Source organism: Mesorhizobium sp. Root102, from assembly GCF_001425625.1.
GTDB lineage: Bacteria > Pseudomonadota > Alphaproteobacteria > Rhizobiales > Rhizobiaceae > Mesorhizobium.
Genome location: NZ_LMCP01000023.1, coordinates 224,971 through 272,486, shown reverse-complemented (window position 1 = coordinate 272,486; position 47,516 = coordinate 224,971). Strand labels below are relative to the sequence as shown.

At 61.6% G+C, this 47,516-nt stretch carries 45 protein-coding genes, 1 tRNA gene and 5 pseudogenes (1 of these 51 running past the window's edge); 33 read left to right on the top strand and 18 right to left on the bottom strand.

What is annotated here, in order from left to right; all coding sequences use genetic code 11:
• Positions 1-2: 2 nt before the first annotated feature.
• Both ASD12_RS19920 and ASD12_RS19915 read left to right on the top strand, forming a co-directional pair.
• Positions 3-764: pseudogene (locus tag ASD12_RS19920) on the top strand (tyrosine-type recombinase/integrase); the annotation flags it as partial.
• Between the two features lie 57 nt (positions 765-821).
• A pseudogene (locus ASD12_RS19915) lies at positions 822-1,527 on the top strand (IS6 family transposase).
• Positions 1,528-1,559: 32 nt separating this feature from the next.
• Here ASD12_RS19915 and ASD12_RS19910 read toward each other — a convergent pair.
• Positions 1,560-2,051, bottom strand: coding sequence for a hypothetical protein (locus ASD12_RS19910; RefSeq protein ID WP_056589790.1), 492 nt, complete (start codon positions 2,049-2,051; stop codon positions 1,560-1,562).
• 958 nt (positions 2,052-3,009) lie between these two features.
• On the opposite strand from ASD12_RS19910, the gene ASD12_RS19905 reads away from it, so the two are divergent.
• The 5 genes from ASD12_RS19905 to mscL all read left to right on the top strand — a co-directional run bounded on the left by ASD12_RS19905 (position 3,010) and on the right by mscL (position 7,749).
• Positions 3,010-3,345: a hypothetical protein gene (locus ASD12_RS19905; RefSeq protein ID WP_056589787.1), complete on the top strand. Its 336-nt coding sequence runs from the start codon at positions 3,010-3,012 to the stop codon at positions 3,343-3,345.
• A 569-nt stretch (positions 3,346-3,914) separates the two neighbouring features.
• Positions 3,915-5,720, top strand: a complete 1,806-nt coding sequence (locus ASD12_RS19900) for a hybrid sensor histidine kinase/response regulator (RefSeq protein ID WP_082525541.1) — start codon at positions 3,915-3,917, stop codon at positions 5,718-5,720.
• Between the two features lie 63 nt (positions 5,721-5,783).
• Positions 5,784-6,431, top strand: a complete 648-nt coding sequence (locus ASD12_RS19895; protein WP_056589781.1) for a response regulator transcription factor — start codon at positions 5,784-5,786, stop codon at positions 6,429-6,431.
• 482 nt (positions 6,432-6,913) lie between these two features.
• Positions 6,914-7,297: a DUF2853 family protein gene (locus ASD12_RS19890; RefSeq protein ID WP_210173862.1), complete on the top strand. Its 384-nt coding sequence runs from the start codon at positions 6,914-6,916 to the stop codon at positions 7,295-7,297.
• Between the two features lie 32 nt (positions 7,298-7,329).
• Positions 7,330-7,749, top strand: coding sequence for a large conductance mechanosensitive channel protein MscL (mscL, locus tag ASD12_RS19885; RefSeq protein WP_056590153.1), 420 nt, complete (start codon positions 7,330-7,332; stop codon positions 7,747-7,749).
• Positions 7,750-8,160: 411 nt separating this feature from the next.
• Here mscL and ASD12_RS19880 read toward each other — a convergent pair whose 3' ends face one another.
• The 7 genes from ASD12_RS19880 to ASD12_RS19850 form a co-directional block, all read right to left on the bottom strand.
• Positions 8,161-8,547: a hypothetical protein gene (locus ASD12_RS19880; protein WP_056589778.1), complete on the bottom strand. Its 387-nt coding sequence runs from the start codon at positions 8,545-8,547 to the stop codon at positions 8,161-8,163.
• 171 nt (positions 8,548-8,718) lie between these two features.
• Positions 8,719-10,611, bottom strand: a complete 1,893-nt coding sequence (locus ASD12_RS19875; protein ID WP_056589775.1) for a heavy metal translocating P-type ATPase — start codon at positions 10,609-10,611, stop codon at positions 8,719-8,721.
• A gap of 50 nt (positions 10,612-10,661) precedes the next feature.
• Entirely contained in the window at positions 10,662-11,609 is a 948-nt protein-coding gene (locus ASD12_RS19870) for an FAD:protein FMN transferase (protein WP_056589771.1), read from the bottom strand.
• Positions 11,590-13,800: a PepSY domain-containing protein gene (locus tag ASD12_RS19865; protein WP_056589768.1), complete on the bottom strand. Its 2,211-nt coding sequence runs from the start codon at positions 13,798-13,800 to the stop codon at positions 11,590-11,592. The genes ASD12_RS19870 and ASD12_RS19865 overlap by 20 nt, the downstream gene beginning before the upstream one ends.
• 21 nt (positions 13,801-13,821) lie before the next feature.
• Positions 13,822-14,292 carry a DUF2271 domain-containing protein gene (locus tag ASD12_RS19860; RefSeq protein ID WP_056589765.1) on the bottom strand — a complete coding sequence of 157 codons (471 nt, stop codon included), beginning with the start codon at positions 14,290-14,292 and terminating at the stop codon, positions 13,822-13,824.
• Between the two features lie 190 nt (positions 14,293-14,482).
• Positions 14,483-14,818, bottom strand: coding sequence for a hypothetical protein (locus tag ASD12_RS19855; RefSeq protein ID WP_056589762.1), 336 nt, complete (start codon positions 14,816-14,818; stop codon positions 14,483-14,485).
• Between the two features lie 122 nt (positions 14,819-14,940).
• Entirely contained in the window at positions 14,941-15,309 is a 369-nt protein-coding gene (locus ASD12_RS19850; RefSeq protein WP_056589759.1) for a PepSY domain-containing protein, read from the bottom strand.
• Between the two features lie 145 nt (positions 15,310-15,454).
• On the opposite strand from ASD12_RS19850, the gene ASD12_RS19845 reads away from it, so the two are divergent.
• The 13 genes from ASD12_RS19845 (at position 15,455) to ccoS (ending at position 26,664) form a co-directional block, all read left to right on the top strand.
• A complete protein-coding gene (locus ASD12_RS19845) occupies positions 15,455-16,114 on the top strand; it encodes a response regulator transcription factor (RefSeq protein WP_056590150.1) in 660 nt (219 codons plus the stop codon).
• On the top strand, positions 16,111-17,442 hold the full coding sequence (locus ASD12_RS19840; protein WP_056589756.1) for an ATP-binding protein: 1,332 nt from the start codon (positions 16,111-16,113) through the stop codon (positions 17,440-17,442). The genes ASD12_RS19845 and ASD12_RS19840 overlap by 4 nt, the downstream gene beginning before the upstream one ends.
• 21 nt (positions 17,443-17,463) lie before the next feature.
• Positions 17,464-18,063 (top strand): M20/M25/M40 family metallo-hydrolase, encoded by a 600-nt coding sequence (locus tag ASD12_RS19835; RefSeq protein ID WP_348271728.1) that lies wholly within the window; start codon positions 17,464-17,466, stop codon positions 18,061-18,063.
• Positions 18,064-18,490: 427 nt separating this feature from the next.
• Positions 18,491-18,637: a hypothetical protein gene (locus tag ASD12_RS19830; RefSeq protein WP_156398622.1), complete on the top strand. Its 147-nt coding sequence runs from the start codon at positions 18,491-18,493 to the stop codon at positions 18,635-18,637.
• Positions 18,638-19,239: 602 nt separating this feature from the next.
• Complete coding sequence (locus ASD12_RS19820; protein ID WP_056589746.1) at positions 19,240-19,707, top strand: Rrf2 family transcriptional regulator; 468 nt, start codon at positions 19,240-19,242, stop codon at positions 19,705-19,707.
• 23 nt (positions 19,708-19,730) lie between these two features.
• Entirely contained in the window at positions 19,731-21,374 is a 1,644-nt protein-coding gene (ccoN, locus tag ASD12_RS19815) for a cytochrome-c oxidase, cbb3-type subunit I (protein ID WP_056589743.1), read from the top strand.
• A gap of 4 nt (positions 21,375-21,378) precedes the next feature.
• The gene (gene ccoO / locus ASD12_RS19810) at positions 21,379-22,134 is read left to right on the top strand and encodes a cytochrome-c oxidase, cbb3-type subunit II (protein ID WP_056589740.1); all 756 of its coding nucleotides are present in this window, start codon (positions 21,379-21,381) and stop codon (positions 22,132-22,134) included.
• Between the two features lie 10 nt (positions 22,135-22,144).
• A complete protein-coding gene (locus ASD12_RS19805; protein ID WP_056589737.1) occupies positions 22,145-22,315 on the top strand; it encodes a CcoQ/FixQ family Cbb3-type cytochrome c oxidase assembly chaperone in 171 nt (56 codons plus the stop codon).
• Positions 22,306-23,187: a cytochrome-c oxidase, cbb3-type subunit III gene (gene ccoP / locus ASD12_RS19800; protein WP_056589734.1), complete on the top strand. Its 882-nt coding sequence runs from the start codon at positions 22,306-22,308 to the stop codon at positions 23,185-23,187. Before ASD12_RS19805 ends, ccoP begins: the two co-directional genes overlap by 10 nt.
• A gap of 13 nt (positions 23,188-23,200) precedes the next feature.
• A complete protein-coding gene (locus ASD12_RS19795) occupies positions 23,201-23,398 on the top strand; it encodes a hypothetical protein (RefSeq protein ID WP_056589732.1) in 198 nt (65 codons plus the stop codon).
• Between the two features lie 17 nt (positions 23,399-23,415).
• Positions 23,416-24,222 carry a DUF2189 domain-containing protein gene (locus tag ASD12_RS19790; protein ID WP_056589729.1) on the top strand — a complete coding sequence of 269 codons (807 nt, stop codon included), beginning with the start codon at positions 23,416-23,418 and terminating at the stop codon, positions 24,220-24,222.
• A gap of 13 nt (positions 24,223-24,235) precedes the next feature.
• Positions 24,236-26,518 carry a heavy metal translocating P-type ATPase gene (locus tag ASD12_RS19785; RefSeq protein WP_056589726.1) on the top strand — a complete coding sequence of 761 codons (2,283 nt, stop codon included), beginning with the start codon at positions 24,236-24,238 and terminating at the stop codon, positions 26,516-26,518.
• Positions 26,515-26,664, top strand: coding sequence for a cbb3-type cytochrome oxidase assembly protein CcoS (gene ccoS / locus ASD12_RS19780; RefSeq protein ID WP_056589723.1), 150 nt, complete (start codon positions 26,515-26,517; stop codon positions 26,662-26,664). Before ASD12_RS19785 ends, ccoS begins: the two co-directional genes overlap by 4 nt.
• A gap of 13 nt (positions 26,665-26,677) precedes the next feature.
• Here the strand turns inward: ccoS and ASD12_RS34215 are convergent.
• Together ASD12_RS34215 and ASD12_RS34210 are read right to left on the bottom strand one after the other, a co-directional pair.
• Positions 26,678-26,821: pseudogene (locus tag ASD12_RS34215) on the bottom strand (IS5/IS1182 family transposase); the annotation flags it as partial.
• A gap of 114 nt (positions 26,822-26,935) precedes the next feature.
• Positions 26,936-27,652, bottom strand: a complete 717-nt coding sequence (locus tag ASD12_RS34210) for a Crp/Fnr family transcriptional regulator (protein ID WP_056589721.1) — start codon at positions 27,650-27,652, stop codon at positions 26,936-26,938.
• A 123-nt stretch (positions 27,653-27,775) separates the two neighbouring features.
• Here ASD12_RS34210 and ASD12_RS19770 point away from each other — a divergent pair, with 123 nt between their 5' ends.
• The 5 genes from ASD12_RS19770 (at position 27,776) to ASD12_RS19750 (ending at position 32,332) form a co-directional block, all read left to right on the top strand.
• A complete protein-coding gene (locus ASD12_RS19770; protein ID WP_244482904.1) occupies positions 27,776-28,381 on the top strand; it encodes a DUF6448 family protein in 606 nt (201 codons plus the stop codon).
• 63 nt (positions 28,382-28,444) lie between these two features.
• On the top strand, positions 28,445-28,894 hold the full coding sequence (locus ASD12_RS19765; RefSeq protein ID WP_056589719.1) for a hemerythrin domain-containing protein: 450 nt from the start codon (positions 28,445-28,447) through the stop codon (positions 28,892-28,894).
• Between the two features lie 405 nt (positions 28,895-29,299).
• Positions 29,300-30,496, top strand: coding sequence for an efflux RND transporter periplasmic adaptor subunit (locus ASD12_RS19760; protein WP_056589717.1), 1,197 nt, complete (start codon positions 29,300-29,302; stop codon positions 30,494-30,496).
• Positions 30,493-31,626, top strand: coding sequence for an ABC transporter permease (locus ASD12_RS19755; RefSeq protein ID WP_056589715.1), 1,134 nt, complete (start codon positions 30,493-30,495; stop codon positions 31,624-31,626). Before ASD12_RS19760 ends, ASD12_RS19755 begins: the two co-directional genes overlap by 4 nt.
• Position 31,627: 1 nt before the next feature.
• Positions 31,628-32,332 (top strand): ABC transporter ATP-binding protein, encoded by a 705-nt coding sequence (locus ASD12_RS19750; RefSeq protein ID WP_056589712.1) that lies wholly within the window; start codon positions 31,628-31,630, stop codon positions 32,330-32,332.
• A 64-nt stretch (positions 32,333-32,396) separates the two neighbouring features.
• Here ASD12_RS19750 and ASD12_RS19745 read toward each other — a convergent pair whose 3' ends face one another.
• Together ASD12_RS19745 and ASD12_RS19740 are read right to left on the bottom strand one after the other, a co-directional pair.
• The gene (locus ASD12_RS19745; RefSeq protein WP_056589709.1) at positions 32,397-32,753 is read right to left on the bottom strand and encodes a response regulator; all 357 of its coding nucleotides are present in this window, start codon (positions 32,751-32,753) and stop codon (positions 32,397-32,399) included.
• A complete protein-coding gene (locus ASD12_RS19740) occupies positions 32,750-34,585 on the bottom strand; it encodes a PAS domain S-box protein (protein ID WP_244482916.1) in 1,836 nt (611 codons plus the stop codon). Before ASD12_RS19740 ends, ASD12_RS19745 begins: the two co-directional genes overlap by 4 nt.
• 310 nt (positions 34,586-34,895) lie before the next feature.
• Here ASD12_RS19740 and ASD12_RS19735 point away from each other — a divergent pair.
• A pseudogene (locus tag ASD12_RS19735) lies at positions 34,896-35,217 on the top strand (transposase); the annotation flags it as partial.
• 173 nt (positions 35,218-35,390) lie between these two features.
• On the opposite strand, the pseudogene ASD12_RS19730 reads toward ASD12_RS19735, so the two are convergent.
• Positions 35,391-35,852: pseudogene (locus ASD12_RS19730) on the bottom strand (transposase); the annotation flags it as partial.
• 65 nt (positions 35,853-35,917) lie between these two features.
• Here ASD12_RS19730 and ASD12_RS19725 point away from each other — a divergent pair.
• Entirely contained in the window at positions 35,918-36,394 is a 477-nt protein-coding gene (locus tag ASD12_RS19725; RefSeq protein ID WP_056589700.1) for a hypothetical protein, read from the top strand.
• Between the two features lie 356 nt (positions 36,395-36,750).
• Here ASD12_RS19725 and ASD12_RS19720 read toward each other — a convergent pair.
• Both ASD12_RS19720 and ASD12_RS19715 read right to left on the bottom strand, forming a co-directional pair.
• Positions 36,751-36,826 (bottom strand) — tRNA-Ala (locus ASD12_RS19720).
• Between the two features lie 172 nt (positions 36,827-36,998).
• Entirely contained in the window at positions 36,999-37,388 is a 390-nt protein-coding gene (locus ASD12_RS19715) for a TIGR02300 family protein (RefSeq protein WP_056590146.1), read from the bottom strand.
• Between the two features lie 206 nt (positions 37,389-37,594).
• Between ASD12_RS19715 and aroA the strand changes: the two genes are divergently transcribed.
• The 3 genes from aroA (at position 37,595) to rpsA (ending at position 41,606) form a co-directional block, all read left to right on the top strand.
• On the top strand, positions 37,595-38,956 hold the full coding sequence (gene aroA / locus ASD12_RS19710) for a 3-phosphoshikimate 1-carboxyvinyltransferase (protein ID WP_056589697.1): 1,362 nt from the start codon (positions 37,595-37,597) through the stop codon (positions 38,954-38,956).
• 94 nt (positions 38,957-39,050) lie between these two features.
• Complete coding sequence (gene cmk, locus ASD12_RS19705; RefSeq protein ID WP_056589694.1) at positions 39,051-39,701, top strand: (d)CMP kinase; 651 nt, start codon at positions 39,051-39,053, stop codon at positions 39,699-39,701.
• Between the two features lie 207 nt (positions 39,702-39,908).
• Positions 39,909-41,606 carry a 30S ribosomal protein S1 gene (gene rpsA / locus ASD12_RS19700; RefSeq protein ID WP_056589690.1) on the top strand — a complete coding sequence of 566 codons (1,698 nt, stop codon included), beginning with the start codon at positions 39,909-39,911 and terminating at the stop codon, positions 41,604-41,606.
• 117 nt (positions 41,607-41,723) lie between these two features.
• Here the strand turns inward: rpsA and ASD12_RS19695 are convergent, their stop codons facing one another.
• From ASD12_RS19695 to ASD12_RS19685, 3 genes are all read right to left on the bottom strand, one after another.
• A complete protein-coding gene (locus ASD12_RS19695) occupies positions 41,724-42,431 on the bottom strand; it encodes an SDR family NAD(P)-dependent oxidoreductase (protein WP_056589688.1) in 708 nt (235 codons plus the stop codon).
• A gap of 189 nt (positions 42,432-42,620) precedes the next feature.
• On the bottom strand, positions 42,621-44,222 hold the full coding sequence (locus ASD12_RS19690; protein ID WP_056589684.1) for a 5-guanidino-2-oxopentanoate decarboxylase: 1,602 nt from the start codon (positions 44,220-44,222) through the stop codon (positions 42,621-42,623).
• Positions 44,219-45,067, bottom strand: a complete 849-nt coding sequence (locus tag ASD12_RS19685) for an arginine deiminase family protein (RefSeq protein WP_056589681.1) — start codon at positions 45,065-45,067, stop codon at positions 44,219-44,221. The genes ASD12_RS19690 and ASD12_RS19685 overlap by 4 nt, the downstream gene beginning before the upstream one ends.
• Before the next feature lie 220 nt (positions 45,068-45,287).
• On the opposite strand from ASD12_RS19685, the gene ASD12_RS19680 reads away from it, so the two are divergent.
• The 3 genes from ASD12_RS19680 to ASD12_RS19670 form a co-directional block, all read left to right on the top strand.
• Positions 45,288-46,100, top strand: a complete 813-nt coding sequence (locus ASD12_RS19680) for an ABC transporter ATP-binding protein (RefSeq protein ID WP_056590143.1) — start codon at positions 45,288-45,290, stop codon at positions 46,098-46,100.
• Positions 46,101-46,154: 54 nt separating this feature from the next.
• The gene (locus ASD12_RS19675) at positions 46,155-46,955 is read left to right on the top strand and encodes a transporter substrate-binding domain-containing protein (protein WP_056589677.1); all 801 of its coding nucleotides are present in this window, start codon (positions 46,155-46,157) and stop codon (positions 46,953-46,955) included.
• 206 nt (positions 46,956-47,161) lie between these two features.
• On the top strand, positions 47,162-47,516 hold the 5' portion of the coding sequence (locus ASD12_RS19670; RefSeq protein WP_056590140.1) for an ABC transporter permease. It continues 311 nt past the right edge of the window; 355 of the gene's 666 nt are visible here — the first part of the coding sequence; it begins with the start codon at positions 47,162-47,164; its stop codon lies beyond the right edge, outside the window.

The window sequence follows — 47,516 nt, the reverse complement described above, 5'->3', positions numbered from 1 at the left end:
GGCTGATCGACGACATGAACATGCGGCGTTTCTCACGGGAGACACAGCGCAACTATCTCCGCGATATCGAACGCCTGGCGACATTCCTCGGGCGTTCACCAGACACCGCTACCGCCGACGACCTGCGCCGGTTCCAGATCGAGCAGCAGGAGGACGGCGTTCCCGTGCCAACGATGAACAGCATCGTGTCGGCGCTGCGCTTCTTCTTCACCCAAACGCTCGACCGCCCGGACCTGGCGCGCCGGCTCGTCCGGCTGTCGCATCCGCGCAACCTGCCCGTGGTGCTCAGTCGCGACGAGGTGGCCCGGCTGCTCAACGCCACCACCTGCCTCAAGCACCAGGCCGCACTGTCGGTTGCCTATGGCGCGGGCCTGCGCGTCGCCGAGGTGTCGATACTGAAGGTCACCGACGTCGACAGCGAGCGCATGCTGCTGCGCGTGGAGCGTGGCAAGGGCGGGCGCTATCGCAACGCCATGCTCTCGGAGGACCTGCTCACTCTCCTGCGGCAATGGTGGAAGGTCGGACGTCAGCAGGGCGTGATGCACCGCGACGGCTGGTTGTTTCCCGGACAGTACGCGATGAAGCCGATCAGCACGCGGCAGCTCTATCGCATCGTCGTCGAGGCAGCGCAGGCCGCCGACATCGCCAAGCGGGTCGGGCCGCACACGCTGCGCCACAGCTTCGCCACCCACCTGCTGGAGGACGGCACCGACATCCGGATCATCCAGGTCCTGCTCGGGCACGCCAAGCTCAACAACACCTCAACACCGGGCGATGTCACGGTAACTTCTTGTGAGGAGTCGCAGGGGAGACGCCGGTTGATGAATGACGCGCTCATCAGCTACAAAGGCCACCGCTTTCCCGCCGAGATCATCGCCCATGCGGTGTGGCTATATTACCGGTTCCCATTGAGCCTGCGCCTGGTCGAGGAAATGCTGCTGGAGCGCGGCATCGTCGTCTCGTATGAAACGATCCGCCGTTGGGGGAAGAAGTTCGGGCCCGAGTACGTTCGCCGACTGCGCAGGAAGCGGTCCAGCCCTAACGATGTTTGGCACCTGGACGAAGTCCTCATCACCATCGCCGGCAAGAAACATTGGTTGTGGCGGGCTGTCGACCAGGATGGGATATGTTCTCGATGAAATCGTCCGGAGCCGCCGCAATACCAAGGCCGCGAGGCGCCTGCTCGCCAGGCTGCTGAAGAAACAGGGCCTCGCACCAAAGCGCATGATCCCCGACAAGCTGCGTTCCTATGGAGCGGCGAAACGGCAGGTCATGCCGGATGTCGAGCACCGCGCGTACAAGGGCCTCAACAACAGGGCGGAGAATTCCCACGTGCCGCTGCGAAAGCGGGAGCGAACGATGCAGGGCTTCCGTTCGCCGGGAAGCCTGCAGCGCTTCGTATCGATCTTCTCAGCCTTCCGTAATCTCTTCGTCCCAGTCCGCTCAAAACGCTCCGCATTTCAGATCCATCTCCATCGCCTCAACGCTATGGCGGAATGGACCGCTGTGACCCGAGCCCTCGCCTGATATGCCTGTCAGCGGGCCCTTCACGTCCAACATCAGATAACGTGACAGCGCCCGCCGATCGCCTCCCATGGCACCCTGACACCGCGTCCGGTCACGCGACGCATGCTGTCGGCTACGTCCTCACCAACGAAGCCGAACCGCTTGTCGATCCAGCCTTCCGCCTTGACCGCAGCGAAAGCGTCCTTGCGGGTGAAGCCATTTTTCGCGGCAAGTCCGAACTGGAATGCTACGAATGACTTCCATTCCTGTTCACGTACGAGGAACCCGATAGCGACGCCATCGGCGGCGACAACCGATTTGAGACCGTGCGCAACCGCCCCTTCTTCCCAAGGACCGATCTCACGGTCACCCGATGCGATTTCCGCCGCGGCGACCAGCAACTTCCGCGCCTCGGCATCGATCCGCTCGACACGCTTTCGTTCCATGTCGGCGAGCTTCAATTGGGCAGCTGAAATCTTTGGATTGTGCAGCCATATACGTGGGGCTTCTGAGAGAATCTGCTCGGCCAGCATATCGAGCGGCATGTCCCGATAGCCTGGGCGTTATTGTCCAACTGCGAACGTATCCGAGACGGGCAATGACTGGGCCGTTTTACGCACGGCAGCTTCCGGCCTGAGCGCTTCGAATAGAGACCGACGTCAGTGCGGCGCGTTGCCGCCGGCAGCCTTGGGGACTGGCGGCTTTCGCACCCGGAGCGACTGAAACGACCCTCATAGGGCCGAAAAATTTGCACATCTCAATTTCGCGACGCACTTGCACGTGCAGCGGCCTCGCCTAACAGCTCAATAGCATCGCTTTGATCCGGAAGGAACTTTGGGCCAACGACCCTGACGCTCTGACGGGAAGGCGGAATTGGCTGCGGTGTGATCCCTATCGTAGATCGGCTCGTCGGCCGGCGCTCAACCCCAATTGGAGCAGATTCCGTCGGGGATAGTTCCGCAACCCCAGGTCTAGCTGAAGGGACCGCCACTGCTTCAGGAAGCTGGATCATTTTCGCTTGCGCTGAACCCACGTGAAGAATGGCTAGGGCGACTAGAACCGGCACTATACATCCCGATGATCGCGCCATGACTGATCACGCCTAATTCGTTACCGCCGTGCGTTGTTCTCCTGCTGAATTGATGAGAACACGCAACGTTCATGGCTGATCCTGCCAGTGGCTTCCATCAGGAGATAACCTGAATCAAGGCGGATATTTGCCTGGGTCAGTTCGGAACAACCTGTAATCTCGCGGGTACCTGAGGGCTGGCCACCAGGCCGAGGCCTTTGCGTCGATCGCCTATTCTCGGATGCCTGCCTTCGACGGTTCCCCGGGTTCGGGTTGGCAACCATCGCAAGAACTACAGCATGCCTACCGACCTAATTGCAGTTCTCGGGAGCAAAGGAGGATTAAGCAATCGCCTCAAGGTTGTCGGATAATCCACATCGCGGCAGCACCTTGGAGGCGGCCGATGGGAAGATGCGCTATCGGGTATTCACCCAATGGCAGACCTGCCGCTCCTCGTTTATTTCCGGGAGGCATTTCATCGGCCGGATTTCACCTCTGCGCCGATTCGAATTCTGGTTCTGCAAACCCTTCGACCCAACGAAGCGCACAAAATGAAAGATAGATCAACAGGTTCCAGCATCGAAGCCGCCGCATTGACAATTACGAGCAGTTCGCAGATCGACAACTACACTCTGTGGCGGATGTCAAAGGATGTGGGATACGAGTACTATCGAGCGATACGGGCTGGCGGGGTGCTGCCAATCGAGTTGGCACGCCTTCATTTGATGCTTAACCAGGCACAAGATCTGCGGTGGCCAGTCGAAGGGTAGAGAATTGGTGTAGCATCGCTTCCTACATTTATTCAAGCTGCGACGTACTTGGACCTGCTGCCCGGCGCTATAGCCGACCCACCATAAAAATGAACCCGTGGTTTCGGGGCGGGAAACCACGGGCAATTTGCGTTGCCTGAGAGCCTGCTCTGCGGCAGGTTGAATAAACGTATTATTATTTGCGGCTTCGGATCTTGAGCTTGGCTGCATCTGCTTAAATCACTTGTTGTCGGGCAAGTGCGGGAAGATCAAATCAAGGGGTACACCGAGTACATTGCCGATGGCCTTGAAGGTCCTGGGCGACCCGGTTTTTCCAGTTCGTTCTATTTGGGAAAGCATGCTCGGCGTTATGCCCGCCAAGGTCGATAACTAAACCACGAGACGTTCTTTGCCGTTCGGATGTTTGATGAACTGCAAATCGAGTTTCATTTGGACATCAGCCGGAATTTCCCTGCCTTCTCGTGCCTCCACGGAATCAGTGGCGATCATTGCATTAGAATGTGGTAATTCGCGTCTGGGCGGCGCACTATGGGGTAAACACCTGATGCGCGCTATTTTTCTGCTGGGGTATGCATGGCGTGAGGGATCTGAGAGGTTTTCCTGCGACGTCTTTTGACCGCGTTTCTTCGAGGGAGAAAACAATAGACCGGGAACGCGACGGCACGGCTAAGCATCCTGGTCCTTTGACGGGGACTGCGCCTCTATCGCGGGGGGCCCTAAGGCGGTTCGCGGTCTTGTCGCCCGCCCCTCTGCTGATCTTTTGCTTGGCGAGTTTGCTGACGTTCGAACTGTGGCGGAGCTATCAAGCCGCTCGGGAAGAAGCGGAGCGATCCGTGCAGAATCTCACTCGTCTGCTTTCCGAACAGACGGCACGGACCTTGCAGTCGGTGGATCTAACCCTGCAGGATATTGTCACGGACCTCGAGAATAATCCGGCACTTCCAGACAACGACCCTACTTTTCGCGCCCAATTGACCGCGCGATTGAGGGAATTACCCTATGTCCGCGCGCTCTTTGTGATTGGAGCCGATGGGTTCATCACGCATGATACGGATTACCCGTCCACGCCGCATGTGAGCCTCGCGGACCGTTCGTATTTCTTGGCGCATCGCGACAATCCTTCGCTCGGTGTGCATGTAGGACATCCACTGCGGAGCCGCTCGGTCGGCGTCTGGTTTATCAGCCTGAGCCGGCGCATCGAGAAGTCGGGTGGCGGTTTCAGCGGTGTGGCGGTTGCGGCCGTGGAGCCCCTCTATTTTGAGGATTTCTACCGACAGATATTGGTGGGCCGCGGCACGATTGCACTCCTCCTCAACGACGGCACATTGCTTGCTCGCTCGCCCCAGGATGACGTAGCGATGGGAAAGTCCTTCGCATCGGCAGAGTTGTTCCGCAGCCTGCGATCAGGCAGCCAAGGCTACAATTGGTCGAACAGTCCGATCGATGGAATCCGCCGGCTTGGCGGATTCCGGTCGTTGGACGGATTTCCGGTCGTCGTCCTGGCCACGTTGAACGAGGCGGACGTGATGCGGGCCTGGCGCTCCCACGCGACGGTTCTGATCGTTGGTGCAGCAATCCTTCTGGCCGTTCTGCTGGCGTTCGAGTGGTTGTCGCGACGGTATCGCAGGCGGGAAGATATCGCGCGAAAGCGACTTGAAGAAGCAAACAGGCTAGAAACGGTAGGACGTTTTGCGGGCTGGATCGCTCACGACATCGGTAACCTTACCAGAATCGTTCGTTCGGCCGTATCGCTTTTGCGCCCTATGATAAGCGACAAGCCAGAGGCTGGAAGACTGCTTGATGAGGTCGATCTGTCGCTGGCATCAGGCCGGGAACTGGTAACCCAGTTGCTCTCCTATTCCGGGAACCGGGAAATGCAGCCCCAGAAGGTCGATATTGGCACACTTCTCACCAATGCACTCCCGCATCTCAGACAGGCCGCAGGCCCGAGCGTAGAAATTAAGTTCGAACGTGATGGGACGAAAATAGTTTGCCTGATGGACTCCGTACAATTCCAGGCCGCTATCGTCAATCTGGTCCTGAATTCGCGTGATGCAATGCCAACTGGCGGGCTCATCACCATCAGGCTGCGGATCGCCGGCGGCGGCGCCGAAAGCCGCTGGGCTCAGATCGACGTTCATGACGATGGACAAGGGATGTATCAGGACGTCCTCGCGCAGGCATTCGATCCATTCTTCACGACGAAGGTGCCAGGCCAAGGTAACGGAATCGGGCTCGACCAGGTGCTCTACTTTGTTAATCGCAGCGGTGGCCAAATCATTGTCTCCAGCGACAAAGGGCTGGGCACGACGATGAGCTTGCGGTTTCCTGTCCATGATTCAGGCGAGGGAAAGAAAAATATGTCGGTATTTTGAGTTGCTGGACAACGTCGCAATCGTCGATCTACGGTCACTTGCCACCCCATTTGCCGAGAGGCCATGACCATGCGGACGCTTAAAATACTGATCGCCGACGATCACAGTATTGTTCGTGCGGGCATAAGGGCTGTCCTGGAAAAGCGAGCAGAGTGGAAAGTATGGGCAGAGGCTGACAATGGCGAGCAGGCTGTGAATCTGGCGATTGCGGGTATGCCCGACGTCGCAATCCTCGATTATTCGCTACCCATTCTTAACGGGCTGGAAGCGGCCCGAAAGATCGGTGCCGCCAGTCGGCGAACCGCTGTTCTGATGTATACGATGCACGATGACGAGGCGCTGATAAAGGATGCTCTGCAGGCCAATGTTCGCGGCTATCTGCTGAAGACCGGAGAAGACGCCGAACTTGTTGCCGCCGTTGAGGCGCTAGGAAAAGGTAAGACCTATTTCTCGCAGAAGGTGGCAGAATGCCTGCTGGAGGATTTTCTCAGCGGCGGCAAGGTCGTCGCGTCGCAGACGCTCACACAACGGGAGCGAGAGGTCGTCCAGCTTGTCGCCGAGGGTCAATCAAACAAGAACATCGCCTCGCGGTGGGGCGTCAGCATAAAGACAGTCGACTCGCACCGGACTTCTGCGATGAGAAAACTGAGCCTCCGCTCGGCCGTTGACCTGGCCCGATATGCGATCCGGAATCGCCTGATCGAACCATGAAACGAGGGGGCGTGTCGTTTCGGCTGCCCAAGACAGCAATCGCGCTGCCTCTGACTTGCTGCCCGCAGGTCCAACTTATCTGGAAGTCCCAGCGGCCTACGGACCGACTTGGGCGGTAATCTCAGGTGTTGACCTTATGGACTCCGCAGGATTGCGCTGGCTTACGATGGCACCCAATCAAGACAACTGTACTCGTTCGTCGAGACGGTATCCAAGCGGAAGTTCAGAAGTCGTTCAATGGCTGGGGAGTTTGATGCCGCGTTTTCAGCAATGGGAGAGGGAGCCTTGGACATGGTGGCGTTTCCGCCAGCTTCCCGTGGGTTTTCAGGTCTTTGCCGCGATCGGCATTCTTGGGAGTGCGTCGGCAGCCTTGATGCTTGTCGCGCTATTAGTTGTTCAACCATGACTTCGCTCTTTCCGATTCGAGGCACCGAGACGCAAATTGAAACTCGTAGGCCCCTTGGCAGCGGTCGACAAGGAATATGAGCGCTGCGGAGCGTTCTTGGAAAGAGGAGAACATTGTCGTGAGTAAACGGGACGAGCTCATTAAAAAATACGCAGCGGATCTTAAAAGTAAGTGCGGTCTGTCGGCCGACATGGACCTTCTTACGAAGGTGACGAAGGGGTGCGGCCCCACCATATACAGCGACGACGCGTCGACAGTCTCTGCGTCGGACAGCGCCGAAATGGAGCGAGTGAAGAAGACTTTTCTGATCAAGAAACTGGGACTTGGCGCAAGCGACAATCTCGACGAGGGGATCAAGACTGTCATAGATCAGTATGGACGATCCAACCGCAACAAATATCGTGCCGCTTTCTACTACCTGCTGGTCAAGCACTTCCGGCGCGAAAGTGCCTTCTCTTGACGACCGAAGACTTCAATTCAGAGGAGATGGATATGCTGAAGGAATTCCAGGAGTTCATTTCCAAGGGCAATGTAATGGACTTGGCGGTCGGCGTCATCATCGGTGCGGCCTTCGGCAAGATCGTCGATTCCCTCGTCAACGACATCATCATGCCGATCATCGGCGCGATCTTGGGTGGACTGGACTTCAACAACTATTTCTTCGCCCTGTCTTCGGCGGTGACGGCGCCGGCGCTGGCCGATGCCAAGAAGCAGGGTGCGGTGTTCGCTTACGGTAGCTTCATCACGGTCGTGCTTAACTTCCTGATCCTCGCCTTCATCATCTTCCTGATGGTCAAGGCGGTGAACAACATGCGCAAGCGGGTGGAGGCTGAAAAGCCCGCAACCCCAGTGGCGCCGCCGCCAGCCGATGTGCGACTCCTGACGGAAATCCGCGACTTGCTGAAGAGATAGATGGAGCCTTGTGGCTGCGTGCTGGGCTATACATCATCCGCACGCAGACAGCAGACCAATGTGACACAACGGCGATGTCACTTTAACTTCCGTCCGGGCGGGCCGAGGGAATTCGGCCCTACGGATTGATTTCAGGCCATGCCTCCCGTCAAAGCTTTCTACTCCGCGATCGCGAGGAGGTGATGCAGGTGAATTTGGAATGGTAACCCCGCCGCCAGGGTTACAGCGGACCAGGTCGGCGAATTGCGGGCGGGGCCAGGGCAGTCGGTGCTCATGACGCTTGCTCAGATAGACTCGCCATAGGCGTGCTGGTGATAATCTCGCTCATTGTCCTCCTGTTGCGGCGGCGGTCACGAAAAGAAAGTTGACGACGCAGCATTGAGTGCGGGGGAACGATGCAAACAATGGTGCTCAGTCGGACGGTCCCGCACCGGGGCTTCCGACATAGATGAGCGAGTCATACAGGTTTCGCATCTCCGAGCTCAGAAACTCCGGGAGCTGCGAAAGTGGCTCGGGCTTCCTTCCTGTGCGAACGGCATCGGCTAGCAGCGCCAGTGCGAGGTTGATCTCTTTTTCACCGTCCGGGCCAAACAGCGTGCGAGCCTTTTCAGGGGCCGCATCGGCTCCCGCATTCTCCAGCGACCAGCAGGTGGCGAGCACTCGATAGGCGAGGCGTTGAGCGGCGACGACCGCAGGCCATGCCCGCTCGGCCGCATGGCGGTGCCATGGTGAGGCGCCGACACTGGCATCGTAGGCCTGGAGCAGTACGATGGTGCGGTGCTGAAGATCGCGGCGCATCCGGCGGGGGACGGCAGTCCGGCCATCAATACCACGCCGCCACCGCACGCCGCTGTGGCTGCGGCGACGACGAGGCCGGCAGTCGGGGTGGTCTCCTCATTGACGCCCCGAGGAAGCGATGCAGCCAGCCGATACGATGCACCAAATGCATTTCTGAGTGGGATAGCCCGATCATTCAGCACCATGGTCTTCGACTGATGTGTGATCTTGCCCCCAGGCCGGCCCGTTCCTTGGCGATATTCGAAGCGCGCGCAGCGCGTTCAGGATGACCGCGACATCGATTGCCTCCTGCAGGAGTGCACCCTGTACTGGCGTGAGATAGCCAAGTGCAGCCGCAATCATACCGGCCACCGAAAGGCCAATTCCCGCCACGACACTTTCCAGGGCGATCCGGCGCGATCGGCTGGCCACTTCCAGTCCCGAAAGCAGCCGACCAAGATCGTCAACCAGCAGAACGACGTCGGCAGCCTCGGCGGAAGCGGCCGCCCCACGGGCTCCCATAGCCACGCCGATATCGGCAGCGGCCAGTGCCGGAGCATCGTTCACGCCGTCGCCGACCATCATTACCAGCCCGTTCTTGCGCTCCGTCAGCACCAGAAGCACCTTCTGGTCTGGCGTCAGTTCGGCCCGAACGCCATCGAGGCCGAGCCCGTCGGTCACCGCCTCGGCGACGGCACGCCGATCCCCGGTGGCAAGCAGTATCCGCCCGATGCCATGGCGGCGAATGCCGGCAAGGAACTCAGCGGTCTCCGAACGCAAGGCGTCCGCAAGGACCAGATTTCCGACAAGTCGGCCGTCCACCGCGACGGCGACAAGCACAAAACCGGCTTCCGCCCCATGATCGCGCATGCTGCCCCTTCCGATGTGGCGCGTAACGAAGCCTGTCCCGCCCACGACAACGGAACGGCCATCCACCCGCGCCGCGACACCCTCCCCCGGGATCTCTTCGATATCGGTCGGCACCGGCAATGCGATGTCTCGCGCGCGTGCCGAGGCGACGATCGCTTGCGCCATGGGATGCTTCGAACCCTGGTCGGCTGCCGCGGCCAGGTAAAGCACCTCATCAGGCGGCACGTCCGCGCACGTATCTATCGACACGATCTGTGGGCGTCCGTCCGTCAGCGTGCCGGTCTTGTCGAGGATCAGCGTTCGCACTTGCGCAAGCGCCTCAAGTGGTTTCGCGCCCTTGATCAGTACCCCGAAATGCGCCGCTCGCGACAGCCCTGCGACAAGAGCGACAGGAACTGCGAGGATGAGCGGACACGGCGTGGCCACGACGAGTACGGCCACGGCCCGAATTGGGTCGCCGGTTAGCCACCACGCCGCCGTCGCAAGTGCGACGGTGATTATGAGGAACAGGACCGAGTAGCGGTCCGCCAATCGCGACATCGGGGCCTTCGAGCGCTGCGCCTCGGCCACCAGACGGACAATCCCGGCATAGGTGCTTTCCGCGGCACGGCGGGTGGCTCGCAGGTCAAAGACTTCGCCTGCATTGGTCGAGCCGCTCATAACCTCTTGGCCGCGCATCAGTTTCACAGGCATCGATTCACCCGTCATGGCCGACTGGTCGAGCACGGCGCGCTCGCTTTCGATGTCTCCGTCGACGGGCGCGACATCTCCCTGCCGAATCAGGAGAAGATCGCCAGGTACGATTTGATCGAGTGGAACCTCATCCAATGCGCCGTCACGGTGCCGGGTCGCCGTACGCGGGACGCGCGCGAGGAGGTCGCGCATCTCGCGGCGGGCGCGGCCTTCGGCAAAGCTCTCGAGGAATGTGCCTCCCGAATACATGAGAGCGACGACGGCCGCTGCGAGCGTCTCGCCGAAGACGAGCGCGGCCGACATGGACAGGGCCGCCACAATGTCGAGGCCGACCTCGCCCCTCCACAGGCTTCGAACAATCTCGACGATGAGCGCCGCCAGGACAGGAATGACGCCCGCGACCCACACCATGTCGGCGAGTTCAATCTTCCCGGCGACCCTCAGACCAATACCCGCAGCCAGGCCAGCGAGTGCAACCGCCAGAATGGCTATCTTTAACCTCTCGCTGCCTTCCCCGGTCATCTGCCCTTCAGTTCCCCTAGTTCATGTTGCACAACCTCGACAGGCGGCTGCTATCCGAAAAGCCGTCCCACGGCCGTCGGTCGCAATCCTCCTTCATCGCGGTCGAGGAAAAGCGCGTCCAATCTCATCCTACGGGCCATCGCCGCGCCTTCCAAGCTGCCCTTGACCATCAATGCGGTCGCCCATGCATCGGCTTCCATGCAGGTTGCAGCCACCACGGTTACCGAAGCCGGGGAGGCAACCAGCGGCCCGCCGCGTCGGGGATCCATCGTATGCGATAGTCGCTGGCCGGCGACCTCGACCCAGTGACGATAGTCGCCAGAAGTGGCAACCGCGGCACCTTCCAACGCGAGGATTGAAGATGGCGCGCGGCGGACATGGTCTGGGCGTTCCACGGCAACTGTCCAAGGGCTGCCGTCTGGCTGCAGGCCGAGCGCGCGCAGGTCGCCGTCGATGCCGACAAGCGCGCCGGGGATGCCAAAGGCTTCGATGACCTCGGCCATCTTGTCGACGGCATAGCCTTTCGCGATGCCCGACAGATCAAGGGCCATCCGCGCATGCTTGCGAACGCGGCGACCCACGGCGTCGACCTCCAGCACCTCGTGCGCGGGCTGGCGATGGGCTGCGAGTGCGGTACGGATACGCGTCGGGTCGGCCGGGGCAGGCCCAAATCCCCATGCAGCAACCGCGTCGCCCATGCCGATGTCGAAGGCGCCGCCGGAAAGACTTCCTATCCGCAGACCGAAGGAGAGCACCTTCGCCAACTCGTCAGGCACTTCAACCCAGACTCTTTGCCCAGCGACGTTGAGACTCATCAGGTCGCTGTCCGGCTTCCAGGTCGACATCTGCCCATCCACCTTAGCCGCCGCCGCTGCCAGCGCCACTGCCACCGGCCGCGCATCAAAACCCCTCGGCATGTTGAACAGTGCCGACCACCGGGTACCCATGGTTGGTCCGTTCAGCGCGTGGCGGGTAAGATCAGTAAACGTCTTCGACATAACACCCCTCGGCTTTCAGCAGTTCGGGGGTCAAGCCAGCCGGGGCAAGGATGTCGGCCAGTGCGCAGGCGACCCCGGTGGCCATCTCGCGACCTCCGCACACCATCACCTGCGCCCCCTCGGCGATCAGCCTCGTCAGGCGCGTGCTGTCGCGGCGCAGCGCGTCTTGGACATAGGCCCTGGCAGCTGAACGCGAGAAAGCAGTCGTGACCGAGGCCAGCCGTCCCTCGGCCTGCCATCGCGCCAGTTCCTCGCCGTAGAGGAGGTCGCTGTCGGGATGGCGGGCCCCGAAGTAGAGGTGCATTGCCCGACCTTTGCGGTTGGCCCGCGCAAACCCCGCCAGTGGCCCGATGCCCGTGCCCGCTCCAATCAGCACGACCGGAGTTTTCCCGCGCCCGAGGCGGAATTCCCGATTGCGACGGACGAAGGCATCGACAGCCTGTCCGGGCAGAAGGTCCATCAGCTGGCCCGAGCAGAGGCCGCCCGGATGTTTCCGCACGCAGATTTCGATGAAGCCGTCGCGGCTGCCCGACGCAAGCGAATAGAAGCGCGGAAGCGTCGAGCCTTGCGGCAAAATGCCGAGCAAATCTCCTGCGGCAAAGTGCGGCATGCCGCGCCTGGTCAGCCGTTGCCAGAGCCTCGCGCGAGGCAGTGCAAAACGCAGGATCGTAGTCGGTGCTTGCACCTCTGCTCCATAGTCGCGTCGCGAGACCAGGGTGAACGCTCGCGACCGGGGCGGTTTGGGTTGGTGGTTGAGCATCAATGCAATCCCCAGCACCCGGCCGAAGGCATGGCCCCAGCGAGCGAAGTCCTGGGGGGATTGGCGGTCGACCACATCCAGGGGCAGAAGCTGAACCCAGCCCTTTGCTTCGGCCGCACGCACGACGTTGTGTGCATAGCCACAGAAGTCGCGAAACTGCCGGTCGCCGAATCCGACGACGGCGAGCGGAAAGCCGGGCGACGTGGGCAACGAGGCGAGACGATCGAGGAACCCCTTCGCCGATCCGGGCGCTGCGCCGTCGCCATAGGTTGCGGCGAGCACGACGACCCGCGCCGCGCGGCTGTAGCAGGAGGGTGAGAAAGCCGACATCGGCGCCACATGAACCTTCTGCCCGGCCGCGGTGAGCGCGGCATGCAGCGTGGCGGCGAAGCCCCAGGTGCTCCCGCCCTCGCTGCCAACCAGAAGGACCGTATCAGCCTGTCCGGGCGCTGCATTGGCCTTGATGCGCGGCCGCCCGCGCCGTCCGATGGTCCACAGGAAAACGCCAGTCCCCGCCATGACGGGCACGCCTAGCGCCATGAAGCCCAGAACGATGCCGAGCGCAGCAGCCCCGCGGCCGGTGTGGAGCATGTAAATCGTCTCGGTGACCCAGTCCCAGACGCCCAGGTCGGCCCAGGCAAGGAGGGCGCCAGTTCCCTGGTCGATATAGCCTTGGCCTTCACCCGTCTTCAGCGTGAAGACATCCTTTGCGTCGCCCGGGTAAGGGAAAGTCAGTTCGCGCAAGCCAGACGCCGGCGTCTGGCGCAGCACAGCCATCTCCGCAGCCGGATAGTCGGTCCGCCCGGAAACGGAGGTCGTCATCGGCGGTGCGCCCGGTCCTTCGGGGAGGAGCCCGAAGGTGGAAGCTGTCATCCAGAGTGCGGTCACTGAGGACAGCAAGAGCCCAGCGGCGGAAATGCGCGCGATCTCCACGTGCAGCCTTCCCCAGAATGGTCCCCTCAGCGGCGAGAAGAATCGCCGCCAGCCGCCTGTGCGGCGCGCCGCCAGCAGGAGGCCGGAAACCGTGAGGGCAAGCATCGCCGCCGCCCCGGCTGCCGCCACAAACCGACCGGCATCACCGAGGAAGAGCGACCGGTGGAGGTTCGTTAACCAGCGTTCGAACGCAGACTTGTCGGCAGCTGCGACTCCGCGGCCGGTGGCGGGGTCGATAATGGCTGCGCCGGCGCTTTCGCCTTCGCGATACCAGGCGGTAATCCTGCCCGAGGGTGCCCGCTTGATCTGTTCAACGCCGGGGTAAGCGGCCTCAACTCGGGCGGCGAGCTCGGCGACGCTGAGGTCAGACTTTTGGTGGGCGGGCGTTGCCACAACTTCGACTGCCGGCAGGACCGACAACGCCGCGCCGCTCAAAGCGAGCACCACGATCAGAACCGCGGCGACAAGGCCCGGCAGCCTGTGCAAAGAGCGGATCATGCCGTTCTCCTTCGCTCGATCTCACATGTCGTAGGTAAAGTTCGCTATGTAGCGACGGCCGGCGGTAGCTTTGCCCGCACCCGCGGCAGTAAGCGGCACGACAATTTCCGAGGGGCTGTCGCGCATATCCTCTGCGGCGGCGTCAATGTGCAGCGCATAGCCAGCATCGAAGAGCGTGTCGGCTAGGTCAAGGGTGATGGAGAGCGCCCGCCCCGCGCCGACGCTTGCCCCCGTGATCCCGTTGATCTCGGCCGAATTACCTCCGGTGACGCGGTACCAGTCACTCAGGTGCTCATGATACTTCGACTTGCCGCCGGCCATCCACAAACTGCCGGCATAGGCTCCTTTTGCATCCGTGACGTAGAGGGCGAGGTAGGCACCGTTGCCGCCGTAGTTCGTCAGATTGGTCGTCAGCGTCACGGGGCGCGCGAGAGCCATGCTGGGAAGGGTGAGCGCCGTGGTGAGGGCAAGGGCGACCAGAAGAGATTTCATGATGAGTTCTCCATCAAGGATTGCGATGATGGGAAAATGCCGCTTCCAGCTGATACTTTCCTGACGGTGCGAGCCTTTTCGCTTCAGCTTGCCGTCAGCTTCACAGCTGGCAGAAGGTCCCCGAAAGCGCGACCCCGCCACCGGGCATCGGGGCAGGGTCGCACGCAGATCAATCAGCCCGGTATATGCGTCAGTTTACCTTGACCCGCGGACCCGGACCGTCGCCGAACAACCCGTTCACAGGCGGCGCAACGGTGCCTGCTGGTGCCGGGTTCGAGGCCGTCCCGGCAGCGTCGTCGTCATCGTCTTCACCATCGTCGTCGGTACGGCCGTGCTTTCGGTACTCATGATCTTCATCATCGTCATCGCTGGCCAGGATGGTCGCGCCGCGATCAGCAACTTCCGCAACCTTGTCAGCGACGTGGCTGAACGTGTTGCCGGCGAACGGTCCAACGGTCGCGGCCGCCGCGATGGTTACAACCGCGCCGATGGCGGTCGCGGCAAGAAGGGCAAGTGTGAGTTTCATGCTAGGTCTCCCATGTTGTGGATGGGAAAAGAATTGCCGCCTATCCTGAGCGCTTGCTGAAGAGTGCGAGAAATTCGCTTCAGCTGCACGTAAGGAAAGTACGCAGCCTCAGCCCCGGACCATCAATCTTCCGTCGGCGTCGCCACCGGGCCCGGCACCGCGACACCATTCTTCGGAACGGCTCCATTCGGCGCGCTGGGGCCTGACCCACCGCGATCTTCGTCCTGGTATTCGAGGGAAACGACCTTGAGCGTAGCAGGATCGACGATGGCTTCGACAGGCCGCCCGGAGGCGTCCAGACCGCGGATTTCGTAGCAGCCGTCGTCGATCTTGATCCGACGGACGGTCCATCCCTGCTTCTCGGCCATCCGCTGGACGGATTCGGGAGGCTGCCAGTCCGTCATCGGCACGCTGCAGCCTTCATCGGCCATTGCCGCGCCGACTCCGCCGAGTGAGGCTAGAAGCGTCAGCATTGTCAGGCCATGCGTCATGGCTCAAACTCCTAAAAGGGGCGCGCGGCCATTTCCTGCACCCTAAAGCTGACGGTCGCCTGAAGCCAGCGCGCCCTTTGCTTCAGGTTTCCTTCAGCCTGGAATGAAAAGACGGATGGCACAGACAGGGGCGGAACCAACAGGCATGCGCATCCTCCTTATCGAAGACGATACCGTGTTAGGCGCTGCCGTCCGCGATCAAGTCCGAGCAGACGGTCATTCGATCGACTGGTTCACGCGCCTCGATGAGGCGCGCGAGGCGCTGGCCGTCGCCGCCTATGACCTCGTCCTTCTGGACCTGATGCTGCCCGATGGTCGCGGCATCCCCTTTCTTCGGTCCTTGCGAGCGAAGGGAGACGCCAGCCCCGTCATCGTACTGACGGCGCTTGACCAGGTGTCGGACCGGATCGAGGGGCTCAATGCCGGAGCCGACGACTACATCGTCAAGCCCTTCGACCTGGCGGAACTGTCGGCGCGCATCGGCTCGGTGGCACGGCGCTATACCGGCAATCCAAACCCGATCGTGACGCTAGGCCCGCTGGACATCGACCTTGCCGCCCGCTCCGTGCACAAGGATGGTCGTGCCGTACCACTTACAGCTCGCGAATGGGCGCTTTTTGAAGCCTTCGTGCAGCGGCCGGGGCAGCTTCTCGCCAAAGCGCAGCTGGAAGAGCGACTTTATTCTTTTGGCACCGAGGTGGAGAGCAACACCATCGAAGTGCATGTAAGCCGGCTCCGCAAGAAGCTCGGCCACAACATCATCAAGACAGAGCGCGGCCTTGGCTATCGGTTGGGAACGGCATGAAGGCTCCCCGCTCGCTCGAGGTCCGGCTCGCGCTCGCCATCGGACTAGGCGTAACGCTTTTCTGGATAACCGCTGCGACCATCACCGCGAACATCCTTCGCAATGAAATGAACGAGGTTTTCGACTCGGCGCTGGAGGAGACGGCGCAACGCATCCTGCCGCTCGCGGTACTCGATATTGTTGGTCGCGAGGAACAGGGGCTTACGCAGCGGATCGCGACGCTGCGCCGGCACAATGAGTATTTCACCTACGTCGTTCGCGACGCCCAAGGCCGCGTGCTTCTCAAATCACACGACGCCGACGAGTCCGTCTTTCCGCCCTATCAGGGCATGGGCTTCCGCGACTCCGCCACGCATCGGCTTTATTACGATGCGGCTTTGCAGGAGACGGTCACGATCGCGGTAGCCGAACCCCTCGAGCACCGAGCGACGGTCGCGCGTAACATGCAGGGCGCGCTCGCATTGCCGCTGCTGATCATGATCCCGCTCAGCCTGGTAGCGATTTTCGGCGCCGTCCGGCTGAGCTTCCGGTCGGTACGAAGATTGAGAACTGACCTCGCCGCGCGCAGCGCTCAGGACTTGTCGGCGGTGGCGGAGACCGGTCTTCCTGGCGAAGTCGCACCCATTGCGGCAGCGGCTAACCAGTTGCTGCTTCGTTTGAAGGAAGCGTTCGAAGCCGAACGCAGTTTCACGGCGAACGCCGCGCATGAGCTTCGAAACCCCATCGCCGGGGCTATCGCCCAGGCCCAGCGACTGCAGGCCGAGACGACCGATCGACAGGCGGCGCAGCGGGCCGCCGATATCGAGGTAACACTCAAACGGCTGGCCAGGCTTTCGGAGAAGCTGATGCAACTCGCCCGTGCTGAAGGCGGCAGGCTCAGGGGTGACAGGCCTGCCGACCTGTGCCCAATCCTGCGGCTGATCGTGGCCGATTTCGAGCGAGCCGGAGCGACAAACCGACTGGATCTCAGCCTGCCATCGGAGCCTGTGTTGTCGGATATCGACCCTGATGCCTTCGGAATCCTTTGTCGCAACCTGATCGAAAATGCGCTGAGACATGGCAAACCCGATACTCCGGTCGCAATCACGCTGGGGGCGGACGGACGGCTTCTCGTAACCAATGAGGGACCAGTGATCCCGGTCGAAATACTCGCGCGGCTGACGTCACGTTTCGAGCGCGCTGCAATATCGGGTGAAGGCAGTGGACTGGGCCTCGCCATCGTGAGGACCATAGCCGAGCGTGCTGGCGGATCGCTCGTGCTGCGCTCGCCCATCACCGGGCACGGGACTGGCTTTGAGGCTGTGGTGACTCTGCCAACGGATGCGTAACGGCGCGTCGGGCGATAATGTATCGAAGTTTCGTCCATCGGGATGCATGCGGCCCAACCGCAGAAAGGGGTCGATGTTATTCTGACAGCCGGACACATCCTCGTCGCACTTCAGCAGATTTCCGCGCGAAATACCGACCCGCTGGATGCAATCGTGGTAAGCGCCACGCAAATTCATGGTGGTGATGCCTACAATGTCTTACCGAACAAGGTCACCATCCGGGGTACTGTGCGGGCATTCTCTCCCGACGCGCGCGCGGCAGCCGAGCCGGCGGTGCGGCGCATCGTGGAAGGCATCGGGCTATCGACCGGCGCGCAGTGCAAGGTTTCCTATGTCCAGCAATATCCGACGCTCATCAATTCGCAATCCGCTGCCCGATCGGCAGAGGCCGCGGGATCGTCGGTGTTCAACAAGATCGAGACAAACCCGCCGCAGACGATGATCGTCGAAGACTTTGCCTTCATGCTCCAAGACCGACCCGGATGCTATGGCTGGATCGGCAATGGACCGGACGATAATGGCCGCATACTTCACAGCGCGTGGTTCGATTTTAACGACGAAGCACTGCCCTTCGGGGCTTCCTTCTTTGCCTCACTGGTTGAAGCAAGGCGGAACATTTGATTGGCGGGTCCGGTCACATCGGCCCGCGCCAGCGCATCGGTAGAACAAGCAGGCTGTTAGGCCAGTGATTGGAGATGCGATTGAGGAGGTTCTGTCGCAAACTTTTTTGAAGGCTCCAGGATGTAGAAAATTATTCCATCCAACGGACGCATTCGCTCCTGGCTCGCCCACTATCGCTGCTCGTTCAACGGTCAAACAACCGCTTGAGCCATCGGCAGCCCGACGCGGCTTCAGCCTTCCCACATCCTCGTCAGAGGGCGCGAAGGCCTCCGTCCGGGTGTGTCCAGGAACCGCCGGAGTCGCCGCCTCGACGCTCTCGGTTGATCTTTGACCGGGTCGTCAGCGTCAGTAGATATTACTCTGGAAATGGATGGGGGGTCGACTTGGCAACGTGCAGGGTCCAGTGTTTGTCAGGCGCGGCGGTTTCATGATGGTGGCAACTGTGACCCAAACGATGGGCAAACCTTACGATCCGATCGCAGCGCTTGCGTTCATCTTCGGCGTTATCGTTGTAGTCGCTAGCCTCGGCTCGCTACTGCTGACCCTTCTCGCGGTTGTCGGCGTGCCGCTGTAGCCGCGACGGCTCGATGAAGTCTGCACGGCCGCAACTTGGGCGCTCCCGGCAACGCCAGCCAAGCGCCGTGGCTTTTATAATTGCCCTCGTTTGCGGTGAGCCGAAGCGGTGTCTCGTGACGTTCGTTTCTTGCGGAAGTCTTTGATCGATCGTAAAGTGGTATTTCAGATGCCAATTGATGGTTATTCCCGAATGCCTGCTCAACCTCTCGACAGAGTCCGGCCCGCTGCAGAGCAATCCCTGATGCACCCGCAAGTAGACAGGATGTCCATAAGTCGGCTGGTCCGCTCCTTCTACGTGCGGGCTGAAGCTCGCCTCGGCCGGATCTTGGCCCGGCACATTGTCAGCGATTGGAAGCCCCATCTGGAGAAAATGCTCGACTTATGGTGCTCGGTCATACTCAAGGCCGACGCCCCTCAAGCTGAAGGACGTCTTCGTAGACGACTCCGAGATATGGCTCGGGCACGAGAGACGGCGCTCAAACTTTGCGAGCCTGAGGTAGCGACTGTGTTCATCGACCGCGCCGAACGCAACGCGCAGAGACTGAAGGTCGGCATGTTCGTTCACCTGCCGCGAGGCGACCCCGCGTCGAGGCAACCGACATGCGGATGACGCTACAAACCGATTATGCACTGAGAATGCTAATCTATCTTGCGATCCATGATCGGCGGCTGAGCACCGTGAACGACGTCGCCGAGAGCTACGGCATATCGCGCAATCATCTTCTCAAGATCGCCCTGAGGCTGCGGAACATGGGACTCCTGTCGACAGCCCGCGGCCGCTCGGGAGGCATCCGTCTGGCGATGACGCCGGACAAGATCAATGTCGGGACAGTGGTGCGCAACCTCGGTGATGACTTTCCGATCGTCGAGTGTATGAAAGCCGACGCGGGCCGTTGTGTCCTATCGCCGACTTGTCGCCTGAAAGGTGTCATCAGGGACGCGCTCGGCTCATACCTATCTGTTTTTGACAAGTTCACGCTAGCGGATCTGGTTGCGAACCGATCGCAACTTGCGGTCGTGCTTGACGCACATAAGCTGGCCGGCGATCCTGCAGGTCAAGCGGCATGAACCGAGCGTTGCAAGGGAAAAGCATGGTCGCGCAACTTACTTCGAGTGAAAGACAATATTGTGCCGTCATCCTGATTCTGATGGTGATCGTGGGCGTCGCCATGGCAGCGCTTGGCAAGTCCGATCCGCTCGGCGTGCACGGCGTCATCGTGATTGTCTACAGCGGCGTCCTGCTTTACCTGGTCCTGTCGGCATTCTACGGCCCCGAACCGCAAGAGGACCGGCAGGCCAGCTATTACGACGACCCGATCAAGGTCGGCATCGCGCTTTCCATGGCCTGGGCCGTGTTTGGCATGTTCATGGGCGTCTGGGTTGCCTCCCAGCTCGCCTGGCCGAACCTCGCCTTCGATGCCGCCTGGTCGACATTTGGCCGGTTGCGGCCCACCCACACCACGGGCGTTATCTTCGGCTTCGGCGGCAATGCGCTGATCGCCACCTCCTTCCATGTCGTGCAGCGCACCTCACGGGCACGTCTCGCCGGGCAGATCAGCCCCTGGTTCGTGCTGTTCGGTTTCAACCTGTTCTGTCTGCTGGCGGTGAGCGGCTACCTGATCGGCGTCACCCAGTCGAAGGAGTACGCCGAAGCCGAATGGTATGCCGACCTCTGGCTGGTGATTGTCTGGGTCGTCTATTTCATCCTCTACATCCGTACGCTGGCGCGCCGCAAGGAACCACATATCTACGTCGCCAACTGGTACTATCTCGCCTTCATCCTGGTGGTCGCGATTCTGCACATCGTCAACAATCTCGCCATTCCGGTGTCTTGGGGCCACGCCAAGAGCTACACCATCTGGGCCGGCGTGCAGGATGCGATGGTGCAATGGTGGTACGGCCACAATGCGGTCGCCTTCTTCCTCACATCGGGCTTCCTGGGGATGCTTTACTACTACCTGCCGGTGCGTGCAGGGCGGCCGATCTTCTCCTACCGGCTGTCGATCCTCAGTTTCTGGGGCATCACCTTCTTCTACATCTGGGTCGGCTCTCATCATCTCCATTATACGGCCCTGCCGCATTGGGTGCAGAACCTCGGCATGACTTTCTCGGTGATGCTTCTGGTGCCTTCATGGGCGTCCGCCGGCAACGCGTTGCTGACGCTTAACGGCGCATGGCACAAGGTGCGCGACGACGCGACGCTGCGCTTCATGTTTGTGGCCGCCGTCTTCTATGGCCTGGCGACTTTCGAAGGCTCGTTCCTTGCCATCCGGCCGGTCAATTCTCTCTCCCATTACACCGACTGGACGATCGGTCATGTCCACGCCGGCGCACTCGGCTGGGTGGCGCTGATCACCTTCGGCTCGCTCTACACGCTTGTTCCCGCACTGTGGAAACGCCCGGCCATGTATTCGGCGACGCTTGTCGAGGTCCATTTCTGGCTCGCGCTCGCAGGGACCCTGATCTACGTTTTTGCGATGTGGAATTCCGGCATCATCCAAGGTCTGATGTGGCGGACCTACACTGAAGACGGAACGCTCACCTATTCCTTCGTCGACACGCTCGTGGCGATGTATCCCTATTATATCGCGCGCGCCTTCGGCGGCCTGCTGTTCCTGCTCGGCGCGATTGTGGCCTGCTACAATATCTGGATGACGGCGCGCGGCGCGCCGGCCGCCGCCGTCGTCGGCGATGGACCGGCCCAGTCCGGCGTCGCGCCTGCCCCTGCGGAGTGAACCGATGCCTGAACTGTTCCACCGCAAGCTCGAACGAACGGCAATCGGCTTGGTGCTGGCGATCATTGCCGCGGCCAGCGTCGGCGGTATCGTCGAGATCGCGCCACTCTTTACCATTCACCAGACGGTCGAGGACGCGCCGGACATGCGTGTCTACACGCCGCTCGAACTGGCCGGCCGTAACATCTACGAGCGCGAAGGCTGCTATGCCTGTCACAGCCAGATGATCCGCACGCTGCGCGACGATGTCGAGCGCTACGGTCCCTATTCGCTCGCGGTCGAATCCAAATACGACCATCCGATGCTGTGGGGATCGAAACGCACCGGCCCCGATCTCGCTCGCGTTGGCGGCAAGTATTCCGACTTCTGGCAAGTCGCGCACCTGACCAACCCGCGCAGCGTGGTGCCCGAATCCAACATGCCGGCCTATGCGTTTCTGGAGCGCACACCCCTTGAGATGGACGATCTGGGCCAACATCTGGCGGTGCTGCGCGAACTGGGCGTGCCCTACACCGATGATATGATCGCCAATGCCGCGCGCGACGCTTACGGACAGGCGACGCCGGACAGCGATTTCGCCACGGGCGTCGTCAAGCGCTATGGCGAAGCGACCGATGTGAGTGCATTCGACGGCGTAACGACGGAAGTCACGGAGATGGACGCGCTGGTGGCATATCTGCAGGTACTCGGACGTCTGACGGATGCGGCAAGCCGCGAGCAGGCGGCTGGCGCGCCCCAAGTCGGCGGCAACGGGGGTTGAGGAGCGAACCATGGATGTGAGCCACGATACGCTTGTCGCGCTCGCCAAGAGCTGGGGGCTGTTTTATCTGATCGCCTTCGCGGTGGCGGTCGTCATCTACGCTTACCGGCCCGCCAATCGCGCGCGCTTCAACGCGGCCAAGAAGGATATTCTCGAGCAGGATGACAGGCCATGGCGGTAGAGGAGATCGATCCGGTAAGCGGGCGCGAAACCACTGGGCACGAATGGAACGGCATCACCGAGCTCGACACGCCCGTGCCGCGGGGTGTGCTGATCTTCCTGATCGTCACCCACGTCTTTGCCGTGCTCTGGTGGTTCCTGATGCCCACCTGGCCGCTCGGCACCACCTACACGCACGGGCTGCTCGATACCGACCAGCACAAGATGGTCGCCGAAAGGCTGGTCGAGGCGAACGCGGCGCGCGCGCCGTGGGTCGAGGCGATTGAGAAGAAGAACTATGATGAAATCCAAGCCGATCCGAAACTGATGAAAATCGTCCAGGAGACCGGCCACCGCCTGTTCGGCGACAACTGTGCCGCCTGCCACGGACGAGACGGACGCGGCGGCAGCAATTATCCCGACCTCGCCGACCACGACTGGATCTGGGGCGGTGGACCGGAAACGATTGCCCAGACGATCAGCGTGGGCGTCAACAGCGCGCATGCCGACAGCCGTGTCTCGCAAATGCCCGCCTTCGGCCGTGACGAGATGCTGGATCCAGTGCAACTGAACAATGTCGCCGTCTACGTCCATTCACTGAGCAATCCGGACGACGCCACACCCGAAAACGTCGATACTATCGATGCCGGGCGCCAGGTATTCCTGACAACCTGCGCGGCCTGCCATGGTGAGAACGCTAAAGGAAACGCCGATGTCGGTGCGCCGAACCTGACCGACAAATACTGGATCTACGGCGGAGATATCGAGACTATCGTGGCAACCATTCACGGCGGACGTCAGGGACATATGCCGACCTGGGGCAAGCGTCTATCATCCACCGACATTAAGATTCTCGCCCTGTACGTGCATTCGTTAGGCGTGGAAAATCCGTGAGTGCGGCGTTGCTATGAGTGATCGAGCGGGCGGCAGAAAGCCGGTTTACTGGATCGTATGGGTGCTGGTCGGCGCAGGCGTCGCGATCTTCTGTGGCGCCAACGCTCATCTCGTCTATGTGGCTATGACCTCCCAGCCCGGCTGCGTGGCGCATCTGAAGGAACCGCTGCACGGAAGCGGGGTCTATCGCGCGGCGCAGTCGGACTGCTGAGGTTTCAGGAGTGAATTATGAGTGACACGGAACGCCCCTATGGCCTGCTGACGCAACTTTCCGGTATCGAGGAAACGCGCAATCCGGCCCGCCAGCGCAACCTGCCAGCAGGCGCCTGCCTGTCATGGCTGGCGGCCGGCTGGAGCGATCTTTGGATGCGACCGGGCCCGAGCCTCGCCTACGGCTTTGTCGTCTTTGCCGTCTCGGCGGTATTTGTCTGGACGCTGTTCGCTTTCGGATGGGACTATATCCTGTTCCCGGCGCTCGCCGGGTTTATGATCGTCGGGCCGGTAGCGGCGGTTGGGCTGTACGAGAAGAGTCGCGTTCTCGAGGCCGGCGGAACACCGAGCCTTGGATCGATGCTGCATGGATGGCGGCGGGCCGGCGCCCAGATCTTTTTCACCGGGTTGCTGCTTTGCCTGCTCATGCTCTTGTGGATGCGGGCCGCCGTGCTGATATATGCGCTTTTCTTCGGCTTGCGGCCGTTTCCAGGCCTCGACCATATAACGCAGTTGATCGTCACCACGCCAACGGGGGTTGCCATGCTGGTGGTCGGCGGCGCGATCGGCGGCCTGTTTGCCGCCTTCGGCTTCGCCATCAGCGTCTTTTCCATCCCGATGCTGCTTGACCGGCCAATCGACGCACTGACCGCCATGGCAACCAGCATGGCGATGGTGTGGAACAACATCCTGCCGATGCTCGTTTGGGGCCTGGTGGTGCTGGTGCTGTTCGGGCTGAGCGTGGGGACCGGCTTCCTCGCTCTGATCGTCATCTTCCCGTTACTCGGCCATGCCACTTGGCACGCGTACAAGGCAATGCGTTGACAAGGCGACAGTAATGTCCTGCTGCTCGCCCGCCGAGGCCAGGCTCGAATTCGAACCGCCGCCACCGATCGCGCCCGAGGAAATTCTCCTGTCGAGCCGCGATCTCGGCGACGGTATCCGCCAGACCGATCTTTCTGTTCCTGGCATCCATTGTGGCGCCTGCATCACTGCCGTGGAGAAGACGCTTTCCGCCCTGGAGGGCGTGACCAGCGCGCGCGTCAACCTGTCCACCAGGCGGGTTGTGGTCCGCTGGCGGGCGGTTGCGGATGTCGCGCCCGACATGTCGGGCGCGTTGGAGAGGATCGGTTATCCGGCGCATCTTCATTCCTTCGAGGCCGACAGGACCGATCGCCAGTTGTCGCGTCTTCTCAAAGCTCTGGCGCTCTCCGGCTTCTGCGCCATGAACATCATGCTGCTTTCCGTATCCGTCTGGCTTGGCGCCGACGAGGGGACCCGGCAGGCGTTCCACATAATTTCCGCCATGCTGGCGCTGCCCGCCATCCTTTACAGTGGCAACATTTTCTATGCTTCGGCCTGGAGAGCTTTGCGCCATGGTCGCACCAACATGGACGTCCCCATCTCGATCGGCGTGACGCTGGCTTTTGGCCTCAGCCTCTACGACACCGTGCAGGGCGCCAAGCACGCTTATTTCGACGCCGCCACAACCCTGTTGTTTTTCCTGCTGATCGGTCGCACGCTTGACCATCTGATGCGGGAAAGAGCGCGGTCTGCCGTCGCCGGGCTCGCGCGTCTCGTCCCTGCCGGCGCGACGCTGATCGAGACGGACGGAACGCGCCGTTACATGCCGTTGGCCGAAATCGAGCCAGGCGCCCTTCTGTTCGTCGCCCCGGGCGACCGTATTCCGCTCGACGGCGTGGTGGAAACGGGATGCTCCGACCTCGACCGGTCGCTGGTTTCTGGCGAAAGCGTGTCGAGCCCGGCAACGCCGGGGAGCGAAGTTCAGGCAGGCGTCATGAATCTTACCGGTCCACTCACCGTCAGAACCACAGCGCGCACTGAGAATTCTTTTCTTGCTGAAATGGTCCGGCTGATGGAGGTCGCCGAAGGCGGCCGGGCGCGCTATCGGCGGCTGGCCGATCGCGCCGCCGCGCTCTATTCGCCGGTCGTGCACACGATCGCCGCGCTTTCGTTCGCCGGCTGGCTCTTTTCGACCGGCGACTGGCACATGTCCGTTACGGTGGCGATCTCGGTTCTCATCATCACCTGTCCATGCGCGCTCGGCCTCGCGGTGCCGATCGTCCAGGTGATGGCGGCGCGGCGGCTGTTCGAGCTAGGTGTCATGGTCAAGGACGGTTCGGGGCTGGAGCGTCTAGCCGAGATCGACACCGTCCTGTTCGACAAGACCGGCGTGCTTACTCTGGGCAGGCCGCGCGTCGTTAATTCCGGCACGATCCCGCAAGCGGCACTGTCAATCGCGGCCGCCCTTGCGGCCGGGTCGAGGCATCCTGCCGCCCGTGCGATCGCCGCTGCCGGAACGGCAGGGAGCGCGGCTCTCTTCGAGGAAGTTCGCGAGACAGCTGGTTTGGGGATCGAGGGCCGTATGGAAGGCAGGCTCTTTCGCCTCGGCCGGCCCGCCTGGGCACTCGCCGACGGACGCTTGGAATATACGGTTGCGGAAGGCAGGTCTGTCGTCGTGCTGACCAGCGACGGCTCCATGCTCGCAACGTTCGAGATAGAAGACCGCGTTCGCCCAGGCGCCAAGGAGGTTGTGCGGCATCTGCACCGGCTGGATCTTCCAGTCGAGATACACTCAGGTGACCGCGCCGAAACAGTCGAGAGGCTGGCAGCGGAACTCGACGTCAGCCAATCGGCAGGCGAACTGCTGCCGTCGGAAAAACTTGCCCGTATCCGAGAATTCGCCGCAGCGGGCCGTAAGGTGCTCATGGTCGGTGACGGGCTTAACGATGTCCCGGCGTTGGCGGCCGCTCATGTTTCGATGGCGCCCGCCGCCGCCGCAGACATCGGCCGTAGCGCCGCCGACTTCGTGTTCCTGCACGAGAACCTTTCGGCTGTTGCGACGGCGCTCGACATCGCCCGGAAGGCAAGAAGCTTGGTGCGCGAGAACTTTGTGCTCGCGGTCGCCTACAATGCGCTTGCCGTGCCATTCGCCGTCAGTGGCTTGGTTACGCCGCTCCTGGCGGCAGTTGCGATGTCCCTCTCGTCAGTGCTCGTCGTGGCGAACGCCATGCGGCTTCATCAGGCTTCGATTTCTCGATCTAACGACAACCCTCACGCGCCGGTTTTGACGCGGGCGGCAGCGGTCGCCGGTCGATGAACTATCTTGTTGTCCTCGTCCCCGTCGCTATCCTGCTCGGGCTGGTCGGTCTCGCGGCTTTCATGTGGTCGCTCCGAGCAGGCCAATACGAAGATCTCGACGGCGCGGCGGAGCGCATCTTGCTCGATGAGGAGGACAAACCCTAGGAAGGGTAGACACTTATCTGAGCCATAGGATTGTTGCGGCGAGCGTGACGATAGTAGGGTAATGTTTGGCTGTTTTCTCGAAGCGGGTCGTCGCGCACCGGAACTGCTTGAGTTTTGAGAAATATCGTTCGATCAGATGGCGTTGCGCGTAGCGGTGCCCGCCTGGCGATGCTTGAGTGCGCGGGGCGGGTTTGCACCGGGTCGCGGCGACGGCTCCCTTTCGCATGCGCGTCCGCAGTTGATTGCAGCCAGGGAAGTTCGACGAAGATCCTCATTCGACACCGGCATTCCCAGCGCCTCCGGCCCAAGCCTTCAACTTCGAGACGTCGCGGACACAGACACGGCTACGCTGGAGCGAGATGGCGCCGTCTCGCTCCAGTTGCTTGAGCGCGCGCTGCGCGACCTCCCGCACAGAGCCTACCATCGAAGCGATCTCCTGATGCGTTATGTGCTCGCATGCGGTCTCGGCACTTTCGATAATATGCCCATGATGGCCTACGCATCCCAGCAGCAAACGGGCGACTCGGACGGTAACGTCGCGTAGCGCGAGATCCTCGACCATTGATCCAAGGGATCTCTGGCGGGAGGATAGAATCTTCAGTGCCGCCCGCGCGACCTCGGGATGTTGGTCAAGGAGCCGTATCATGTCGCTCTTTGGCAGGAAGCCGAGAAAAGCAGCGCCTACGGAGACGGCACCGAAAGGATTCGGACCGCCGTCAAAAACCGCAATCTCATTAAAGGTGGCTCCGGGACCAAGGATCCCAAGCACCTGATCGCGGCCCTCCGCAGTGCTTTTGATTAGCCGGATTTGCCCCTCGACTACCAAGAATAGGCCCGTGCACGGCTCTCCTTCAACAAGAACCTGCCTGCCAGCCCCGTTGCGCTGTGGACGCATGATCCGGGCGATCCGGGCCAGAACGTGCTTGTCCAGACCGAGAAAGATGGGCGCCCGCTCGATGGCTGCACTCAGATCCTGCATTCCTGCCATCTGAAACTCACTCCTGCTCGGTGACGTTCGAAAAATCCATCCTGTGCGACTTACGTCGCTGAACGCGACCGGGTTCAGACCATATATTCGCGGAAATCGTGAACTGAATAAGGAGACTAGACTATGATCAGGATCAAACTGCTTGCAGCCACCACCCTCGCGGCTGGATTGCTGTTCGGGACACAGAGTGCATTTGCCCATTGCGATTCCATCGATGGGCCGGTGGCGCAGGCAGCCCTCAAGGCGCTCGACACCGGCAATGTCGGGCTCATTCTGCCCTATGCGCCAGCGACGGCCGAGGCAGAGATCGAAGCGCACTTCGGACAGGCGCTAAAGGTCCGAGGGCTCGGATCAGAGGCGAAAGGGTTTGCCGACAGGACATTCATGGAAACGGCGGTCCGTTTGCACCGCGCAGGAGAAGGCGCCGCTTACACCGGCCTGAAGCCCGCGGGAATGGATTTTGGTCCCGCGATTCCCGTGGCCGAGAAGGCGATTGCGAGTGGCGACATGGGTAACGTGAGGAGCATTCTGGTCGACGAGCTACAGCATGGCCTGAATGCCCGGTTCGAGCACGTTTTGCATACGAGGAGCTCGGCACTGGAACCGAAAACTCCTGCCGAGGTGGCCGCCGCGCGCGAGCGCGTCAGCGCCGAGCTGGGGTTTGTGACATTCGTCGAAGGTATGCGTCAGGCGGCAGCCGGTGCTCTGGGAAACGAACACAGGGAATGAATACAATCAGAAAAAGGGGCGCGCTTGCGGGCGCGTCCGCCCTTGCCAAAGGAGGACAGTGAAATGCTGCCGGAAATCCCCAGGACGCTGAAGATCGAGCACGATGAACTGCATGCGGAGCTGGTCGAGGCGACCAAGGCGGGCGGCCGCACGGGCGAGGCGGCAAATGCCGTCGCCCGAGTTCTGCACGACCATTTTGTCAAGGAAGAGCAATACGCGCTTCCGCCGTTGGGCATCCTGAAAAGGCTAGCGCGCGGCACGGTTCAACCGGATATGGCGGAAGTGCTCCAGATGACTGACCGGCTGGAGGCCGAACTCGGCACCATGCTCGTCGAACATGAGAGCATTGTCGCCGAACTGGCTAAGTTGAAAGATGCCGCGAGCGCCGAAGGACACCCAGATGTGGTTCGGTTCGCCGACAAGCTGATGCTGCATGCCCGAACCGAGGAGGACGTCCTTTATCCCACGACGATCCTCATCGGCCGCTATCTGAAGCTTATGCTTGCCGGGTGAGCTGAGACCAGGGAATCTCCTCCGGTTTCCCAAAGCGCCCGACTAGGTGTCGTATCGAAGCGCGCTCGAACCCGGTGCCGACAGTCGCGGTGAACTGTTCATGTCAATCCATGCATTCTACGGGCCAGGAGGATGCATCTTGACCTTGATGGCTAGGATGCGCGTCTGGCCCAATTGCCGCAATGCGGGTGATGCGGTCCCGCTGAAACGCGGTCGTGATTTGTCGCAGATCAAAGAGGTAGCCTCGCCTGACGGATATAAAGGCAACGTTCGAATCGTTGGCTGACCGGTTACGTGGTTTTCTCAGACGCCCTCCGCTCGGGCTTTTTGGCAATCACGTCGCGAACGAGTGAGCGGAGCCGTTATCGGACGATTGTCCTGTTGAGACCTGCCTGAGGCTGCAACATGCAAGGAAATCGAACATCGGCGGCAACCTTGTTGCGCAGGCCCGCGATCCTGTACCCGCTGGTCGCGGCCATAGTTATTTTGGCCGGCTTTGGAGCGTATGCCTTCTATAACAACCGCCCGGTCGCCGTTGAGGTTGTGGCGGAGGAACACGATGTCCCCGTCCGTGTCTTCGGGCTTGGCACTGTCGAGGCCCGGATCCGTTCCGATATCGGCTTCGAGGTCGGCGCGACCCTGGTGGAGCTGAAGGCCGACGAGGGTGATCGCGTCAAACAGGGCGACCTGCTTGCAAGCCTGACGCTGGGCGAGCAACAGGCAAAGTTGGAGAAGGCCAATGCTGCCTTGCTCGTCGCCGATGCTACCGTCGAGAAGGCGAATGCCAACTTGGGAAAGACGCGAGCCATCCTGGCGCAGAAGAAGGACGCAAATGCACGCAGACAGGCGCTTGCTGGGCAGAGCGTGGTGTCTCGGCAGTCCGCAGAGGAGGCGCTTAAGGATGAGGCCGTCGCTGAAGCCGACGTCGCCGTAGCTTCGAGCGAAGTCGACGTCGCGCAAGCGCAACTTGCCGATGCGGGCGCCCAACTGCGGTTCGAGGAAACCATGCTGCGTCACCGCAGGCTGACTGCGCCCTTCGACGCCATAGTCGTTAGCCGCCACAAGGAGATTGGTACCGTGGTTAAAGCCGGCGATCCGATCTTCACGTTGATAGCTGCCGACACCTACTGGGGCCTTGCCCATGTCGACGAAGCGCGAGCAGGCTTCATCGAGGAAGGTCAGCGCGTGGACGCGCGGCTGCGCTCGCGTCCACAGAACGCGTTCACGGGACGCGTGGTCCGAATCGGACTTGAAAGCGACAGGGTTACCGAGGAACGGCGCGTCTTCATCAAGGGGGATAACCCGCCGCCGCGGGTCTATCTCGGGGAGCAGGTCGAGTTCTGGATTACGGTTGCGAAGATCGACACGGCACTGCTCGTACCCGAGGCGGCCGTGCAAGGTTTCGACGGCCGGCAGGGCACTGTCTGGACGGTCGAATCTGGGCGTCTGCGATCCCGCGTCGTCAGCTTCGGCCATCGGACTGAAGATGCAAGACTGGAGATCGTCGCGGGACTTCCCCAAGGCGCCAGCGTCGTCGCGCGGATCGCAAGTGGCTTTCGGGAAGGTCGTTCTGCACGCGTGGCGGAGGCAGTTGGAAATTGAACCTCGCTTATCGCGATATCCGGCACGGTCTTGGCCGGTTCCTGCTTACCTGCGTCGGGCTCGGCCTCCTTCTCGGCGTGGTCCTCGCAATGATTGGCATATATAGGGGCCTTGTCGTCGAGGCGCTCACCATCGCGCGCGCGCCAGCTGTCGATCTTTGGGTTGTCGAAGCCAACACACGCGGTCCGTTCGCCGAGGCCTCCCGTATACCAGCCGACACACGCGAGGCGATCGCCCGGATCGCCGGCGTGGTCGCCGCCGGCAGCATCACCTACCAGACCGTCGAGGCAGAATACCAGGACCGAAAGCTCAGGCTCTATGTTATCGGCTATGAGCCGACGCGTCCGGGCGGTCCACCCGAGATCGAGGAAGGACACACGATCGCCCGCAGTCATTTCGAGATGGTCGCCGACCGCTCTTCAGGGCTTGTACCAAGGGATCGAGTTCGCCTCGGACGTGACACCTTCACCGTCGTCGGATCGACCCGCCAGCAAGTCAGTTCCGGCGGCGATCCGGTAGTCTACATAGCCCTGCAGGACGCGCAAAAACTCCAGTTCGACCTTGCCCCGCCCGCAGCTCGCGTCCAACTGGCGCGCGGCACTGGGGGCACGGGCCGCGATACGGTCAACGCCGTCATCGCCCGCCTCCATCCCAACGCTTCGCCAGATGCCGTGGCCGAGACTGTACGGCGGTGGAAGCATCTGGCGGCGGTGACGCAGGAGGCACAGGAACTGATCCTTACGCGCTCGCTAGTCGACCGGGCGCGTCGGCAGATCGGTCTTTTCACATCGCTTCTGCTCGCAGTCTCCGCAGTCGTCATAGCGCTCATCATCTACACGATGACGATGGAGAAGCTTAAGCAGATCGCAACCCTGAAGCTCATCGGGGCACCAGACCGAACCATCATCGGCATGATCGTGCAGCAGGCGCTGGCCCTCGGTTTGATCGGGTTTGCAATCGGCGCCACGCTCATCGCCAGCATCAAGGACTATTTCCCACGTCGGGTGGTCCTCGAGCCTGACAACGTCCTGGCACTCGGCGTGGTCGTCGTCGTTGTCTGTCTGCTGGCCAGCGCACTCGGCGTTCGCGCGGCCCTCAGGATAGATCCCGCCACGGCGCTCGGAGGTTAGCGTGCCGGACGAGAAAGCAAACCAGCCCCCACTTGTCCGGTTAAGGAACCTGTCGAAGCATTTTGGCGAGGGGGAAACACGCGTCGATGCGTTGCGCGATGTATCACTCGACGTCCAGGCAGGCGAAGTCATTGCCCTGCTGGGACCCTCGGGATCCGGCAAGACAACCCTGCTCAACATCATCGGCTGCATCCTCGATCCGTCCTCGGGGTCCATGGAACTAGACGGCGAAGTGGTGCTAAGGGATGGCCGATGGGTTCGGCCAAACCTGAGACGTCTGCGGCTCGACAAGATCGGATTCATCTTCCAGTTCCACAATCTGATGCCCTTTCTCGACGCGACCGACAACGTGGCCCTGGTTCTGCAAATGGCCGGGGTCGACCCGCGTGAGGCTAGGTTGCGGGCACTGGAGCTGCTCGACTATCTCGAAGTAGGGAACCGTCGGGGTTCGATGCCGGCACAACTCTCGGGTGGCGAAGCGCAGCGTGTGGCGATCGCTCGGGCCCTCGCCAATAAACCGCGCATCATTTTGGCTGATGAGCCGACAGCGGCGCTCGATTCGAAGAGGGCCGGCATCGTCATGGATCTTTTGCGCAAAGTGGCCGTCGAACGCGACGCCGCAATCATCGCCGTCACCCACGATGAGAAGATCTTCGATCGCTTTGACAGGATTTTCAACCTTCGGGACGGCAGACTAGATGTTTGATCTTAGCGAAGGTTGCGCGAGAACATCGCGCTCGCTTACCCGGCACAGTCCAGCCCCGCCTGGCTCATCCGAGAGCGAACCGCAACGAATGGTCCAACTTCTCCTTAGAATACGGTTTGGCTATAATGGCGGATCCTCTCGCGAAGTCTGCCGCGCCCTGTCCGTATCCGGTGGCACACACAATCGGAATGTCCCGCAGCCGTAGGGCGTCAGCAACGCGGTCGCTCCGCTCCCCACGTATATTTAGGTCCAAGACAGCCGCGTCGATTTCTTGAGTTGCTATCAACGCAATTGCATCGTCGATGGAGGTGGCAGGGCCGATAACAGTGGCCCCAAGCTCGATCAGAAAATCCTCGGCCAGCATGGCAATCAGGGATTCGTCTTCGACGATTAGAACGCGCTTGCCGGACAGTGTTGTCATTGGGGGAGTATTCCTTCTGGCAGGGGGGCATCGATCCTGCAGACGAGGCCCTGAGGTTGGAACTCCATCGCGACCTCGGCCTCGAGATCTGCCGCCAAGCCCCGCTCGATAAGGCGGGAGCCAAAGCCTCGCCGGGTCGGAGACGAAACTGTGGGCCCACCGAGTTCGCTCCAGACCAGCTTGAGCCTTGGCTTGGGTTCGTCGGTGCGAAACCACTCGACGGAAATTGTGCCGGCATCGTTTGAAAGAGCGCCGTACTTCACTGCGTTGGTCAGCAATTCATGGAAGGCGAGCGCTAGGGAAAGAGCCTGGTTGGGCTGCAACAGAATTGCAGGCCCAGTTGTCGAAACCCGGTTCGAGAACGCACCTCGAATCTGAAGGCTGTCGCAAACAATTTGGTCCAATGATGCATGCTCCCAACTGGTCTGCGTGAGGATGTTGTGCGCTGCCGAAAGGGCCATGAGACGGCCTTCGAACGCGGCATGAGCATCAGTGGCCTGCGTTCCTCTGAACGTCTGATGAGCAATACCCTGGACTACCGCCAGAGTGTTCTTCACACGATGGTTGAGCTCGGCCATCAGCAGTTCTCTTTGTGCCTCCGACCGCCGTCGTTCGCTGATATCCACCACAGAGGCGAGCGCCATCATTCCTTCGCTCGTCTGAATTGGGCTGAGTCCAATCTCAACCGGCACCTCTTTTCCATCTTTCCGTCGCGCATAGAGATCCCTGCCCGCACCCATTGGGCGTGCCTGCGGGAAACTCCCATACCCTTGGCGAAAAACCGGGTGGGAGCTACGAGAGCGGTCGGGGACCAGCATCTCGATGCCTTGCCCCACCATCTCCTCTCGCCCATAGCCAAACAGAGTTTCGGCATGAAGATTGACGAGAACGATGCGCCCGTCCTCGTCTGTCATCACCATGCCGCTTGGGGCCGCCTCTACGGCTGATCGAAACCGTTCCTCACTGTGGCGCATCGCCATGTCTGCCTGGTCACGTTCCGTGACGTCGACATTTACCCCGATCAACCCGCGGAATATGCCACTTGCGGAGAAGTGGGGACGAGCAGTTGTGAGCAGAACGCGGTACTCCCCCTTGCGATTTCTGTAGCGACCCTGGACCGAGGCGGCTGTCTGCGTAGACAAAGCTTGCATCATCCGGGCCCCAATTTCGGCAGCATCATCTGGATGAATGGTTGGGTGCCAATTGAACGTCGGGACATCCTCGGTCTCGACGCCCCAGAACTCCCGAAGCATCATGTTCAGATTTGTGCACTTGCCCAAAGCGTCGCATGTCCAGATCATCACCGGAGCGTGTTCCGACATAAGGCGAAACTGTTGCTCGGATCCTCGCAACTCTTCTTCGGCAATTTTTCGGGCCTGTTCTGCCCGCGTCCGCTCAAGATAAAAGCCAATCTGTCTGGCAATTGTCGTAGCGAGATCGATCTCGTGGCTGGCAAACGCATGCCTGCGTTCATAGTAGGTCATGAATTTCCCCACCACTTCGCCTTGCACTGTCAATGGAATGAACGCCAAACCAACGATGCCTTCGCGGGCAATCATCTCTTTGACGGCGGCAGGTTCATCCGTTTCAGCGATGTCCGAAACAAAGATGGCATCGGCGTTGCGTCCGCCCACGGCCCAAGGCGAGTGCCCTTCAAGGGCCTTTCTGTAACTTTCGGATAAGCCCCGCCAGGCTACGAAGCGCATCACTCCGGCTTCATCGAAGAGCAACATGGAAGCGCGACGGCACCCTAGGCCGTCACGAATGGCATCCAAACCGGCTTCAGAAGCTTCGTGGCTCGACTTTGCCCGGTACAGTCGATCCGTCAGCACGTAAAGTGCGCTGAGTTCGTCTAGACGCTCTGCGAGCTTGTCGCTACCCCCGCCTAACTGCAACGCCGACCCCTCCCATGGCGATTGGTTCTTGGCACCGCCGCTTAGAACGCTGGTAATTCATCTTCGTTCCAATCGCTGAACTCGGCAGTTCGTCGTAGGCGACCATGAAACAGATACCAAAAGCCGCTTATCCCTCGCAGGTGAGCATGGCCGATCCCTTCCTGGCGCACTTCATGGTTCTAGCCGGCAGCCATAGAGCAGCGGGTCGCGTCACAATCGAAGAACATTCTCGACCGTGCTTTGGACAATCATGGACGACGCCGAGCCCGACGTGCTGGCCTACATGACCTTCCCGAAGGAACATCGCGCCAAGCTCCACTCGACGAATCCGATCGAGCGTCTCAACGGCGAGATCAAGCGGCGCACCGAGGTCGTCGGAATCTTCCCGAACGACGATGCGATCGTGCGCCTCGTCGGCGCAATCCTGCTCGAACAGAACGATGAATGGGCAGTGCAGCGGGCCAGATATATGACTCTTGTGTGGATGCCAGCCGTTTTGCAAGGAAGATTTTGAACCTTTGAACGTGATCGAGTGCGGTCTTGTGTCAGGCCTTGAATTGCGGCCATGACATGCCGCAGGCCGGTATGGTGATGCGCGGATCAGGTCCAAATCTAGAAAGCGAGCGCGAGGCTCGGTGCGTCATTCTGGTTTCCTAATCCCGATCTGATCGATCATTTGCCCATGCGGTTCAGGCCTTCCTCACATCTCCGACGGACCGGCTTCAGGTGTCCTGCTGAATGCTCATGCAGGCACCGTTGCCGGATTCCGGTAATCCTCTTCCTTCGTCAGCATGGCCCAAATGCCACGCGCCATCTTGTTGGCCAGCGCAATGGCCACGAGCATGCGCGGCTTCTTCGCCATCATGCGCGCGAGCCAGGAGCTCTCGGGCGCGCCCTTCCGGGACGCCCATCGAACCACAGCCATCGCTCCAATGATGAGCAGGCGTCGAATATCGCATTGGCCCATCTTCGAGGTTTTTCCTAGTCGTTGCTTGCCGCCGGTCGATTTCTGCAACGGAACGAGCCCGAGCCAGGCGGCGAAGTCACGGCCGCTTCTGAACGTCTCCATCGGCGGCGCGAAGGTTTCGATCGCCAGTGCGGCGATGGGGCCAACGCCGGGCATGGTTTGCAAGCGCCGAGATCCCTCAGCTTCCCTCGATAGAGCATCGATCTTCTTCTTCAGTGCGTCGATCCGGCCAGTCATCTGGTAGATCCGGTCCAGCAGAACAAACTCCTCAAGCGATTATCCGCAAAATCGAAGTTGGCGCGATGAAGGTTAGCTTCAAGATCGACCGCCGGGCCCTCGTCGCAATGCTGCTCGGCGGTTCGCCGCCAATCAGCAACATTGGATTGAGCAGCGAAGGTGCAGATGGTCGCCAATCGCTATTCGAGATCGATCTCCCAATCTCCATCAAGCGCCGCGGCGTCGAGACCCGCTTGGTAATCGACAATCATGTGCAGGTTCGAACACCAGATTCGAACCTGGTCGACCTCATCGCGAAAGCGCATTTTTATCTGGGCAAGCTGACCGACGGTGCGGATCGAAGCATCGCGGAGGTCGCCAGACAATGCGGTGTGCATCGTGCCGACATCAGCCGCATCCTGCCGCTGGCGTTCCTGTCGCCAACGATTGTCGAGGCGATTCTCACAGGCAGTCAGCCAATCGATTTATCGGCGCAACGATTGGCACGCTCGATCGATCTGCCGCTTGCATGGTCAGAGCAGAAATCGGCTCTGAGCCACTAGCATCCAGAAGTTCCATCTCTCGTTTTACCCGAGCACTTGTCGTTCGAGTTCGCGGGCACTCACGCTCACACACAACATAAATCACTGGCCCCTGGTGTTTCCGTCGGCGAGTAGTCGTCGCCTCGGGCGCTCGGTTTCCCTGCATCGGCCAAGCATCAGCGCGATGCACCAACCATCATCTTGGAATTTAAGTGGACGCGGAAAGCGGGCCACAGAGACGGCCCTCCTAAAATCGCGGGAATGAAGCGGAAACGACCGTCTCACGTCCACGCAATTTGAAAACAAGCGCGCTAACCGACGGAAATGTCGCAGTATTATCGGGCGTCCACAGACGTGCCGCGATGCGGAAGACTGTTTGGTGGAGCCAATCGGGATCGAACCGACGACCTCTTGAATGCCATTCAAGCGCTCTCCCAACTGAGCTATGGCCCCACTTCCGGCAGTCAGCCGGCGCCGTTTCCGGCGAAGAGATCCGGCGCGGGTTAGAGACCGTGCCGTTAGTGCAGGCGGCTTCTAACCCCGCCTTTCTCAGATATCAAGCCTTCGAGAGCCGCTTTTTCTTCACGGGCCACGAAAGCCTGCAAACGCCCGCTTTCAAGGCCGATCAGACCTCGTCGTCATCGTCGCCAACGCCGATCATGTCGGCGACGTCGTCATCTTCTTCCTCTTCCTCGGCAAGGAAAGTGTCATCCTCGTCGTCGCCGAGGTCGACATCGTCCTCGTCATCGCCGAGATCGGGAAGATCGTCGGCCTTGACGTCCTCGTCCGCCTCTTCGAGCGAGACGACCTCAACGCCCTCTTCGTCCTCGGCGTCCACTTCCTTCTCGGCCACTTCCTCTTCCTCCTCGAGGGCGGCAATCTTGCCTTCCTCGAAATAGGAACGCGGATAGGTCTTGCCGGTGTAGGGCGAGACGATCGGGTCCTTGTTCAGGTCGTAGAATTTTCGGCCCGTCTCCGGGTCGATACGTTTTGTGCCAAGTTCGGTTTTTGCCACGGCAAGCCTCGTCAATAAAAGAGTGGTCCCCTTAACCACAGTTTGCAGCGCTGTCAAAGCGAAAAGCCGGCGTCACAAAACCATGCATTGGAAGGCCTCGCGTCAAGTGACGACCATGGGGATGACCATTTCGGCCCGCCGTGATACGAGACCGCCGCAACAAATGAAAAGCGCCGGCCCGCCGGCATTCCGTCTAGGGAAATTCCATGTCTCACGCCGCCGCCCCCAAGCCGGCCACCGCCCGCAGATCCCAGGCCCTATCCGGCACCGCTCGCGTGCCGGGCGACAAGTCGATCTCGCACCGCTCCTTCATGTTCGGCGGCCTCGCCTCCGGCGAGACCCGCATCACCGGCCTGCTCGAAGGCGAGGACGTGATGCGCACGGGTGCCGCCATGAAGGCGATGGGTGCGCATATAGAAAAACGCGGTGCGGAATGGGTGATCCGCGGCACCGGCAATGGCGCGCTGCTGCAGCCGGAAGGTCCGCTCGATTTCGGCAATGCCGGCACCGGCTCGCGGCTGACCATGGGCCTGGTCGGCACCTATGACATGCAAACCACCTTCATCGGCGACGCCTCGCTGTCGGGCCGACCGATGGGCCGCGTGCTGGAACCCTTGCGCCAGATGGGCGTGCAGGTGCTGAAGACGACGCCGGGCGACCGCATGCCGATCACGCTGCGTGGACCAAAGCACGCCGCCCCGATCACCTATCGTGTGCCGATGGCCTCGGCGCAGGTGAAGTCGGCGGTGCTGCTCGCCGGGCTGAACACGCCGGGCATCACCACCGTGATCGAACCTGTCATGACGCGCGACCATACCGAAAAGATGTTGAAAGGCTTCGGCGCCAATCTGTCGGTCGAGACTGACGAGCGCGGCGTGCGCCACATCTTCATCGAAGGCCAGGGCAAGCTGATCGGCCAGACGATCGCGGTACCGGGCGACCCGTCCTCGGCCGGCTTCCCGCTGGTGGCGGCACTGATCGTGCCGGGTTCGGACATTGTCATCGAAAACGTGCTGATGAACCCGACCCGCACCGGCCTGCTTTTGACGCTGCAGGAGATGGGCGGCAAGATCGACATCCTCAACCCGCGCTATGCCGGCGGCGAGGATGTCGCCGACCTGCGCGTGCGCTACTCAGAACTCAAGGGCGTCACCGTGCCGCCCGAGCGGGCGCCGTCGATGATCGACGAGTACCCCGTGCTCGCCGTCGCCGCCAGCTTCGCCGAGGGCGAAACGCTGATGCAGGGGCTGGAGGAGCTGCGGGTGAAAGAATCCGACCGGCTGTCGGCCGTCGCCAACGGACTGAATCTCAACGGCGTCGACTGCACCGAGGGCGAGGCTTCGCTTGCCGTGCGCGGCAGACCGGGCGGCAAGGGCCTCGGCGGCCATCCCAACGGCCAGGACACGACCGTGCAGACCCATCTCGACCACCGCATCGCCATGAGCTTTCTGGTCATGGGGCTGGCCACGGAAAAGCCTGTTACCATCGACGACCAGGCCATGATAGCGACGAGTTTTCCCGAGTTCATGGGCCTGATGACGGGGCTGGGCGCGGAGATCGGGTGCTAGTCGTGGCAATCGCAACCCTGGGAAATTGGCGCCTACCATCTCTCGCTTCGTCATCCTGGAGCGAAGCGACGGCGCGGGGGCCTGTGGCCTGCAAATGACACACGTCTTCACCATCGCCATCGACGGACCCGCCGGCGCGGGCAAGGGCACCCTTGCCCGGCGGCTCGCCGACCATTACCGGCTGAACCTGCTCGACACCGGCCTCACCTATCGCGCCGTCGCCTATGCGCTGATCCAGCACGCACTGCCGCTCGACAATGTCTCGGCGGCCGAGACCGCGGCCCGCCAGGTTGACATGGCAAAGCTCGACCGGGCGGTGCTGTCAGCGCATGCGGTCGGCGAGGCAGCCTCGAAGGTCGCCGTGTATCCGACCGTGCGGCGCATCCTCGTTGAAAAGCAGCGCGATTTTGCCAAGACGCCGCCGGGTGCGGTGCTCGACGGGCGCGATATCGGCACCGTCGTCTGCCCTGACGCCGACATAAAACTCTATGTGACGGCGAGCACCGAGGTGCGCGCGCGGCGCCGGCTGGCGGAGATCGAAAGCATCGGCGGCACCGCTGATTTCGCCGAGATCCTCGCCGATATCGTGCGCCGCGACGAGCGCGACATGGGCCGTGCCGACTCCCCTTTGAAGCCGGCGACCGACGCGCACTTGCTTGATACCAGCGAAATGGCTATAGAAGCCGCGTTTCTCGCAGCCATGGCTGTTATCGACGACGTCCTGGCCAAGAGAGACAAGGCCTGATCCGGGTTTTCCCTCGTGTTTCCGTTGTCGGAGGCGAAGAAAATACCCATATCGGGCACGAACCAGCCTGCCAGCATTCTTCATGCGCCGGAAATTGCCGCTTAAGAGCGGCCCAGGGCTTTTGTAGCCCGGAACGCCGGCAGGCCAACGCAACGCTAACCCACGGCGCCCGTCCCGCTTGAGATGCGGGGCACTCCAGGAGAAACAATGTCAGCTGCAAATCCCACTCGCGATGATTTCGCGAGCCTGCTCGAAGAATCTTTTACCGCCGGCCATTCCGGCGAAGGCCAGGTCGTCAAGGGCATCATCACCGCCATTGAAAAAGACATGGCCATCATCGACGTCGGCCTCAAGGTCGAAGGCCGCGTGCCGCTGAAGGAATTCGGCGTCAAGGGCAAGGACACGACGCTGAAGGTCGGCGACACGGTCGAAGTCTATGTCGAGCGCATCGAAAACGCGCTTGGCGAAGCGATGCTCAGCCGTGAGAAGGCCCGCCGCGAAGAGAGCTGGGTCCGTCTCGAAGAGAAGTTCACCAAGGGTGAGCGCGTCGAAGGCGTCATCTTCAACCAGGTCAAGGGCGGCTTCACGGTCGACCTCGACGGCGCCGTGGCCTTCCTGCCGCGCAGCCAGGTCGATATCCGCCCGATCCGCGATGTCTCCCCGCTGATGCACAACCCGCAGCCCTTCGAGATCCTCAAGATGGATCGCCGCCGCGGCAACATCGTGGTGTCGCGCCGTACCGTGCTTGAGGAGAGCCGCGCCGAACAGCGTTCGGAAATCGTGCAGAACCTCGAAGAAGGCCAGGTTGTCGAAGGCGTCGTCAAGAACATCACCGATTACGGTGCGTTCGTCGACCTCGGCGGCATCGACGGCCTGCTGCATGTCACCGACATGGCATGGCGCCGCGTCAACCATCCGACCGAAATCCTCAACATCGGTCAGACGGTCAAGGTGCAGATCATCCGCATCAACCAGGAAACCCACCGCATCTCGCTCGGCATGAAGCAGCTCGAGAGCGATCCGTGGTCCGAGATCGGCACCAAGTTCCCGATCGGCAAGAAGATCAAGGGCACCGTCACCAACATCACCGACTACGGCGCGTTCGTCGAGCTGGAGCCGGGCATCGAGGGTCTCATCCACGTTTCGGAAATGTCGTGGACGAAGAAGAACGTGCATCCCGGCAAGATCCTGTCGACGACCCAGGAAGTCGACGTGGTGGTGCTCGAGGTCGATCCGGCCAAGCGCCGCATCTCACTCGGCCTCAAGCAGACGCTCGAGAATCCGTGGCAGGCTTTCGCCTCGAGCCATCCGGTCGGCAGCCAGGTCGAGGGCGAGGTCAAGAACAAGACCGAGTTCGGCCTGTTCATCGGCCTCGAAGGCGACGTGGACGGCATGGTGCACCTTTCCGACCTCGACTGGACCCGTCCGGGCGAGCAGGTCATCGAAGAGTACAATCGCGGCGACATGGTCAAGGCGCAGGTGCTCGACGTCGACATCGACAAGGAGCGCATCTCGCTCGGCATCAAGCAGCTGGCCAAGGATTCGGTCGGCGAAGCGGCGACTTCGGGCGAACTGCGCAAGAACGCGGTCGTCACCTGTGAAGTCATCGGCGTCAAAGATGGCGGTCTGGAAGTGCGGCTGGTCGACAGCGGCATCGAAACCTTCATCAAGCGCTCCGATCTGAGCCGTGACCGCGACGAGCAGCGCCCCGAGCGCTTCAGCGTCGGCCAGAAGGTCGATGCTCGCGTCATCGCCTTCGACAAGAAGACCCGCAAGCTGCAGGTCTCGATCAAGGCGCTGGAAATCGCCGAAGAGAAGGAAGCCGTCGCTCAGTACGGTTCGACCGACTCCGGCGCTTCGCTGGGCGATATCCTGGGTGCCGCGCTGAAGAAGCAGGGCAGCTAAGCCCTTTGCACCGCGAAGCCCTTCGCATAGCGAAGTCCTTCGCACAGGCTCGAAAACAAAACCCCGCCGGAGCGATCCGGCGGGGTTTTTCTTTGACCGACGTGAAAGGTTGGAAGGTTACGCCCGCCCGTAAAGCGGCACCAGCGTGCCGCTCATCGCCTGATTGGCCGGCGAGGCAAGGTAGGCGATGGCCTCGGCGGCGGCCTCGAGGCTGACCCATTTGGTGGCATCGGCATCCGGCATATCGGCGCGGTTTGCCGGCGTGTCGAGCGTCGACGGGGCCACGGCATTGACCAGGATGCCCTTGTGCTTCAGTTCCTCGGCCATCGCCACCGTCATGGCCGCGACCGCCGCCTTGCTGGCCGCGTAGGCGACCGAACCGGCGCCCCTGCGCGGTTCCAGCGCCGCCCGTGCAGCGATGTTGACGATGCGGCCTGCCGTGCCTGACGACAGCATCGAACGGACCGCGGCGCGGCAGCACAGGAAGGCAGTGCGTGCATTGGTGTCCATCATCTCGGCAAAGGACGCCGACTCGATCTTTTCCACAGGTGCCGAGGTGAAGCCACCGGCCAGGTGGATCGAGCCCCACAAGCCTGGCACCTGGCTGTAAAACGCCTCGACCTTGGCGGAGTCCGAGAGATCGACATTGTGCACCAGCTTGACACGGTCATGCGCGGTGAAGGGGAAATGCGCTGGTGCGGCGGCATGGGCATTGGGCACATGGCAGATCGCGCCGTCACTCAGCAGTTTGCCGACAACCGCACCGCCGAGCGCACCGGTTCCGCCGGTCACGACGATATGCTTGCCTTCAAGTGTTTCCGTCATCTTGGACGCTCCTGTCATTTTTTTATCGTTAGGTCGTTTCTTATGCCACGCCCACGCGAAGCGTCGCGCCTTTCGCACCTTCACTCAATTGAAATCTCGACATGGCAGTTGTCGCGTCTTTGCATGCATCCGCCTACCCGCCAGCCGTGGCTCAGGCCCAGCGAGGCGGGAAATACGCAGCACCGATCTTCAGTCAACCGTGATTTCGATGACGCGCGGCAGGCCGGTCGCCCGCGCGCGTTTCAGCGCGTCCGCCAGACCATCGATATCGGCAAGCCGTTCTGCGCCGATGCCATAGGCTTGCGCCAGCTTGCAGAAATCCGGCGGCGCCGGTGATACGCCGACTGGCTCGACGCCAACATCGAGCATCGAGGTTTCGATCTCGCGGTAGCCTCTGTTGTTCCAGACGACGAAGATAACCGGTGCCTGGGCATCGAGTGCGGCGCCCAGTTCCGGCAGCGTGAACTGGAAGCCGCCGTCGCCGGTCAGGCAGACGACCGGCGCATCTGGCATTGCAAGGGCGGCGCCGATCGCCGCCGGCGGGCCATAGCCGAGCGCGCCGAAGCCGGTGGCGGCATTGAACCAGCCGCCCGGCCGGTCATGGTCGTAGTAGAGGTTGGCGGCATAGATCGGCTGCGTCGAATCGCCGACAATGAGCGCGCCCGGCAAAGCGTCGCGAATCATCTCGACGGCGCGGACCTGCGCCTGCAGTGTCGGATTGAGCTCGGCAAAGGCTGCTTTTCGTGTGGCAGCGGCGCGCGACGGGCCGCCCTCGCTTGCCGGGACATGGCCGGTTTCCAGAAGCAGCGCTTCGAGCGCCTCCGCGCAATCGGCTTGGAGCGAAACCGTCGCCGGGCGGCGGGCAAGCTGGTCGGCGCCGATATCGATGCGGATCAGATTGGCGGGCAGGACGAAGCCGCCATCGCTGTAGCCGTCGTAATCGGTCGGGCCGAATTCGGTGCCGGCGGCAATGACCAAATCGGCGTCGGCCATCAGCGCCCGCACTGCCTTCAGGCTGGGACTGGCCGGCACGCAAAGCGGATGCCCATGCAGCAGGCCGCGCGCATTGGCGGTCTGGACGACCGGTGCTCCCAGCCGTTCTGCCAGACGCCGCAATGGCGCTTCGGCGCGTTTGGCGCCGCCGCCGACCAGGATCAGCGGGCGGCGCGCGGCACTGATGAGTTTGGCAGCGCTGGCAATTGCAGCAGCTCCCGGCGCGGGTGGCGTCACATTGCTCAGCATGGCAGCGATGCCGTCAGCCGGCTTGACCATGACGTCGGTCGGGATCTCGATATGCACCGGGCCGGGCCGGGCCGATGAAAACAGGGCGAAGGCCTGCGCCAGGGCACCGGGCAATTCGCTGGCTTTGGTAACGCGCTGCGAAAACAGCGCCACCTTCTCCATCATGCCGCGCTGGTCGGGGAGTTCGTGAAGAAAACCCAGCCCCTTGCCCAGCGTCGGCATGGCGTTGACGCCGGAGATGACAAGCATCGGCACCGAATCGGCGCGGGCCTGCCCCATGGCGGTGATGGTGTTGGTCAGCCCCGGCCCGGTGATGACAAACGCGACGCCTGGTCTGCCGCTGGCGCGCGCATAGCCATCGGCCATGAAGCCGGCCCCCTGTTCGTGGCGGGGCGTGACATGGCGGATTTTGGAGCGCGCCAGCCCGCGGTAGAGTTCGACCGTGTGCACGCCGGGAATGCCGAAGACCGTGTCGACGCCATGAGCTTCGAGCAGCGAAATGAGCGCCTCGCCGACGGTGGTTCCAATGGTGGTCCCAGTGATGGTCATTGGCGCAGCATCGGCCGCGTCAGGCAGGTCGGGCCGCCCTCGCAGGCGATGCAGAGCGCATCCGCCTCGAAGGTGGAAACCGCGCAGCCGGCCGCCTGCATGGCAGCCGCCGTCCTGCGAAAGCCGGCGACGGCGATGACCTGGCGCGGCGCGGTCGGCAGCACGTTGAGGCTAAGCCCGTTGGAAGCGAAGAACTCGTCGGCATCGCCCTCGACCAGCTTGATGCCGCGCCCCCGCAGCAACTGGTAGAAGGCAGCCGGCAGCAAGGGCGCGTAGACCAGCGCCAGATCGTCGGCGAGCGGACTGATCACCGACATCAGATGCAGGCAGGCTTCCTCTCCGTGCCAGAGCGGCAGATCGAAGCCAAAAACCGAAATGCCCTTGGGCGAAAGCAGGTTTGAAAGCTGCTGGATGCCGTCCTGATTGGTGCGCACGCCGCGGCCGACGGCCAGCGTGTTTGCATCGACCCAGACGCAGTCGCCGCCTTCCACCTGGCCAGGGCTTTCGAGGCGGCCAAGGATAGGAATGCCCATGCGTTTGTAGGCTGCTTCGTGCAGGCCAGGCTCGGCCCGGCGCAGCGCCTTGCCCATCGAGAGAATGATCGCGCCATGATCGGTCATCAGCGACGGATCATGGGTGAAGACGGAATCGGCCAGCCCGTCATCGGCATCCGTCAACCATTCGATCTCGGCGCCGGAAGCCGCGACCATGCCGGTCAACTGCTCATGCTGGGCTGCGGCCTTTTGCGGATCGAAACCCGGACCATAGTGCCATTCCTGTGCCCTGGCATGACGCATGGCGCTGGCGGCGGACCGCATCAGCACGCGTTTCAGGGGTCCGGCCATGGACTGCGACCCGTATGATTTGCCCACTAAATTCTCCCGAACCGTCCGTTGCCGCCACTAACCACTACAGCAAGCTGTGATCAATAGTCCAAAAACCATGGTTGACGGAGGCAAGCGGAACGGTCCATCTTGAGAATGGGAACTCTGTCCAGTGACGGTTAATGGGTAAAAGATACCAGCAGCGACGGGCTCGACCGCTCCGCGGAGCATCAAAGGGATGATGGCGCAAGGCGCCGTACCCGCATTGAAACACACGGCGCAGGACGGCGCCGCCGAAGCCATCCATGTCGAGAACCTGCACAAGAGATTCGGTGAATTGCATGTGCTGAAGGGCGTCTCGCTGTCGGCGCGCGACGGCGAGGTCATCGCCATCATCGGCGGCTCAGGCTCGGGCAAATCGACACTGCTGCGTTGCATCAACTGCCTGGAAAACCCGACCAGCGGCATCATCCGCGTCAATGGCGAGGAGATCAAGCTCAAGGCCGACAGCCATGGCCACACGGTTCCGGCCGACCGCAAGCAGATCGAGCGCATCCGCTCCAAGCTCGGCATGGTGTTTCAGAACTTCAATCTATGGAGCCACATGACGCTGATCGAAAACGTCATCGAGGTTCCCGTGCATGTGCTTGGCATCAACCGCGATGTGGCGATCAGCGAGGCGGAAAAGCTGCTCGCCCGCGTGGGGCTGGCCGAAAAACGCGACGTCTATCCGGCCTATCTGTCGGGCGGCCAGCAGCAGCGCGCCGCGATCGCCCGGGCACTGGCCATCAATCCGCGCGTCATGCTGTTCGACGAGCCGACCTCGGCGCTCGATCCCGAGCTGGTCGGCGAGGTGTTGAAAGTGATCGGCGACCTGGCGCGCGAAGGCCGCACCATGGTGCTGGTGACGCACGAGATGAAGTTCGCCCGCGAGGTCGCGACGCATGTCGTCTATCTCTACAATGGATTGGTCGAGGAAGAAGGACCGCCCGAGCAGATCTTCGGCGCGCCCAGATCCGAAAGGCTGAAGCAGTTCATCCGCAACATCGGCTAGGACAGGCCGGGACGGAAGAAAACCGGGAACCAACAACAAACTGGGAGTCGTGAAATGAAGACTGTTCTGAAGACATTCGCCGCAGCGCTGCTGCTCGGCGTCGCCGCCATGGGTGTGGCCAAGGCCGATCCGGTCAAGATCGGCGTCGCCGCCGAGCCCTATCCGCCCTTCACCTCGCCGGACGCTTCCGGCAAATGGGTCGGCTGGGAGATCGATTTCATCGACGCGGTGTGCGCCGAAGAGAAGCTTGATTGCGTCATCACCCCGGTTGCCTGGGACGGCATCATTCCGGCGCTGACGACCAAGAAGATCGACCTCATCGTCTCCTCTATGTCGATCACCGCCGAACGCGAGAAGACGATCGACTTCTCGGACAAGTACTATAACACCCCGACCGCGATCATCGGCCCGAAGGACCAGAAATTCGGCTCCGCGCCGGACGACCTCAAGGGCAAGATCGTCGGCGTGCAGGTTTCGACGGTGCATGCCGTCTACGCCAAGAAGCACTTTGGCAGCACAGCCTCCGAGATCAAGGAATACCAGACCCAAGACGAAGCCAACAACGATCTTGCCGCCGGCCGCCTCGATGCGGTGCAGGCCGATTCCATCGCGCTTGGCGAATTCCTCAAGTCGGACCAGGGCAAGGCCTGCTGCGACCTGAAGGGCATGGTCGCTCCGGACGACGAGGTGCTCGGGCCGGGCGTTGGCGCCGGTGTACGCAAGGAGGACACCGAGCTGAAGGGCAAAATCAACGCCGGCATCAAGGCCATCCGCGCCAACGGCAAATATGACGAAATCTCGAAGAAGTATTTTGACTTCGACATTTACGGCGGCGGCGGCGCGCAGTCGAACTGACGATCCTCGCATGAGCTGTGGGGCATGGCGCCGATGCCATGCCTCTCCTGCCCGATCTTTCCCAGGCATGTTTGCCGCCGACGCAGCCGTCGGCGGTTAGAGCCAGCAATCCGGGGGCGACGCTGATCGACGCACTTCTTTCGGCCTCGGCGGCCGGCATCATCGAACTTCTCTCGCCCAATCCGCCGGGCTGGGGCGGGACCCTTATGGTTGGGCTGCTCCACTCGATCGAGATCGCGCTGGGCGCCACCTGCCTCGGTCTTCTGATCGGCACCGGCGGCGCCTATGGCAAGCTCTATGGCGGCCCGGTGGTGCGCGATCTGCTGGCGGTCTACACCACCATCGTGCGCGCCGTGCCCGAACTGGTGCTGATCCTGCTGCTCTATTATGCCGGGACCGACCTGATCAACCAGGCGCTGACGGCAATGGGTTACCAGCGTGTCGACATCAGCGGCCTTGCCGCCGGCATCGCCGTGCTCGGCTTTGTCCAGGGCGCCTATTCGACCGAGGTGATACGCGGCGCGATCCTGGCCATTCCGCAAGGCCAGATCGAAGCGGCCC

Excerpts from the sequence above, each read along its gene's own strand:
- ASD12_RS19910 (WP_056589790.1), bottom strand. The coding sequence starts at position 2,051 with ATGCCGCTCGATATGCTGGCCGAGCAGATTCTCTCAGAAGCCCCACGT.
- ASD12_RS19905 (WP_056589787.1), top strand. The coding sequence starts at position 3,010 with ATGGCAGACCTGCCGCTCCTCGTTTATTTCCGGGAGGCATTTCATCGG.
- ASD12_RS19900 (WP_082525541.1), top strand. The coding sequence starts at position 3,915 with ATGCATGGCGTGAGGGATCTGAGAGGTTTTCCTGCGACGTCTTTTGAC.
- ASD12_RS19895 (WP_056589781.1), top strand. The coding sequence starts at position 5,784 with ATGACCATGCGGACGCTTAAAATACTGATCGCCGACGATCACAGTATT.
- ASD12_RS19890 (WP_210173862.1), top strand. The coding sequence starts at position 6,914 with ATGAGCGCTGCGGAGCGTTCTTGGAAAGAGGAGAACATTGTCGTGAGT.
- mscL (WP_056590153.1), top strand. The coding sequence starts at position 7,330 with ATGCTGAAGGAATTCCAGGAGTTCATTTCCAAGGGCAATGTAATGGAC.
- ASD12_RS19880 (WP_056589778.1), bottom strand. The coding sequence starts at position 8,547 with ATGCGCCGCGATCTTCAGCACCGCACCATCGTACTGCTCCAGGCCTAC.
- ASD12_RS19875 (WP_056589775.1), bottom strand. The coding sequence starts at position 10,611 with ATGACCGGGGAAGGCAGCGAGAGGTTAAAGATAGCCATTCTGGCGGTT.
- ASD12_RS19870 (WP_056589771.1), bottom strand. The coding sequence starts at position 11,609 with ATGTCGAAGACGTTTACTGATCTTACCCGCCACGCGCTGAACGGACCA.
- ASD12_RS19865 (WP_056589768.1), bottom strand. The coding sequence starts at position 13,800 with ATGATCCGCTCTTTGCACAGGCTGCCGGGCCTTGTCGCCGCGGTTCTG.
- ASD12_RS19860 (WP_056589765.1), bottom strand. The coding sequence starts at position 14,292 with ATGAAATCTCTTCTGGTCGCCCTTGCCCTCACCACGGCGCTCACCCTT.
- ASD12_RS19855 (WP_056589762.1), bottom strand. The coding sequence starts at position 14,818 with ATGAAACTCACACTTGCCCTTCTTGCCGCGACCGCCATCGGCGCGGTT.
- ASD12_RS19850 (WP_056589759.1), bottom strand. The coding sequence starts at position 15,309 with ATGACGCATGGCCTGACAATGCTGACGCTTCTAGCCTCACTCGGCGGA.
- ASD12_RS19845 (WP_056590150.1), top strand. The coding sequence starts at position 15,455 with ATGCGCATCCTCCTTATCGAAGACGATACCGTGTTAGGCGCTGCCGTC.
- ASD12_RS19840 (WP_056589756.1), top strand. The coding sequence starts at position 16,111 with ATGAAGGCTCCCCGCTCGCTCGAGGTCCGGCTCGCGCTCGCCATCGGA.
- ASD12_RS19830 (WP_156398622.1), top strand. The coding sequence starts at position 18,491 with ATGATGGTGGCAACTGTGACCCAAACGATGGGCAAACCTTACGATCCG.
- ASD12_RS19820 (WP_056589746.1), top strand. The coding sequence starts at position 19,240 with ATGCGGATGACGCTACAAACCGATTATGCACTGAGAATGCTAATCTAT.
- ccoN (WP_056589743.1), top strand. The coding sequence starts at position 19,731 with ATGGTCGCGCAACTTACTTCGAGTGAAAGACAATATTGTGCCGTCATC.
- ccoO (WP_056589740.1), top strand. The coding sequence starts at position 21,379 with ATGCCTGAACTGTTCCACCGCAAGCTCGAACGAACGGCAATCGGCTTG.
- ASD12_RS19805 (WP_056589737.1), top strand. The coding sequence starts at position 22,145 with ATGGATGTGAGCCACGATACGCTTGTCGCGCTCGCCAAGAGCTGGGGG.
- ccoP (WP_056589734.1), top strand. The coding sequence starts at position 22,306 with ATGGCGGTAGAGGAGATCGATCCGGTAAGCGGGCGCGAAACCACTGGG.
- ASD12_RS19795 (WP_056589732.1), top strand. The coding sequence starts at position 23,201 with ATGAGTGATCGAGCGGGCGGCAGAAAGCCGGTTTACTGGATCGTATGG.
- ASD12_RS19790 (WP_056589729.1), top strand. The coding sequence starts at position 23,416 with ATGAGTGACACGGAACGCCCCTATGGCCTGCTGACGCAACTTTCCGGT.
- ASD12_RS19785 (WP_056589726.1), top strand. The coding sequence starts at position 24,236 with ATGTCCTGCTGCTCGCCCGCCGAGGCCAGGCTCGAATTCGAACCGCCG.
- ccoS (WP_056589723.1), top strand. The coding sequence starts at position 26,515 with ATGAACTATCTTGTTGTCCTCGTCCCCGTCGCTATCCTGCTCGGGCTG.
- ASD12_RS34210 (WP_056589721.1), bottom strand. The coding sequence starts at position 27,652 with ATGGCAGGAATGCAGGATCTGAGTGCAGCCATCGAGCGGGCGCCCATC.
- ASD12_RS19770 (WP_244482904.1), top strand. The coding sequence starts at position 27,776 with ATGATCAGGATCAAACTGCTTGCAGCCACCACCCTCGCGGCTGGATTG.
- ASD12_RS19765 (WP_056589719.1), top strand. The coding sequence starts at position 28,445 with ATGCTGCCGGAAATCCCCAGGACGCTGAAGATCGAGCACGATGAACTG.
- ASD12_RS19760 (WP_056589717.1), top strand. The coding sequence starts at position 29,300 with ATGCAAGGAAATCGAACATCGGCGGCAACCTTGTTGCGCAGGCCCGCG.
- ASD12_RS19745 (WP_056589709.1), bottom strand. The coding sequence starts at position 32,753 with ATGACAACACTGTCCGGCAAGCGCGTTCTAATCGTCGAAGACGAATCC.
- ASD12_RS19725 (WP_056589700.1), top strand. The coding sequence starts at position 35,918 with ATGAAGGTTAGCTTCAAGATCGACCGCCGGGCCCTCGTCGCAATGCTG.
- aroA (WP_056589697.1), top strand. The coding sequence starts at position 37,595 with ATGTCTCACGCCGCCGCCCCCAAGCCGGCCACCGCCCGCAGATCCCAG.
- cmk (WP_056589694.1), top strand. The coding sequence starts at position 39,051 with ATGACACACGTCTTCACCATCGCCATCGACGGACCCGCCGGCGCGGGC.
- rpsA (WP_056589690.1), top strand. The coding sequence starts at position 39,909 with ATGTCAGCTGCAAATCCCACTCGCGATGATTTCGCGAGCCTGCTCGAA.
- ASD12_RS19695 (WP_056589688.1), bottom strand. The coding sequence starts at position 42,431 with ATGACGGAAACACTTGAAGGCAAGCATATCGTCGTGACCGGCGGAACC.
- ASD12_RS19690 (WP_056589684.1), bottom strand. The coding sequence starts at position 44,222 with ATGACCATCACTGGGACCACCATTGGAACCACCGTCGGCGAGGCGCTC.
- ASD12_RS19685 (WP_056589681.1), bottom strand. The coding sequence starts at position 45,067 with ATGGCCGGACCCCTGAAACGCGTGCTGATGCGGTCCGCCGCCAGCGCC.
- ASD12_RS19680 (WP_056590143.1), top strand. The coding sequence starts at position 45,288 with ATGGCGCAAGGCGCCGTACCCGCATTGAAACACACGGCGCAGGACGGC.
- ASD12_RS19675 (WP_056589677.1), top strand. The coding sequence starts at position 46,155 with ATGAAGACTGTTCTGAAGACATTCGCCGCAGCGCTGCTGCTCGGCGTC.